This is a genomic window from Variovorax sp. YR750 (assembly GCF_900109805.1).
Lineage (GTDB): Bacteria > Pseudomonadota > Gammaproteobacteria > Burkholderiales > Burkholderiaceae_C > Variovorax > Variovorax gossypii.
In genome coordinates, this window is sequence record NZ_FOBJ01000004.1 from 337654 (window position 1) to 392336 (window position 54683).

The 54683-nt window shown below is 68.5% G+C and carries 56 protein-coding genes and 1 tRNA gene (2 of these 57 only partly in view); 34 read left to right on the forward strand and 23 right to left on the reverse strand.

What is annotated here, in order from left to right; all coding sequences use genetic code 11:
* The 3 genes in view from BMY35_RS10730 to BMY35_RS10740 are tightly spaced (each overlapping or abutting the next) and all read left to right on the forward strand, a layout consistent with a single transcriptional unit that may run on beyond the window.
* Positions 1-658: the 3' portion of an amino acid ABC transporter permease gene (locus BMY35_RS10730; RefSeq protein ID WP_093197983.1), read on the forward strand. The gene continues 53 nt to the left of window position 1, outside the view; only the last 658 of its 711 coding nucleotides appear in the window; its start codon lies off the left edge, out of view; the stop codon is at positions 656-658.
* The gene (locus BMY35_RS10735) at positions 655-1398 is read left to right on the forward strand and encodes an amino acid ABC transporter ATP-binding protein (protein ID WP_093197986.1); all 744 of its coding nucleotides are present in this window, start codon (positions 655-657) and stop codon (positions 1396-1398) included. Before BMY35_RS10730 ends, BMY35_RS10735 begins: the two co-directional genes overlap by 4 nt.
* A complete protein-coding gene (locus BMY35_RS10740; RefSeq protein ID WP_093197988.1) occupies positions 1395-2396 on the forward strand; it encodes an isopenicillin N synthase family dioxygenase in 1002 nt (333 codons plus the stop codon). Before BMY35_RS10735 ends, BMY35_RS10740 begins: the two co-directional genes overlap by 4 nt.
* Here the strand turns inward: BMY35_RS10740 and BMY35_RS10745 are convergent.
* The 3 genes from BMY35_RS10745 to BMY35_RS10755 all read right to left on the reverse strand — a co-directional run bounded on the left by BMY35_RS10745 (position 2339) and on the right by BMY35_RS10755 (position 4761).
* Entirely contained in the window at positions 2339-2662 is a 324-nt protein-coding gene (locus tag BMY35_RS10745; RefSeq protein WP_093197991.1) for a hypothetical protein, read from the reverse strand. The two genes, BMY35_RS10740 and BMY35_RS10745, sit on opposite strands and share 58 nt — an antisense overlap.
* The gene (locus BMY35_RS10750; protein WP_093197994.1) at positions 2659-3351 is read right to left on the reverse strand and encodes an HAD family hydrolase; all 693 of its coding nucleotides are present in this window, start codon (positions 3349-3351) and stop codon (positions 2659-2661) included. The genes BMY35_RS10745 and BMY35_RS10750 overlap by 4 nt, the downstream gene beginning before the upstream one ends.
* 69 nt (positions 3352-3420) lie before the next feature.
* Positions 3421-4761, reverse strand: coding sequence for an MFS transporter (locus BMY35_RS10755; RefSeq protein ID WP_093197997.1), 1341 nt, complete (start codon positions 4759-4761; stop codon positions 3421-3423).
* 180 nt (positions 4762-4941) lie between these two features.
* On the opposite strand from BMY35_RS10755, the gene cyoA reads away from it, so the two are divergent.
* Genes cyoA through BMY35_RS10795 form a run of 8 tightly spaced genes read left to right on the forward strand, consistent with a single transcriptional unit; the run spans position 4942 to position 12501 of the window.
* The gene (gene cyoA / locus BMY35_RS10760; RefSeq protein WP_093197999.1) at positions 4942-5967 is read left to right on the forward strand and encodes a ubiquinol oxidase subunit II; all 1026 of its coding nucleotides are present in this window, start codon (positions 4942-4944) and stop codon (positions 5965-5967) included.
* Position 5968: 1 nt separating this feature from the next.
* On the forward strand, positions 5969-7972 hold the full coding sequence (gene cyoB, locus BMY35_RS10765; protein ID WP_093198002.1) for a cytochrome o ubiquinol oxidase subunit I: 2004 nt from the start codon (positions 5969-5971) through the stop codon (positions 7970-7972).
* Positions 7965-8615: a cytochrome o ubiquinol oxidase subunit III gene (cyoC, locus tag BMY35_RS10770; protein WP_093198004.1), complete on the forward strand. Its 651-nt coding sequence runs from the start codon at positions 7965-7967 to the stop codon at positions 8613-8615. The genes cyoB and cyoC overlap by 8 nt, the downstream gene beginning before the upstream one ends.
* On the forward strand, positions 8612-9016 hold the full coding sequence (gene cyoD, locus BMY35_RS10775) for a cytochrome o ubiquinol oxidase subunit IV (protein WP_093198007.1): 405 nt from the start codon (positions 8612-8614) through the stop codon (positions 9014-9016). Before cyoC ends, cyoD begins: the two co-directional genes overlap by 4 nt.
* Positions 9016-9816, forward strand: coding sequence for an SURF1 family protein (locus BMY35_RS10780; protein ID WP_093198009.1), 801 nt, complete (start codon positions 9016-9018; stop codon positions 9814-9816). Before cyoD ends, BMY35_RS10780 begins: the two co-directional genes overlap by 1 nt.
* Positions 9770-11224 carry an ATP-binding protein gene (locus BMY35_RS10785; protein ID WP_256228297.1) on the forward strand — a complete coding sequence of 485 codons (1455 nt, stop codon included), beginning with the start codon at positions 9770-9772 and terminating at the stop codon, positions 11222-11224. The genes BMY35_RS10780 and BMY35_RS10785 overlap by 47 nt, the downstream gene beginning before the upstream one ends.
* A complete protein-coding gene (locus BMY35_RS10790) occupies positions 11205-11756 on the forward strand; it encodes a response regulator transcription factor (RefSeq protein WP_093198012.1) in 552 nt (183 codons plus the stop codon). The genes BMY35_RS10785 and BMY35_RS10790 overlap by 20 nt, the downstream gene beginning before the upstream one ends.
* 46 nt (positions 11757-11802) lie before the next feature.
* Positions 11803-12501 carry a PAQR family membrane homeostasis protein TrhA gene (locus BMY35_RS10795; RefSeq protein WP_371287151.1) on the forward strand — a complete coding sequence of 233 codons (699 nt, stop codon included), beginning with the start codon at positions 11803-11805 and terminating at the stop codon, positions 12499-12501.
* 107 nt (positions 12502-12608) lie between these two features.
* On the opposite strand, the gene BMY35_RS10800 is transcribed toward BMY35_RS10795, so the two are convergent.
* The 4 genes from BMY35_RS10800 to BMY35_RS10815 all read right to left on the reverse strand — a co-directional run bounded on the left by BMY35_RS10800 (position 12609) and on the right by BMY35_RS10815 (position 15114).
* Positions 12609-12833 carry a SlyX family protein gene (locus BMY35_RS10800; RefSeq protein WP_093198017.1) on the reverse strand — a complete coding sequence of 75 codons (225 nt, stop codon included), beginning with the start codon at positions 12831-12833 and terminating at the stop codon, positions 12609-12611.
* Positions 12834-12879: 46 nt separating this feature from the next.
* Positions 12880-13773: an SDR family oxidoreductase gene (locus tag BMY35_RS10805; RefSeq protein WP_093198019.1), complete on the reverse strand. Its 894-nt coding sequence runs from the start codon at positions 13771-13773 to the stop codon at positions 12880-12882.
* A 64-nt stretch (positions 13774-13837) separates the two neighbouring features.
* Positions 13838-14338 (reverse strand): DUF1097 domain-containing protein, encoded by a 501-nt coding sequence (locus tag BMY35_RS10810; protein WP_093198022.1) that lies wholly within the window; start codon positions 14336-14338, stop codon positions 13838-13840.
* Between the two features lie 32 nt (positions 14339-14370).
* The gene (locus BMY35_RS10815; protein ID WP_093198024.1) at positions 14371-15114 is read right to left on the reverse strand and encodes an SDR family oxidoreductase; all 744 of its coding nucleotides are present in this window, start codon (positions 15112-15114) and stop codon (positions 14371-14373) included.
* Positions 15115-15238: 124 nt separating this feature from the next.
* Between BMY35_RS10815 and BMY35_RS10820 the strand changes: the two genes are divergently transcribed.
* Positions 15239-16135 (forward strand): LysR family transcriptional regulator, encoded by an 897-nt coding sequence (locus tag BMY35_RS10820; protein WP_093198027.1) that lies wholly within the window; start codon positions 15239-15241, stop codon positions 16133-16135.
* Positions 16136-16139: 4 nt separating this feature from the next.
* On the opposite strand, the gene BMY35_RS10825 is transcribed toward BMY35_RS10820, so the two are convergent.
* Positions 16140-17648: an MFS transporter gene (locus BMY35_RS10825; protein ID WP_093198030.1), complete on the reverse strand. Its 1509-nt coding sequence runs from the start codon at positions 17646-17648 to the stop codon at positions 16140-16142.
* Positions 17649-17761: 113 nt separating this feature from the next.
* On the opposite strand from BMY35_RS10825, the gene BMY35_RS10830 reads away from it, so the two are divergent.
* From BMY35_RS10830 to BMY35_RS10840, 3 genes are all read left to right on the forward strand, one after another.
* Entirely contained in the window at positions 17762-18655 is an 894-nt protein-coding gene (locus tag BMY35_RS10830; protein WP_093198032.1) for a LysR family transcriptional regulator, read from the forward strand.
* A gap of 69 nt (positions 18656-18724) precedes the next feature.
* Entirely contained in the window at positions 18725-19015 is a 291-nt protein-coding gene (locus BMY35_RS10835; RefSeq protein WP_093198480.1) for a type II toxin-antitoxin system Phd/YefM family antitoxin, read from the forward strand.
* On the forward strand, positions 19012-19335 hold the full coding sequence (locus BMY35_RS10840) for a type II toxin-antitoxin system RelE/ParE family toxin (RefSeq protein ID WP_093198034.1): 324 nt from the start codon (positions 19012-19014) through the stop codon (positions 19333-19335). The genes BMY35_RS10835 and BMY35_RS10840 overlap by 4 nt, the downstream gene beginning before the upstream one ends.
* 17 nt (positions 19336-19352) lie before the next feature.
* Here the strand turns inward: BMY35_RS10840 and BMY35_RS39050 are convergent, their stop codons facing one another.
* Both BMY35_RS39050 and BMY35_RS10850 read right to left on the reverse strand, forming a co-directional pair.
* A complete protein-coding gene (locus BMY35_RS39050; RefSeq protein ID WP_305727974.1) occupies positions 19353-21350 on the reverse strand; it encodes an AAA family ATPase in 1998 nt (665 codons plus the stop codon).
* An 86-nt stretch (positions 21351-21436) separates the two neighbouring features.
* The gene (locus BMY35_RS10850) at positions 21437-23953 is read right to left on the reverse strand and encodes an ABC transporter permease (protein ID WP_093198037.1); all 2517 of its coding nucleotides are present in this window, start codon (positions 23951-23953) and stop codon (positions 21437-21439) included.
* A gap of 202 nt (positions 23954-24155) precedes the next feature.
* On the opposite strand from BMY35_RS10850, the gene BMY35_RS10855 reads away from it, so the two are divergent.
* From BMY35_RS10855 to BMY35_RS10910, 11 genes are all read left to right on the forward strand, one after another.
* Complete coding sequence (locus BMY35_RS10855; protein WP_093198039.1) at positions 24156-24455, forward strand: hypothetical protein; 300 nt, start codon at positions 24156-24158, stop codon at positions 24453-24455.
* A 97-nt stretch (positions 24456-24552) separates the two neighbouring features.
* A complete protein-coding gene (gene fdnG / locus BMY35_RS10865) occupies positions 24553-27630 on the forward strand; it encodes a formate dehydrogenase-N subunit alpha (protein ID WP_143080670.1) in 3078 nt (1025 codons plus the stop codon).
* 3 nt (positions 27631-27633) lie between these two features.
* The gene (gene fdxH / locus BMY35_RS10870) at positions 27634-28593 is read left to right on the forward strand and encodes a formate dehydrogenase subunit beta (RefSeq protein ID WP_093198046.1); all 960 of its coding nucleotides are present in this window, start codon (positions 27634-27636) and stop codon (positions 28591-28593) included.
* 13 nt (positions 28594-28606) lie between these two features.
* Positions 28607-29230, forward strand: coding sequence for a formate dehydrogenase subunit gamma (locus tag BMY35_RS10875; protein ID WP_093198048.1), 624 nt, complete (start codon positions 28607-28609; stop codon positions 29228-29230).
* 10 nt (positions 29231-29240) lie between these two features.
* Positions 29241-30269 carry a formate dehydrogenase accessory protein FdhE gene (gene fdhE, locus BMY35_RS10880; protein ID WP_093198051.1) on the forward strand — a complete coding sequence of 343 codons (1029 nt, stop codon included), beginning with the start codon at positions 29241-29243 and terminating at the stop codon, positions 30267-30269.
* Positions 30269-31717: an L-seryl-tRNA(Sec) selenium transferase gene (gene selA / locus BMY35_RS10885; RefSeq protein WP_093198054.1), complete on the forward strand. Its 1449-nt coding sequence runs from the start codon at positions 30269-30271 to the stop codon at positions 31715-31717. Before fdhE ends, selA begins: the two co-directional genes overlap by 1 nt.
* Positions 31718-31757: 40 nt before the next feature.
* Positions 31758-32873 carry an acyl-CoA dehydrogenase family protein gene (locus BMY35_RS10890; protein WP_093198057.1) on the forward strand — a complete coding sequence of 372 codons (1116 nt, stop codon included), beginning with the start codon at positions 31758-31760 and terminating at the stop codon, positions 32871-32873.
* A 15-nt stretch (positions 32874-32888) separates the two neighbouring features.
* Complete coding sequence (locus BMY35_RS10895; protein ID WP_093198060.1) at positions 32889-33749, forward strand: phosphate/phosphite/phosphonate ABC transporter substrate-binding protein; 861 nt, start codon at positions 32889-32891, stop codon at positions 33747-33749.
* Positions 33715-34923 carry a diiron oxygenase gene (locus BMY35_RS10900; RefSeq protein WP_093198063.1) on the forward strand — a complete coding sequence of 403 codons (1209 nt, stop codon included), beginning with the start codon at positions 33715-33717 and terminating at the stop codon, positions 34921-34923. The genes BMY35_RS10895 and BMY35_RS10900 overlap by 35 nt, the downstream gene beginning before the upstream one ends.
* 13 nt (positions 34924-34936) lie before the next feature.
* A complete protein-coding gene (selB, locus tag BMY35_RS10905) occupies positions 34937-36844 on the forward strand; it encodes a selenocysteine-specific translation elongation factor (RefSeq protein WP_093198066.1) in 1908 nt (635 codons plus the stop codon).
* Positions 36845-36861: 17 nt separating this feature from the next.
* Positions 36862-36957: transfer RNA gene (locus tag BMY35_RS10910), tRNA-Sec, on the forward strand.
* A gap of 138 nt (positions 36958-37095) precedes the next feature.
* Here the strand turns inward: BMY35_RS10910 and selD are convergent.
* Positions 37096-38163 (reverse strand): selenide, water dikinase SelD, encoded by a 1068-nt coding sequence (selD, locus tag BMY35_RS10915; RefSeq protein WP_256228298.1) that lies wholly within the window; start codon positions 38161-38163, stop codon positions 37096-37098.
* A 75-nt stretch (positions 38164-38238) separates the two neighbouring features.
* On the opposite strand from selD, the gene BMY35_RS10920 reads away from it, so the two are divergent.
* From BMY35_RS10920 to mnmH, 5 genes are read left to right on the forward strand one after another with little or no spacing between them, the layout of a single operon-like run.
* Entirely contained in the window at positions 38239-39096 is an 858-nt protein-coding gene (locus tag BMY35_RS10920) for a putative selenate ABC transporter substrate-binding protein (RefSeq protein ID WP_093198071.1), read from the forward strand.
* Between the two features lie 10 nt (positions 39097-39106).
* Complete coding sequence (locus tag BMY35_RS10925; protein WP_093198074.1) at positions 39107-39922, forward strand: phosphonate ABC transporter ATP-binding protein; 816 nt, start codon at positions 39107-39109, stop codon at positions 39920-39922.
* Positions 39913-40755: a PhnE/PtxC family ABC transporter permease gene (locus BMY35_RS10930; protein ID WP_371287157.1), complete on the forward strand. Its 843-nt coding sequence runs from the start codon at positions 39913-39915 to the stop codon at positions 40753-40755. Before BMY35_RS10925 ends, BMY35_RS10930 begins: the two co-directional genes overlap by 10 nt.
* Positions 40752-41555, forward strand: a complete 804-nt coding sequence (gene phnE, locus BMY35_RS10935) for a phosphonate ABC transporter, permease protein PhnE (protein WP_218152985.1) — start codon at positions 40752-40754, stop codon at positions 41553-41555. The genes BMY35_RS10930 and phnE overlap by 4 nt, the downstream gene beginning before the upstream one ends.
* Positions 41556-41598: 43 nt before the next feature.
* Positions 41599-42672, forward strand: coding sequence for a tRNA 2-selenouridine(34) synthase MnmH (gene mnmH / locus BMY35_RS10940; RefSeq protein ID WP_093198080.1), 1074 nt, complete (start codon positions 41599-41601; stop codon positions 42670-42672).
* Here the strand turns inward: mnmH and fdhD are convergent.
* From fdhD to modB, 8 genes are all read right to left on the reverse strand, one after another.
* Complete coding sequence (gene fdhD, locus BMY35_RS10945; protein WP_093198082.1) at positions 42603-43523, reverse strand: formate dehydrogenase accessory sulfurtransferase FdhD; 921 nt, start codon at positions 43521-43523, stop codon at positions 42603-42605. The genes mnmH and fdhD overlap by 70 nt on opposite strands.
* 31 nt (positions 43524-43554) lie before the next feature.
* Positions 43555-43842: a hypothetical protein gene (locus tag BMY35_RS10950; RefSeq protein WP_093198085.1), complete on the reverse strand. Its 288-nt coding sequence runs from the start codon at positions 43840-43842 to the stop codon at positions 43555-43557.
* Positions 43839-46202, reverse strand: a complete 2364-nt coding sequence (locus tag BMY35_RS10955) for an FdhF/YdeP family oxidoreductase (protein ID WP_093198087.1) — start codon at positions 46200-46202, stop codon at positions 43839-43841. The genes BMY35_RS10950 and BMY35_RS10955 overlap by 4 nt, the downstream gene beginning before the upstream one ends.
* 94 nt (positions 46203-46296) lie before the next feature.
* Positions 46297-46611, reverse strand: coding sequence for a type II toxin-antitoxin system RelE/ParE family toxin (locus BMY35_RS10960; protein ID WP_093198090.1), 315 nt, complete (start codon positions 46609-46611; stop codon positions 46297-46299).
* Entirely contained in the window at positions 46608-46892 is a 285-nt protein-coding gene (locus tag BMY35_RS10965; RefSeq protein WP_093198092.1) for a YlcI/YnfO family protein, read from the reverse strand. The genes BMY35_RS10960 and BMY35_RS10965 overlap by 4 nt, the downstream gene beginning before the upstream one ends.
* A 33-nt stretch (positions 46893-46925) precedes the next feature.
* Entirely contained in the window at positions 46926-47714 is a 789-nt protein-coding gene (locus BMY35_RS10970) for an ABC transporter ATP-binding protein (RefSeq protein WP_093198095.1), read from the reverse strand.
* Positions 47711-48460 (reverse strand): molybdate ABC transporter substrate-binding protein, encoded by a 750-nt coding sequence (gene modA, locus BMY35_RS10975; protein ID WP_093198096.1) that lies wholly within the window; start codon positions 48458-48460, stop codon positions 47711-47713. The genes BMY35_RS10970 and modA overlap by 4 nt, the downstream gene beginning before the upstream one ends.
* Positions 48461-48615: 155 nt before the next feature.
* Positions 48616-49299, reverse strand: a complete 684-nt coding sequence (modB, locus tag BMY35_RS10980; RefSeq protein ID WP_093198099.1) for a molybdate ABC transporter permease subunit — start codon at positions 49297-49299, stop codon at positions 48616-48618.
* Between the two features lie 106 nt (positions 49300-49405).
* Here modB and BMY35_RS10985 point away from each other — a divergent pair, with 106 nt between their 5' ends.
* Complete coding sequence (locus BMY35_RS10985) at positions 49406-49663, forward strand: hypothetical protein (protein WP_093198102.1); 258 nt, start codon at positions 49406-49408, stop codon at positions 49661-49663.
* Positions 49664-49691: 28 nt separating this feature from the next.
* A complete protein-coding gene (locus BMY35_RS10990; RefSeq protein ID WP_240652197.1) occupies positions 49692-50351 on the forward strand; it encodes a nitroreductase family protein in 660 nt (219 codons plus the stop codon).
* Here BMY35_RS10990 and tsaA read toward each other — a convergent pair.
* On the reverse strand, positions 50312-50815 hold the full coding sequence (gene tsaA / locus BMY35_RS10995; protein WP_093198107.1) for a tRNA (N6-threonylcarbamoyladenosine(37)-N6)-methyltransferase TrmO: 504 nt from the start codon (positions 50813-50815) through the stop codon (positions 50312-50314). The genes BMY35_RS10990 and tsaA overlap by 40 nt on opposite strands.
* A complete protein-coding gene (locus tag BMY35_RS11000; RefSeq protein WP_093198108.1) occupies positions 50812-51159 on the reverse strand; it encodes a winged helix-turn-helix domain-containing protein in 348 nt (115 codons plus the stop codon). Before BMY35_RS11000 ends, tsaA begins: the two co-directional genes overlap by 4 nt.
* A gap of 122 nt (positions 51160-51281) precedes the next feature.
* Between BMY35_RS11000 and BMY35_RS11005 the strand changes: the two genes are divergently transcribed.
* A complete protein-coding gene (locus BMY35_RS11005) occupies positions 51282-51872 on the forward strand; it encodes a molybdopterin-binding protein (protein ID WP_093198111.1) in 591 nt (196 codons plus the stop codon).
* A gap of 20 nt (positions 51873-51892) precedes the next feature.
* On the opposite strand, the gene BMY35_RS11010 is transcribed toward BMY35_RS11005, so the two are convergent.
* The gene (locus tag BMY35_RS11010) at positions 51893-53590 is read right to left on the reverse strand and encodes an OFA family MFS transporter (protein WP_093198114.1); all 1698 of its coding nucleotides are present in this window, start codon (positions 53588-53590) and stop codon (positions 51893-51895) included.
* A gap of 173 nt (positions 53591-53763) precedes the next feature.
* Positions 53764-54683, reverse strand: the 3' portion of a protein-coding gene (locus BMY35_RS11015; protein WP_093198116.1) for a LysR family transcriptional regulator. The gene runs 25 nt beyond the window's last position; the window shows 920 of its 945 coding nt (coding positions 26-945); its start codon lies off the right edge, out of view; its stop codon occupies positions 53764-53766.

Genomic DNA, 54683 nt, shown 5'->3' on the forward strand with positions numbered 1-54683 from the left:
GAACGGCCCGCTTGGCGGGCTGATGCTCACGCTGCTGCTGGCCTCCTGCGGGCTGGTGCTGGCGCTGCCGCTGGGCATCGTGCTCGGGCTGGCGCGCGTGAGCCCGTGGCGCTGGCTGCGCTGGCCGGTCACGGGCTTCGTGTTCGTGGTGCGCGGACTGCCGCTGCTGATGGTGATCTTCTGGGCCTACTTCTTCCTGCCCAGCGTCACCGGCGTGAAGACCGACCAGTTCACCACCATGCTGATCGCGCTGGTGGTGTTCGACGCGGCTTACCTCGCCGAGATCGTGCGCGCCGGCATCCAGGGCCTGCCGCGCGGGCAGATGGAAACCGCCCGCGCGCTGGGCCTGGGCTACGGCGCCGCGATGCGCCTCGTGGTGCTGCCGCAGGCGCTGCGCAGCATGCTGCCCTCGCTGGTGAACCAGTTCGTCTCGACCATCAAGGAGACCTCGCTGGGCTACATCATCGGGCTGGCCGAGGTGTCGTTCATCGCGACGCAGATCAACACGCAGGTGTTCACCAAGCCCGCGCAGATCTACCTGATCCTGGGCGGCACGTATTTCATCCTGTGCTTCGGCCTCTCGCGCTTCGCCTACTGGCTCGAACGCCGGCTCGCGCGCCGCGGCATCTCCACCGCCGCCACCAAGGTGTCTGCATGATCGAACTCGAAAAAGTCAACAAGTGGTACGGCAGCTACCACGCGCTGGTCGACGTGACCGAGACCATCCACAAGGGCGAGGTCGTCGTGGTGTGCGGGCCCTCGGGCTCGGGCAAGTCGACGCTGATCCGCACCTTCAACCGGCTGGAGCCGATCCAGTCGGGCCGCATCGTGGTGAACGGCCAGGACATCCATGCGCCGGGCCTGGACGTGAACGAATTCCGCTCGCGCATCGGCTTCGTGTTCCAGCAGTTCAACCTGTTCCCGCATCTCACGGTGCTGCAGAACTGCACGATGGCACCGATGCAGCTGCGCGGCCTCACGCGCAAGCAGGCCGACGAGCGCGCGATGGCGCTGCTGAACCGCGTCGGCCTGTCGAACAAGGCCAACGCCTGGCCCGGCGAACTGTCGGGCGGCCAGCAGCAGCGCGTGGCGATCGCCCGCGCGCTCGCGATGCAGCCGCCGCTGATGCTGTTCGACGAGCCCACCAGCGCGCTCGACCCCGAGATGGTCGGCGAGGTGCTGCTGGTGATGCGCGACCTCACGCGCGACGGCATGACCATGGTCTGCGTAACGCACGAGATGGGCTTCGCGCGCGAGGTGGCCGACCGCGTGCTCTTCATGGACGAAGGCAAGGTGCTGGAGCGCGCCACGCCCGACGACTTCTTCAACCGGCCGCAACATCCGCGCGCGCAGCAGTTCCTGGCCGACATCCGCTCCCCCTTCGCGAGAGACGCATGACCGACTCATCCCTCCCCCTCATCGACGTTTCCGCGCTCGTCGCAGGCACCGCCGGGCGCGATGCCGTCGCCGCGCAGATCGGCGCCGCCTGCCGCGCGCACGGCTTCTTCTACGTGACCGGCCACGGCGTCGACGCCGCGCTGGTGAAGCGGCTCGAAGACCTGAGCCACCGCTTCTTCGATCTGCCCGAAGAAACCAAGATGCGGTGGCGCATGGCCCTCGGCGGTCGCGCCTGGCGCGGCTTCTTCCCGCTCGGCGGCGAGCTGACCTCGGGCCGGCCCGACTGGAAGGAAGGCCTGTATCTCGGCTCCGAGCTGCCCGCCACGCATCCACTGGTGCAGGCGAAGACGCCGGTGCACGGGCCGAACCTGTTCCCCGACGTGCCGGGCTTTCGCGAGACCATCCTCGACTACATGGAAGCCGTCACGCAGTTGGGCCACCGGCTGATGGAGGGCATCGCGCTGAGCCTCGGCCTGGAGGCCGGCTACTTCGCCGCGCGCTACACGGCCGACCCGCTGATCCTGTTCCGCCTCTTCAACTACCCGTCGCAACCGGTGCCCGAAGGCCTCGACGTGCAGTGGGGCGTGGGCGAGCACACCGACTACGGGCTGCTGACGATCCTGCACCAGGACCACATCGGCGGCCTCGCGGTGCACACGCCCGATGGATGGATCGACGCACCGCCGGTGGCGGGCTCCTTCGTCTGCAACATCGGCGACATGCTCGACCGCATGACCGGCGGGCTCTACAAGTCGACGCCGCACCGCGTGAAGCGCAACACCTCGGGGCACGACCGGCTGTCGTTCCCCCTCTTCTTCGATCCGAACTTCGAGGCGCGCGTTCAGCGCATCGAAGGTCTAGCGGGCGCGGAGGCACGAGACGACAGCGCCGAGCGCTGGGACCGCGCCAACGTGCACGCCTTCAGCGGGCGCTACGGCGACTACCTGCTTGCGAAGGTGTCGAAGGTTTTTCCGCAGTTGCGCGACGAGGTGCTCTGAGCGGTGGGCGCCGGCTCGTCGAGGAAGGCGTCTTCCCAGCGTTCGATCTCGGCGTCGGGATCGGAGATGGGCACCAGCTTGTCGCTGCGGCAGTAGAAGGTCCAGCCCTCGAACAGCACGTCGTAGTAGGTGCCGGGCAGGTAGCGCTCGCTGGGCGCTTCGTAGGGTGCGGAGACCACCTCCACGATCCGGCCCACGGCACGCTCCGTGAAGGGCGACGCCAGGCAGCTGTCGACCACGTGGCAGAGCGTGCCGATCTTGATCATGCGGATTGCGCGTTGCGCGCCGGCTGCAGAGGAAACCAGCGCGGCAGGTGCGCCAGCGCGTCGTGCAGCGAATCGAGCACATGGAACGCCCGATCGAGAATGGATGCAGGCGGATGCTTCAGGTCGGGCACGACCACCACCCGCAGGCCGGCAGCGAGCGCCGCCTTGGCGCCGTTCTCGCTGTCCTCGAAGGCGATGCATTCGGCCGGGTCCACGCCGAGACGCTCGGCCGCGAGCAGGTAGAGCGCCGGATCGGGCTTGGCGCGCACAACCTCGTCGCCGCCCGCGAAGGCCGAGAAGTGGTCCAGCACGCCGAGGCTGCCGAGGCAGGACTGGATCTGCACGCTGGTCGACGACGAAGCCACGGCGCAGCGCGTGCCGCGCTCGCGCAGCGCCGCCAGGATCTCGGCTGCGCCGGGCTTGATGGGGAACAGCGGCGTGCCGTCTGAGCGCTCCAGCTGCAGGCGCTGGCGCACGAGGTCTACTGCGTGGCTGTACGCGTCGGGCCCACCCAGCAGCGAGGCGAGGATCTGCTCGGACTCGGCGGTGGCCAGCCCCACCACCTGCATGTACTGGCTGTGCGAAAGCTCGATGCCGAGCGTGCGGGCGACATCGATCCAGGCAGCCATGATGGGGCGCTCCGAGTCGATCAGCAGCCCGTCCATGTCGAAGATTGCGGCGGCGAACATCGGGGCATCCTAATGAAAAACGAAAAGGGGCCTGCGCGGCCCCTTTTTTCTTTCCTGTACGAAGAGACCTCAGTCCCGCGCCAGCGCCCGGTTGAGCCCCAGCGCCGCCAGCGTGGCGATCGCACCCGACAGCAGGTACACGCTCACATAGGCCAGGCCGAAGTGGGCAGAGAGGCCGAGCGCGACCAGCGGAGCGAAGGCCGCGCCGATCAGCCAGGCCACGTCGGCCGTGAGCGCCGCACCGACGTAGCGGTACTTGGGCGCGAAGTTGGAGGTCACCGCGCCGGCTGCCTGGCCGTACGAGAGGCCCAGGATCACGAAGCCCAGCAGGATGAAGATGTCCTGGCCGACGCGGCCGCCGTCGAGCAGCGTGGGGGCGAAGCCGCTGAAAGCGGCGATCACCGCGGCCAGGCCGCCCAGCGTGAAGCGGCGGCCGATGCGGTCGGCCAGCAGGCCCGAGGCCACGATGCCGGCGGCGCCGAAGGCCGCGCCGATCATCTGGATCACCAGGAACTCGGTGACCGACTGGTCGGAGTACAGCGTGATCCACGACAGCGGGAACACCGTGATCAGGTGGAACAGCGCGTAGCTGGCCAGCGCGGCGAACGCACCGATCAGGATGTTGCTGCCCTGGGAGCTGACCAGCTCGGTGACGCTGGTGGGTTCCAGTTCGCGCTCTTCGAGCAGGCGCGAGTATTCGTCGGTGGCCACGAGGCGCAGGCGGGCGAAGAGCGCCACCACGTTGATCGCGAAGGCCACGTAGAAGGAATAGCGCCAGCCCCAGTCGAGGAAGTCTTCCGACGGCAGGCTGGAATACAGGTAGGCGAAAAGCGCGCTGGCAATGAAGAAGCCGATGGGAGCGCCCAGCTGGCCCAGCATGGCGTACCAGCCGCGGCGGTTGGCCGGCGCGTTCAGCGCCAGCAGCGACGGCAGGCCGTCCCACGAGCCGCCCAGCGCCAGGCCCTGGCCGAAACGGAACACAGACAGCAGCACGATGGCCGTGAAGCCCAGGCTCGAATAGCCCGGCAGGAAGGCGATGCCGGCGGTGGAGGTGCCAAGCACGAAGAGCGCCAGCGTGAGCTTGGCTTCCCGCCCGAAACGTCGCTGGATCATCATCGAGATGACAGTTCCGAACGGACGCGCGATGAAGGCGAACGAGAAGATCAGGAACGAATAGAGAACGCCCTCGAGGTGCTGCTCGAACGGGAAGAAGACCGCCGGGAACACCAGCACCGAGGCGATGCCGTAGACGAAGAAGTCGAAATATTCGGAGGCGCGACCGATGACCACACCGACCGCGATCTCGCCGGGGGCGATGTGCGAGTGGTCGTCGCCCTGCCGGGCGCCGCCGTGATCGGCCGGATTCGGCAGCGGCTGTGCGCCTTGCGAAATGATGCTGGACGTCGTCATTGCTTGCTGTAATTCAGGTGTAACGCCGCGGCGCGACACCATAAGACCATGGGAGACCCCAGAGCGTCGCACCGAATCACATTTACCGCCATAGGACAAAACGTCCAATAGGCGAAACCCGTCATCGGGCGTAGATTGTGGGGTCTTTTTGCGTCGCCCCTGCACCTCTTTTCCCCCGGCATGCACATCCTCAAGAACCTTCGCCGAGCACTCCTGCTGCTCTCCGCCATGCTCCTGGCGGGCTGCAACACGGTGCTGATGAACCCCTCCGGCGACATCGCCCATCAGCAGGGACGCCTCATCGTCGTCTCCACCGTGCTGATGCTGATCATCATCATTCCGGTGATCGGCCTGACCATCTTCTTTGCCTGGCGCTATCGCCAGTCCAACAAGGAAGCCACCTACAGCCCCGACTGGGACCACTCCACCCAGCTCGAGCTGGCGATCTGGGCGGCGCCGCTGCTCATCATCATCGCGCTGGGCGCCATCACCTGGATCAGCACCCACGTGCTCGACCCCTACCAGCCGCTGCGCCGCCTCGACGCCCAGCGCCCGATCCCGGCGGAAACCAAGCCGCTGACGGTGGAAGTGGTGGCCCTCGACTGGAAGTGGCTCTTCATCTACCCCGAGCAGGGCATCGCCACGGTGAACGAACTGGCCGCCCCGGTCGACCGTCCGATCACCTTCAAGATCACGGCCTCCTCGGTCATGAACTCCTTCTTCATTCCCGCGCTGGCCGGCCAGATCTATGCCATGCCGGGCATGGAAACCAAGCTGCACGCCGTCATCAACAAGCCGGGCGAGTTCGAAGGCTTCTCCGCCAACTACAGCGGCGCCGGCTTCTCGGGCATGCGCTTCAAGTTCCACGGCCTGAGCAACGAAGGCTTCGACCAGTGGGTGCAGAAGGTCAAGACCGGCAAGGACGGCGAACTCTCGCGCGACCTCTACAAGAAGCTCGAAGTGCCGAGCGAGCGCGAGCCCGTGCGCCACTACCCCACCGTTGCCTCCGACCTGTACGACGCGATCCTCAACCAGTGCGTGGACCGCAACAAGATGTGCATGAAGGAAATGATGGCCATCGACGCCAGCGGCGGCATGGGCAAGCCCGGCGCCTTCAACGTCGCCACCAAGCAGGCATGGGACGTCGACTCCCTCGATACGCCCAAGCGCAAGTACGTCACCGCGATGTGCACCACCGAAGAATAAGATGTTGCAGAACCTTGACCTGACGAAGCTCGTCTTCGGCCGCCTCTCCTGGGAGGCGATTCCCCTGCACGAGCCGATCCTGCTCGTGACCTTTGCCGGCGTGATCCTGGGCGGCCTGGCCGTCCTGGGCGCACTGACCTACTTCAAGCTGTGGGGCACCCTGTGGCGCGACTGGATCACCAGCATCGACCACAAGAAGATCGGCATCATGTACATCATCCTGGGCCTGGTGATGCTGCTTCGCGGCTTCGCCGACGCGCTCATGATGCGCGCCCAGCAGGCCATCGCCTTCGGCGACAACGCGGGCTTCCTGCCGCCGCACCACTACGACCAGATCTTCACCGCCCACGGCGTGATCATGATCTTCTTCGTGGCGATGCCGCTGGTCACGGGCCTCATGAACTTCGTGGTGCCGCTGCAGATCGGCGCGCGCGACGTGGCCTTCCCGTTCCTGAACAACTTCAGCTTCTGGATGACCACCTTCGGCGCAGGCCTGGTGATGGCGTCGCTGTTCGTCGGCGAGTTCGCCAAGACCGGCTGGCTGGCCTACCCGCCGCTGTCGGGCATCCTCTTCAGCCCCGACGTGGGGGTCGACTACTACATATGGTCGTTGCAGATAGCGGGGGTGGGCACATTGCTTTCCGGCGTGAACCTGCTGGCCACCATCGTGAAGATGCGCGCACCCGGCATGACCATGATGAAGATGCCCGTCTTCACCTGGACCGCCCTGTGCACCAACGTGCTGATCGTCGCCGCCTTCCCGGTGCTGACCGCCGTGCTGGCCCTGCTGTCGCTCGACCGCTACGCAGGCACCAACTTCTTCACGAACGACCTCGGCGGCAACGCCATGATGTACGTGAACCTGATCTGGATCTGGGGCCACCCCGAGGTGTACATCCTGATCCTGCCGGCCTTCGGCATCTTCTCGGAAGTGGTTTCCACGTTCTCCGGCAAGCGCCTCTTCGGCTACGCCTCGATGGTGTACGCCACGGTCGTGATCACCATCCTGTCGTACCTGGTCTGGCTGCACCACTTCTTCACCATGGGCTCCGGCGCCAGCGTGAACTCGTTCTTCGGCATCACGACGATGATCATCTCGATCCCGACAGGGGCGAAGATCTTCAACTGGCTCTTCACCATGTACCGCGGCCGCATCCGCTTCGAGCTGCCCATGATGTGGACCATCGGCTTCATGATCACCTTCGTGATCGGCGGCATGACCGGCGTGCTGCTGGCCGTTCCCCCGGCCGACTTCGTGCTGCACAACAGCCTGTTCCTGATCGCCCACTTCCACAACGTGATCATCGGCGGCGTGCTGTTCGGCATGCTGGCGGGCATCACCTACTGGTTCCCGAAGGCCTTCGGCTACAAGCTCGACCCGTTCTGGGGCAAGTGCTCGTTCTGGTTCTGGATCGTCGGCTTCTGGTTCGCCTTCATGCCGCTGTACATCCTGGGCCTGATGGGCGTCACCCGCCGCATGAGCCACTTCCAGGACATGTCGCTGCAGATCTGGTTCCAGGTCGCCGCCTTCGGCGCCGTGCTGATCGCGCTGGGCATCGCCTCGTTCCTGATCCAGCTGGTGGTGAGCTTCATCCGCCGCGACAAGCTGCGCGACACCACGGGCGACCCGTGGAACGGCCGTACGCTGGAATGGGCGACCTCGTCGCCGCCGCCGGCCTACAACTTCGCGTTCACGCCGCGCGTGCATGACAACGACGCCTGGTCCGACATGAAGGCCCGCGGCTACCAGCGCCCGCTGGAAGGCTTCAGCCCGATCCACATGCCCAAGAACACGGCCGCCGGCTTCATCATCGCGGCGCTGGCAGCGGTTTGCGGCTTCGCCCTGATCTGGCAGATGTGGCTGGTGGCCGGCATCGGCTTCGTCGCCATGCTCGCCGCCACGATCATCCACACTTTCAACTACAAGCGCGACTACTACATCCCCGCGGAAGATGTCGTCCGCACCGAAGACGCGCGCACGCGCCTGCTGGCTGCCAATGTCTAATACCACCGCTATCTCTTCCCCCGGCAACGTGGCCGCGAGCGCGCCCGCGTTCGAGGTCTTCAACGTCCGCAACGAAGACCACCACCCCGAGAACGGCACGCTGCTGGGCTTCTGGCTCTACCTGATGAGCGACTGCCTCATCTTCGCCTGCCTGTTCGCGGTGTACGGCGTGCTGGGCCGCAGCTACGCGGCCGGCCCCTCGGGCGCCGACCTGTTCGACCTACCGCTGGTGGCGATCAACACCTCGCTGCTGCTGCTGTCGTCCATCACCTACGGCTTCGCCGTGCTCGAGATGCAGAAGCGCCGCATGCGCGGCATGCTGATCTGGCTGGCCATCACCGGCCTGCTGGGCGCAGGCTTCATCGGCCTGGAGCTGTACGAGTTCGCGCACCTGATCCATGAAGGCGCGGGCCCGCAGCGCAGCGCCTTCCTGTCGTCGTTCTTCGCGCTGGTGGGCACCCACGGCCTGCACGTGACCTTCGGCATCGTCTGGCTCATCGTGCTGATGATCCAGCTGCCCAAGCACGGCTTCACCGCCGCCAACCGCCGCCGCCTGATGTGCCTGTCGATGTTCTGGCACTTCCTGGACGTGGTCTGGATCGGCGTCTTCACCTTCGTGTATCTGATGGGATCGCTGCAATGAGCGCGCACACCGAAACCGCCGGCCACGGCGCACATGGCCACGACGACCACGGGCACGACGACGGCCCGGTGAGCCACAGCACCTTCAAGGGCTACATGACCGGCTTCGTGCTGGCCGTGATCCTCACCGCCATTCCGTTCTGGCTCGTGATGGCCAAGGTCTTCGACAAGCCCAACACCACCGCGCTCGTCATCCTGGCCTTCGCCGTGGTGCAGATCGTGGTGCACATGGTGTACTTCCTGCACATGGACGCCAAGTCCGAGGGCGGCTGGAACATGCTGGCGCTCATCTTCACGCTCGTGCTCGTGGTCATCACGCTGGCCGGTTCGCTGTGGGTCATGTACCACATGAACACCAACATGATGCCGCACTCGATGCACGACATGAAGAACATGCCCTGATGGCGCAGCAGGCCGTCCGCCGGCGCTCCACCGCCGCACGGGTGGCGCTGGCGGTCTGCGCAGTCCTCGCCTTCGCCGGCTTCTTCGCGCTCGGCACCTGGCAGGTCGAGCGCAGGGCTTGGAAGCTCGATCTCATCGCACGCGTCGACCAGCGCGTGCATGCCCCGGCCGCCACGGCCCCCGGGCGAACCGAATGGCCCACGGTCAACGCGGCCAACGACGAATACCGGCATGTCCGCCTTGCCGGCACCTTCCTCCACGACAAAGAGACGCTGGTGCAGGCCAGCACCAGGCTCGGCGTCGGCTTCTGGGTGCTGACCCCGCTGCGCAACAGCGCCGACGGCACCGTGGTGCTCGTCAACCGCGGCTTCGTGCCGCCTGAAGCGCAGAAGCGCGAGGCGCGCGCCACCACTGAGCCCCAGGGCGAGACCACCGTGGCCGGCCTGCTGCGCCTGACCGAGCCCAAGGGCGGCTTCCTGCGCAAGAACGATCCGGCCGGCGACCGCTGGTTCTCGCGCGACGTGCAGGCCATCGCCGCAGCGCGCGGCCTGGCCGACGTGGCGCCCTACTTCGTCGATGCGGAGGCCGCGCCAGCCCCTGCGAATGCCAACGACACCCCCGCCTGGCCCGCAGGCGGCCTGACTGTCATTTCCTTTCCCAACAGCCACCTCGTCTACGCCCTGACCTGGTATGGCCTTGCCCTGATGGTGCTGATCGCGGCCTGGTTCGTGCGGCGCAGCGAAAATGCGGCCCATGCCGACGCCCGCCCCGCCGACCAAGATGCCCGCCGCGACGGCTGAATCCGCCGCGGTCGCGGGCGAGCTGCACCCGCCCCGCGCCGGCGTCGCGAGCCTGGACAACGCCATCGGCCACCAGAACATGCAGCAGCTGATACAGCTGCGCTGGTTCGCGGTGGTCGGGCAGGTCGCCACCATCCTGGTGGTGCACTACGGCTTCGAGATCCGGCTGCCGCTGGACCACATGCTGCAGGTGCTGGCCTGCCTCGCCCTCTTCAACATGGTGAGCCTGCTGCGCTCGCGCAGCCACCGGCGCGTGACCAACGGCGAGCTGTTCCTCGCGCTGCTGGTCGACGTGGCCACGCTCACGGCGCAGCTCTACCTCAGCGGCGGCGCGACCAACCCTTTCGTGTTTCTCTTCCTGCTGCAGGTGACGCTGGGCGCGGTGCTGCTGAAGGCCTGGTCGACCTGGACCATGGTCGTCATCACCAGCATCTGCTTTGCCGGGCTGGCGCTGTTCTCGCGCCCACTCGCGCTGCCGCTGGACCACGACCGCGGCCTGTGGAGCCCCTACATCCAGGGCATGCTGGTGTGCTTCGCGCTGAACGCCGCCCTGCTGGTGATCTTCATCACCCGCATCAGCCGCAACCTGCGCGCGCGCGACGCGCGGCTGGCCGACCTGCGCCAGCGCGCCTCGGAAGAAGAGCACATCGTGCGCATGGGCCTGCTGGCCTCGGGCGCGGCGCACGAGCTCGGCACGCCGCTGGCCACGCTGGCGGTGATCCTGGGCGACTGGCGCCGGCTGCCGCACTTCAGCTCCGACCCTGAGTTGCTGACCGAGGTGGCCGAGATGGAGCTGCAGATCCAGCGCTGCAAGAGCATCGTGAGCGGCATCCTGCTGTCGGCCGGCGAGGCGCGCGGCGAATCGTCGGAAGAAACCACCGTCAGCACCTTCCTCGACGACCTGGTCGAGGAATGGCGCACCACCCGCCCGGTGGAAGACTTCGAGTACGACAACCGCTTCGGCCGCGACCTGCCCATGGTTTCCGACTCGGCCCTCAAGCAGATGATCTGCAACGTGCTCGACAATGCGCTGGAGGCGTCGCCGCACTGGCTGCGCCTCGAGGCGGCGCACGACGCCGACGCGCTGACGATCACCGTCACCGACGCGGGCCCCGGCTTCCTGCCGGCCATCCTCAAGGAGTTCGGCAAACCCTACCAGTCGAGCAAGGGCCGCGCGGGCGGCGGGCTGGGGCTGTTCCTGGTGGTGAACGTGGCGCGCACCGTGGGCGGGCGCGTCGCGGCGGCCAACCGGCCGGAAGGCGGCGCCATCGTGAAGATCACGCTGCCGCTCGCGGCCATCGTGCTCGAGGAAGAAGATTCGGAAGTGGACGATGACGAGGCCGATGCCGAAGCCATCGCCGCCAGCAGGACCATCGGAATGGAAGGCAATGAGCGAAACCGGAGCTGAAGAGCAGCGCCAGCTGCTGATCGTCGAGGACGATGGCGCCTTCGCGCGCGCGCTCGGCCGCTCCTTCGAGCGCCGCGGCTACGGCGTGACGCACGCGAGCAACCTCGCCGAGGTCGAGGCCCTGCTGGCCACCGCCACGCCCGGCTACGCGGTGGTCGACCTCAAGCTCAACGGCGAGGCCTCGGGCCTGGCGTGCGTGCAGATGCTGCACCGGCACAACCCGAAGATGCTGATCGTGGTGCTCACGGGCTTCGCCAGCATCGCCACCGCGGTGGAAGCTATCAAGCTCGGCGCCTGCCACTACCTGGCCAAGCCCTCGAACACCGACGACATCGAGGCCGCCTTCGGCCGCGCCACCGGCACCACCGAGGTCGAGCTGACCAATCGCTCCACCTCGATCAAGACGCTCGAATGGGAGCGCATCCACGAGACGCTGGCCGAGACCGGCTTCAACATCTCGGAGACCGCGCGCAGGCTCGGCATGCACCGGCGCACGCTGGCGCGCAAGCTGGGCAAGCAGCAGGTCAAGTAGCCGACCGGCTTTCATCGAACAAACCACTCTTGCGCACGGATCGACGATGACTTCCTCCCTTCCCTCGCAGAAACGCGCCTCTCAACGCAGCAAAGCCTCCGTCCTCGCGGCACGCGACCAGACGGCGATGGAAGAGCTCTTCAACGCCCTGAGCCACGGCCTGGGCCTTGCGCTGGCCATCGCCTCGCTGCCCATCCTGGTCTACAGCGCGGCGCAGAAGGGCCAGGCCGCGGGCGTGGTCGGCGCCAGCCTGTTCGCGGGCACCGCCATCGTGCTGTACCTGATCTCGACGCTCTACCACGCGCTGCCGATCGGCCGCGCCAAGGCCTGGTTCAACCGGCTGGACCACGCCGCTATCTACCTCTTCATCGCGGGCAGCTACATGCCCTTCCTGTTCGGCGTGCTGCGCGGCCCGCTGGGCTGGACGCTGTTCGGCGCCATCTGCGCGGCGGCGGCGCTGGGCGTAGGCGCCAAGCTGTTCAACCGGCTGAAGCATCCGCTGTGGTCCACCGGCCTTTACGTGGCGATGGGCTGGATGGCGCTGATGGCCGCGGTGCCGCTGTACGAGCGCATGTCGGCGGCGGGCCTGGGCTGGCTGGTGGCCGGCGGGCTCTTCTACACGGCCGGCGCGGTGGTGTTCCTCTTCGACAACAAGGTGCGCTTTGCACACTCGGTGTGGCACCTGTTCGTGCTCGCCGGCAGCACCTGCCATTTCTTCGCCGTGCTCTGGCACGCGCACGGCTGACCGCTCATTCCAGGAACACCATGGAACCGGCTTTGCCGGGCCATCGGTGTTGCCCCCGGCGAGGGGGTTGGCGCAGCGACACGAAGTGCGCAAAGCCTGGGGGAGTATCAATAGTGCGGAGGGAGTTCGTCGCGTGGGTTGCGCGCGGCGCCATCCTGGCCTGAGCTCTGCATCTGCTCCTTCAGCTGCGTGACCTGCAGGATCAGCCGGTCGATCTGCTGCTGCTGGCGGTAGATCGTCATGTTCAGCTGGTCGAGCAGGTCTTCGGCGTAGCTCGACTTGATCTCGAGCTCGGTCACGCGTTCGGTGATGTCGTGGGGCGGGTTTTCCATGCCGCTATTGGACAGGAAGACCGCCCCGCTCTTTGTGACGCCTTGCTTAGCGACGCACTTTCGCCTCGAGCAGATCGGCCATGCCGATGCGCCTTGCGAACTCGATGCGCACGCGCTCGGACACCTCGAACACCTCTGCCGCGCCGTCGCCCACGAAATCGATCAGCGAGCGCATCGGCCGGGTGCCGGCCGGCAGGCCCACGATGCGCACGATCTCGTCGGCCACGGCCTGCGGGTCGGCGTTGTCGGGCGTCAGCGCCGAGAGGCGCGCGCCGATCTGGTCCATCAGGCCGTCGTAGCGGCCGTAGGCAGCGGCGGTCGCAGCATCGGCCGGCTTGCCCGCGCTCGGGAAGTGGTCGGTGCCTTTGGTGAAGGCGCCCGGCACGACGATGGAAGTCTCGATGCCGAAGCGCGCGATCTCGTAGGCCAGCGTGACGGCCAGCGAATCCATTGCCGCCTTGGCCGCGCCGTAGGGGCCCATGAACGGCGGGAAACCGCCCTTGGTGGTGGTGCTGCTGATCCACAGCATCAGCCCCGACTCCTGGGCCCGCAGGTACGGCAGCACCGCGCGATTCACGCGCTGCGCACCGAGCACGTTGGTGTCGAACACCTTCACGATCTCCTCGGGCGTGAAGGCCTCCGTGGGCCCGACCACCAGGTGGCCGGCGTTCTGCATCACGACGTCGAGATGGCCCTGCTCCCGCACGATGGTCGCGGCGGCCGCGTCGGCCGATTCCTGCGAGAGCACGTCGAGTTCGAGCGGATGCAGCTGGATGTTCTTCGCCGCGGCCAGCGCGCGCAGTTCGGCGGCGCGGCCGTTGTTGCGCCCGGCGATGTCGCGCATCGAGGCGTAGACGATATGGCCCGCCTCGGCGAGCGACTGGGCGGTGAGCTTGCCGATGCCGCTACCGGCGCCGGTGACGAGGATGACGGATTGCATGATGAAACTCCTGGAATCAATGAACGAGTGAATGAAATGCGAGGGGTCGACGAGCGCGTCTTCTTCAATGCACGCGCCGCTGCAGCGCATGGGCGGTCCACGCGGCTATCGAGCCCAGCGCGGCGGCGCCGGCCAGCGTCCCGAACAGCGAGAGCGACGGCGGTTGATGGATCGCGAAGAAGGCGATCAGCCCGAGGAAGTAGCACAGCAGGTTGTTCAGGCGCGGCACGCCGCGCAGCGACACCACGACGAGCGCGACGACCAGCACCACCAGCGGCAGCGCCATGGCGCCCACTACGGGGCCCAGTGCCCCGATGGCCAGGGCCGCCGCCTTGCCGATCAGCACGCCGAGCCCCACGCACGCGAGGTTGAACACGCCGTCGCGCGCCGTGACGCCGCGGGTGTAGAAGGCCACCCAGCCGACGAACATCGCCCACACGGGCAGTTCGAGGACGAGGGCCAGCGCCGAGGCTGCGGCGGCAACCACCGCGGCGGCCAGCGTGAAGGCCGAATAGGCCAGGCTGAAGAAGCGCGGGGCGGCAGCAGACGGATTTGGTCGGCTCATGACGATTTCTCCTGGGAACGGGCCGGCGTGCTTCAAGCCAGGCCGCCGTTGGCGCGCAGGATCTGGCCGTTGACCCAGCCTGCGTCGGGGCCGGCCAGGAAGGAGACCACCGAGGCGATGTCCTCGGGCTGGCCCAGGCGCTGCAGCGGCGGCGCCTTCACGAAGTTCTGGATCTGCTCCTCGGTCTTGCCCTCGAGGAAGAGCGCCGTGGCGATCGGCCCCGGCGCCACGGCGTTCACCGTGATGTTGCGGCCGCGCAGTTCCTTGGCGAACACGTGCGTGAAGGACTCGACCGCCGCCTTGGTGGCGTTGTAGATCGCATAGCCCGGCATGTTCAGCGCGAGCACCGTGCTCGAGAAGTTGACGATGCGCCCGCCCTCGTTGAGGCGCGCGGCGGCCTCGCGCAGCGTGTTGAAGGTGCCGCGCACGTTGATGTCGAAGGTCTGGTCGTAGAGCGCGTCGGTGTGCTCGGCCAGGGGCAGGGTCTTGAGCACGCCGGCGTTGTTGACCAGCACGTCGACCTTGCCGAGCTGCGCCTCGACGACGTCGAACATGGCGCGCACTTCGCCGGCGCGGGCCACGTCGGCCTTGACGGCGACGGCCCTGCCGCCGGCGGCTTGCAGTTCGGCCACGAGGGCCTCGGCCTGCGCCGGGCTCGACGCATAGTTGACGGCGACCGCGAAGCCGTCCCTGGCGAGGCGTTGCGCGACGGCGGCGCCGATGCCGCGCGATGCGCCGGTGACGATGGCGACCTTGGGTTGGGGTGAGTGGGTCATGGCTGTTCCTTTGCAGTGGTGGGTGGTTGGTGAAGCGAATCTTCGATCGTTCCATCCAAAAGATAATCAGCCGTCATTTGCCATTACTATTCCATTTGCTTCAACAATAGAACCAGCGCCGCCCATGGACCGCTTCCAGGAAATGCAGGCCTTCGTGCGCATCGCCGAGCGCCAGAGCTTCACGCAGGCATCCGAAGACCTGCAGATTCCCCGCGCGACAGTCACCAACCTGATCAAGCGCGTCGAACAGCGCATCGGCACCCGGCTGCTGGAGCGCACCACCCGCACCGTGCGCCTCACGCAGGACGGCGAGGCCTACTACCGCCGCTGCGTGCGGCTGCTGGCCGACGTGGAAGAGGCCGAGGGCCTGTTCCGCGACGCCGCGCCCAAGGGCCTGCTGCGAGTGAACCTGCAGGGCACGCTGGCGCGTCATTTCGTAGTGCCGGCGCTGCCGGGCTTCCTCGCCCGCTACCCGGAGCTGGAGCTGCACATCGGCGAGGACGACCGCCTCGTCGACCTGGTGCGCGAGGGCGTCGACTGCGTGCTGCGCGCGGGCACGCTGCAGGACTCGTCGATGGTCGGGCGGCGCGTGGCGCTGCTGCCGCAGGTCACGGTGGCGAGCCCGGCCTACCTGGCGGCGCACGGCGAGCCGCGCGGCCCGGAGGAATTGGCCTCGCACCGCGCCATCCACTACATCTCCAGCGCCACGGGCAAGGCGGTGCCGCTCGAATTCACGGTCGACGGGCGGGTGACGAGCGTGCAGCTCGGCGGCATCGTCTCCGTGACCGGGGCCGACCTGTACACCGGCTCGGCCGTCGCGGGACTGGGGCTGGTGCAGGTGCCGCGCTACCGCGTGGCCGGCGAACTGGCGGACGGACGGCTGAAGGTTCTATTGCCGGAGTTCGCGCCGCCGCCGATGCCGGTCTCCGTGCTCTATGCGCAGAACCGGCAGCTGTCGTCGCGCGTGCGCGTGTTCACGCAGTGGCTGCGCGACATCTTCGAGGCCGCCGAAGCGGCCTGAATCATCAGCAGGCCGTCGACTCCAGCGCCACGGCGCCGGCCTCGGCATGCGTCTCGCCGCGCAGGAAGGCGAACACGACGATTGCCGTCAGCACCGTCACGCCGGCCAGCACGTACAGCAGCGTGCCGAACGCCGCGCCATAGGCATGCAGCAGCCCCGCGCGGTCAATTCCGGGCAGCAGCGCCAGCGCTTGCGAGAGGTTCCCGGTGGTCACGCGCTGCGCCGCCTGCGATGCGGCAGCGGCATGGCCCAGCTGCGCCGTCACCAGCGCAGTCAGCCCGGCGCCGACCAGCGCCAGCGCAATGCCCTCCCCCGCCACCCGCACCGTGTTGAAGATGCCCGAGGCCATGCCCGCGCGCTCGCGCGGCACCACGCTCACGGCCAGCCCGTCCATCAGGCCCCAGGGCAGCCCGATGCCGGCGCCGATCAGCAGCAGCGGCCACACCATTCCGGCGAGCGGCGTGCCCGGCGCACAGCGGCTGAGCCAGAACAAGCCGGCGGCGCACACCAGCAGCCCCACGGCCGAGATCGCGCCCGCCGAGAACCGGTGCGCCAGCGATGCCGCCAGCGTCGGCACGACGAGGATCGGCCCCGAGAGCGCGAACATGAAGGCGCCCGCCTCGATCGCGCTGCGCCCTTCTAGCCCCACGAAGCGGATCGGCAGCAGCACCAGCAGCACGACGAAACCGTAGGCCGGCGCGGCGGCCAGCAGCTGCACGCCCACGAAGCGCGGAAAGCGAAACAGCGACAGGTCGAGCATCGGATGCGCCACGCGCCTCTCGATGGCGACGAAGACGGCGCCCATCGCCGCCGCGCCCGCCAGCGCGCCAAGCACCCACGGGCTGCCCCAGCCGCTGTCGGGCGCCTGCAGCACGCCCAGCGTCAGCAGGCTCAGCGCGGCGGTGAAGCTCAGCGTGCCCGGCACGTCGAGCCCCATGGCCTGAGGGTTGCGCGATTCGTGCATCGACAGCGCGGCGATGCACAGCGCCACTAGGCTGACCGCGCCGGGGCTCAGCATCACCGCCTGCCAGCCGAAGCTCTCCGCAAGCCAGCCCGAGAGGATGGAGCCGCAGGACAGTCCCACGCCGAACGAGGTGCCGATCAGGCTGAATGCCCGCGTACGGGCCGCGCCGTCGAACACCTGCGCCAGCGCGGCCGTGCCCGCCGCGAAGGCCGCCGCCGAGCCCAGCCCCTGCAGTGCACGCGCCAGGTCGAAGGACACGATGCCCGGCGCCAGGGTCAGCAGCGAGGCGCTGAGCGCCACCACCGCGAGCCCCAGCAGGAAGACGCGCTTGCGCCCGTATGCATCGGCCAGCGCGCCGGCGGCCATCAGCGTGGCGCCGAAGCTCAGCATGAAGGCGTTGGTCACCCAGTTGAGCTGCACCGGGCTGCCGCCCAGGGCATCGCGGACGGCGAGCAGCACCACCGCCGGGCCGGTGAAGCTCAGCGGCATGCCCAGCGCCGCGAGGCAAACGGCGGCCAGGAGCCAGTTTCTGGAGGAGGACGGGGACATCGGGAACGTGCCTTCGCGGAAGGTGGAAAAGGAAGGCACGAAGATAGAAAGGAATCAATGCAATGAGAATTGCCCCATTGCTCCTCACACTCCCAACCAAAGGTTGCCAATCCATGGACAGCTTCAGCGGACTCGAATCCTTCGTACGGGCGGCCGACCACGCGAGCTTCGCCAAGGCCGGCCGGGAGCTCGGCATCTCGGCCTCGGCGGTGGGCAAGAACGTCGCGCGGCTCGAGCAGCAGCTCGGCGTGCGCCTCTTCAACCGCACCACGCGGCACATGCGGCTCACACAGGAAGGAGCCCTCTTCCACGAGCGCTGCCGCCGCATCCTCGACGAGCTGGACGACGCGCGGGCCATGATGCAGGACGCCGTGGCCGCCCCGCGCGGACGCCTGCGCGTGAGCCTGCCGACCATCGGCTACCGATTCCTGCTGCCGATCCTGCCGGCCTTCAGGGAGCGCTACCCCGAGATCGAGCTCGACCTCGACTTCAACGACAGGCTGGTCGACGTGATCGCCGAGGGCGTCGACGTGGCGATCCGCAGCGGCGACCTTGTGGATTCACAACTGGTGGCGCGCCGGCTCGGCCCGTTCCGCTTCGTGCTGGTCGCCTCGCCGGCCTACCTGGAGCGCCACGGCGTGCCGCAGACGCCGGCCGACCTCGCGCGGCACACCTGCCTTCGCTACAAGTTCGTCACCGGCGGAAAGATCGAGGACTGGGACCTGCCCGGCCTGCCCACGCAACTGCCGCCCGGCCTGCTGTGCAACAACATGGAAGCCATGCTGGGCGCGGCCGTGGCCGGCCTCGGCGTGGCCTACATGCCCGATTTCCTCGCACGCGATTCGCTCTGCCGAGGCGAGCTGCAGCGCGTGCTGGCCACGCACCTCGTGCGGCAAGGCCAGTTCTCGGCGCTGTGGCCGTCGAGCCGGCAGCTGTCGCCGAAGGTGCGGGCGTTCGTGGATTTCGCGGGGGAGCACATGTTCAGGGAGGAAGCCATGGCGCCATGACCGGACGCCAGCCGCTCCAGACTGAATTCAGACCATAATGAGTCCGACCAGGAATCAGGGATGAGCACCATGAATTTCTCGACCCAAGTCAAACCCATCAGCTACCTCAAGAGCCATGCCGCGGACATCGTGAAGACGCTGTCCGACACCCGTGAACCCATGCTCATCACCCAGAACGGCGAAGCCAAGCTCGTGGTGATGGATGTTCGCTCCTACGAGGAGCACGAAGCCACGCTCGCGCTTCTCAAGGTGTTGGCGCTCGGCAACCGCGAGATCGAGCAGGGCCAGTTCCGCTCGGCGGAAGATGTATTTGCGGACTTGGACCGGCAAGACGCGGAAGACGACAAAGACACGAAATGAAGGTCGTGTTCCTGCGCTCCGCGGAAGCCGACCTGAAGGACCTGAGGCGCTATCTCATCAGGAATTTCGGTGCGCAGGCCTGGACAGACTGCTACGGAAAGATCAAGAAGTCTGTCGCGATGATCGGAGCCCATCCGGAAGCCGGCCGGGTTCCCGAAGAACTCGCAAACCTGAACGCAGCCCAGTACCGGCAGGTCATTTCGGGCATGAACCGCATCATCTATGAGGTGAGAGCGGACACTGCCTACATCCACGTCGTCTGCGACACACGAAGAGACCTGAAGGGCCTGCTCATGCGGCGCATGGTCAGCGCCGCATGAGTTAGAAGGCCTGTCCGTCAGTCGACCTCTGCCGACCGCTCCACCTGCTGACTCACAGCGACGGCCTGCTCTTCGACGCGCTGCGCCACTGGAGCCTCGACGGGCTCGGCAGCCACGGCGACCGGCACTGCAGCTACCGGCTCGACGGGCTTGGGGCTCTCGGCGACCACCGGCTTCGCCGGTTCGGGAGTCGCAGGTGCCAGCACTTCCACAGGCGCGACGGCCGGTGCAGCGACTGCAACAGGCGCTGCTTCTGCAGGCTTTGCGCTTTCCACGACGGCTGGCTCTACCGTCTCAGGCTTCACTGCTTCGGCCTTTGCAGGAGCGACGACCTTCGCCGGCTCGGGCACAGGAATCACGGGTGCTGGCGCGGCCACTGCGGCAGGTGCTGCCTCCATCGGCTTGGCGCTTTCCACGGCAAGGGGCTTGGCAAGTTCGGACTTTGCAGGCTCGGCCTTGACGGGTTCAGGCTTCGCGGCCTCGGTCTTCGCGGGAGCTGGAATCACGGCCGCCGCCTCGGCGGACTTGGCCGACTTCGCAGGCTTCGCGGGCGCGGGCTTCACCGGTTCCGGCGTCGCCACCACCGGCTTCGAGACTTCCTGCTTCACCGGCTCGCTCGCCATCCGGCTCAGCGCCAGCGCAGCCTTCAGCGGGAACAGCGTGCGCTCGTCGCCCTCCGCGGCATTGCTCACCGTGGTGCCCGCGGTCTCGCTCAGGCTGGCGGTGCGCACCGCGTCGAGCCGGTGCGCGGGCACCATGAACGGCGAATGCGTGGTGTAGACGATCTGGTTGCCGAAGTCCTTCTCCAGGTGCGCCAGCAGGTCGGCCTGCGAATGGGGGTGCAGGTGCAGGCCGGGCTCGTCGAGCAGCAGCACGGCGTCTTCCGCGTTGCCGCCACGGGTGTCGGCGAAGAAGGCGACGTAGAACGAGAAGAACCACTGGAAGCCGCGGCTGCGCTCTTCCAGGTTCACCTCGACCTCGTAGGCGGCGTTCGGGTCGGACACCAGCGTGTCGAGGTACTGGCCGTCGAGGTTGAAGCGAACCTTCAGCGCGCGGTCCTTCCAGATGCGGCGGATCTCGGCCGTCACCACCGAGCCGGCGCGGTTGACGAGCTGGTTGCGCGTGGCCTGGTCATTCCTGTCGAGCAGGGCCTGCAGCTGTCGCAGGTCGAGTCCCGCGACCTTGCACAGCTTGCCGAAGCTCCGCTGCTCGGGCGTGAGCTGGCCCCAGCCCTCGCGTCCCAGGTATTCGGCGATGTTCTGGCGGCCGGGCAGCGCCGGGTATTCGTCGACGTAGACAAAGCGCGGCAGCTTGCCGATCACCCATTCCTGCGCGCGCTCCAGCGCGGGGGCGTCGTTGGCGATGGAAAGCGCGGTTTCCTCCAGCTCGGCGAGCATCTGGTCCTGCTTGTCGCTGAGCTCGGCGCCCGACACGGCCAGCGCCTTGCGCAGGGCCTGGGCCGCCTTGATGGCGCCCGCCGACCACTTGATGTAGTCGGGGCTCATGATCATCGCGGCGTCGAAGACGTCGGTTTCCTGCTCGAGAGCGGCCTTCGCGGCTTCGTCGGCGACCTTCTCGGCGGCCGCCTTCACGGCCGGCACGATCTTGCGGACCTTGGCCTTGGTGTCGCTCACGTCGAGCGACAGGGCGCCGAGCCCTTCGAACCCGGCCGAGCGGGCGGCAGCATAGCCCCGGCTCGCGGTGACGTGGCGCACGCCCGCCGCGCGCGGCAGGATCGCGGCCAGCTCGGCCTGCTCGCCTTCGTCGAGGCTCCAGCGCGTGAACACGACCGGGGTGTCGCCCGTGCACTCTTCCAGGCGGCGGTGGCGCGGGAAGTCCTTGATGGGGCTGAGTTCGGCAATGCCTTCAGCGGGGTTCAGGCTGTGGAGCGCACGCAGCAGGTTCGACTTGCCGCTGTCATTCCGGCCGAGGATCGCGGTGATCTGCGTGGAATCGATGAGGCCGCTGTCGTTGATCGAGCGAAAGTTGGTGATCTGGAATGACGCCAGGCGCATGCGAGGATTTCTCTCTTCTGAAATGAATGCAGGGCCGGGGAATGTATTGCATCCCCGGCCCCGTCTCGCCCCGAAGAGAAGAAAAATTACTCGGCCGCGCGCCGCAATGTGTCGACCACCGGCCGGCGAAGCACCTCGCGCAGGCCCCACCACCCGGCGCCGAGCGCCAGCACCGCGCCGGCCAGCGCACCGGCCACCGGCACCAGCGGCGAAGCGGTCCAGGTGAACTCGAACACGTAGCGCGCCAGCCCCCAGCCGATCAGCGCGGCCACGATGCTCGCGAGGAAGCCCGCCAGCAGGCCCACGCCCGCGAGCTCGGCGCGCTGCACCTGCCGCAGCAGGCTGGCGCGCGCGCCCACCGCGCGCATCACGGCGAACTCGCGCGCGCGCTCCTCGCGGGTGGCGGTCACCGCGGCGAACAGCACCACGAGGCCGGCCGCGAGCGTGAAGCCGAACAGGAACTCGACCGCGCGGATCACCTGGTCGAGCACGCGCTGCACCTGGTTGATGGTGGCGCTCATGTCGACGTTGGTCACGTTCGGGTAGCTGCGCACCAGCGCGTTGTCGAAGCCGCGTGTCTCGGGCGCGCGGAAGGCGCCCATGTAGGTGGTGGGCACGTCGGCCAGCGAGGCCACCGTGTACATCACGAAGAAGTTGGCGTGCATCGAGCCCCAGTCGACCTTGCGCAGCGAGGTGATGCGCGCGTCGTTCTGCATGCCGCCGATGTCGAAGCGCAGCGTGTCGCCCATCTTGAGGCCCAGCGTCTCGGCCAGGCCCTCCTCCACGCTCACCTCACCAGCCGCACCCGGCGTCCACTTGCCGGTAGTGATGCTGTTGTGCGCAGGCGCGTCCACGCTGTTGCTGAGGTTGAACTCGCGGTCCACCAGGCGCTTGGCGCGGTCTTCGGTGTAGTCGTCGGGAGACACCGGCTTGTCGTTGATGGCCACGAGGCGGCCGCGGATCATCGGGTACCAGTCGAACTTGCTCACGCCCGCGTCGCGCAGCGACTTCTGGAAAGCCTCGCTCTGGTCGGGCATGACGTTGATGACGAAGCGGTTCGGCGCATCGGGCGGCGTGGCCTGGCGCCAGCTCGCAACGAGGTCGGTGCGCAGCAGCACCAGCAGCACCAACGCCAGCAGGCCCACCGACAGCGCGCTGACCTGCACCACCGCGTAGGCCGGCCGCGCCGAGATCTGCCGCGTGGCCAGCACCAGCCAGCGCGGCGCGGTCGCCTCGTTGACGCTGCGGCGCAGCACCTTCACCGCCAGCCAGCTCAGCAGCGCGAACACCGCCACCGCGCCCGCGAACCCGCCGACGGCGATCAGGCCCAGCTTGATGTCGCTGCTTGCTGCCATCAGCAGCGCCGCGAACCCGGCCACGCCGACGCCCAGCACCGCGAGCGACGCGGGCTTGAGCCCGCCCACGTCGCGCCGGATCACGCGCAGCGGCGGCACGCGCGCCAGCTGCAGCACCGGCGGCAGGCCGAAGGCGAATAGCAGCGTGAGCCCCATGCCCAACCCGAAGGCCACGGGCCACAGCGTGGCCGCCGGCAGCGCGGTCTCGACCAGGCCCGCCAGCAGCAGCACGAACACGTAGTGCACCGCGAAGCCGATGGCCACGCCCAGCGCGCTGGCGACAATGCCGATCACCGCGAACTCGAAGGCATAGGCCACGGCGATGGTGCGCTGGCTCTGCCCGAGCACGCGCAGCATCGCGCAGTCGTCGAGGTGGCTGGCAGCGAAGCCGCGAGCGGCCAGCGCCACTGCCACCGCCGACAGCAGCGCCGCGAGCAGCGCGACCAGGCTCAGGAATTTCTCGGCGCGGTCGAGCGTCTGGCGCATCTCGGGCCGGCCGCTCTCGAAGGAGTCGAGGCGCACGCCGCGCAGCTCGCCCTTCTTGATGGTGGCATCGGCCCAGTCGGTGAAACGCTTGACGGCGGCATCGCTGCCGGCCACGGCGTAGCGGTAGCCCACGCGGCTGGCGGGCTGCACGAGCCCGGTGCGGGCCACGTCGGCCTGGTTGAGCATCACGCGCGGAGAGAAGCTCATGAAGCCGGCGCCGCGGTCGGGCTCCAGCGTGATGACGCGCCCCACGCGCAGGCCGGTGTCGCCCAGCAGCAGCGTGTCGCCGACCTTGAGCGCCAGCGAGTCGAGCAGCGATGCGTCGACCCAGGCCTCGCCAGGCGGAGGAATGTCGCGCGTGACGGCGCCGGCGCCGTCGATGGTGGTGGAAGTCTGCAGGCTGCCGCGCAGCGGATAGCCAGCGGTCACGGCCTTCAGCGCCACCAGCTTGCTGGCGCCGCCCTGCGCGTCCTCGGCCCGCGCCATGGTCGGAAAGCCGTAGGTGGGCGTGCCCTGCAGCCCCAGCGACTTCGCCTGCGCCACGAAGGCCTCGGGCGTCGGGTTGTCGCTGACGATCACCGCGTCGCCGCCCAGGAGCTGTCGCGCGTCGCGCTTGAGCCCGCCCTGCAACCGGTCGGCGAAGAAGCCGACGGCCGTGAGCGCGGCCACGGCCAGAAGCACGGCAACGATCAACAGGCGCAGCTCGCCGGCGCGCAGGTCGCGCCAGAGCGTGCGCCAACCCAGGCGGAGGGAGGCATTCATGGCGCGAACGATAGCCGACGCCCGGCGGCATGGCGGGTTTCGAGGGTTATTGCGCTCCTTTTGCCCTTGATCCTGGCAGGATGCTGTCGCATGATGCGACAAACGCATCCCGTTTGTCGCAAACCGGGCACGCCCGGCAAGCGGAATACGAGGCCATAAAAACAGCCCGTTGCCGGACCCGTCCTTCCCACAAGGAGTGTCGATGCCACGATGTCAGCAGCAGCGCTTGCAGATCATCGGCCTGTGCCTGGCCGCGGGCCTGCTGGCGAGCGCCTGCGACCCCAAGCCCTCCTCGCCGCCGATGCCGAAGGCCTCGACCGGCGCGAGCCCGACGGGCATCGCCCCCGCCGCCTCCGGCGACAAGGTCGAATCCTCCACCTCACACCAGGGCCCGTCCGAAGGCGGTGCGGCCGTGGGCGGCATGAGCGGCCCGGGCGGCACCGGCTCTTCCGGCGGTGCGGCGCCCGTGCCCAGCGGAGGCGACGGCACCGCACCGAAGTAGCCGGCGCGGCCCGCCAGGTTCATTCGAGTTACCCGCAAGAAGAAAAGAAGACCACGATGAAACACCCCATCACTTCACCGCTGCAGGAGGTTCCGTCATGGACATGAACCGCCGGCAATTCTTCCGCGTCAGCAGCGCGGGGCTGGTCGGCTCCAGCATCGTGGCGCTCGGCTTCTCGCCGACCGCCGCGCTGGCCGAGGCCCGCAACTTCAAGCTCGCGCGCACCACCGAGACGCGCAACACCTGCCCGTACTGCTCGGTGGGCTGCGGGCTCATCATGTACAGCCTGGGCGACAAGGCGAAGAACGTGGTGTCCGACATCCTCCACATCGAGGGCGATGCCGACCACCCCGTGAACCGCGGCACGCTGTGCCCCAAGGGTGCCGGCCTGCTCGACTTCGTGCACAGCCCCATGCGCCTGAAGTACCCCGAGGTGCGCGAGCCCGGTGGCACCGAGTGGAAGCGCATCGGCTGGGACGAGGCGCTCGACCGCATCGCGAAGCTGCTGAAGGCCGACCGCGACGCCAACTTCCAGACCACCAACGCCGACGGCAAGACCGTGAACCGCTGGACCAGCTCCGGCATGCTCTGCGCCTCGGCCTCGTCCAACGAAACCGGATACATCACGCACAAGGCATTCCGCTCGACCGGAATGCTGGTGTTCGACAACCAGGCACGCGTCTGACACGGACCCACGGTGGCCAGTCTGGCCCCGACGTTCGGCAGAGGCGCGATGACCAACCACTGGCAGGACATCCAGAACGCGGATGTCGTGCTGATCATGGGCGGCAACGCCGCGGAGGCGCATCCGTGCGGCTTCAAGTGGGTCATCGAAGCCAAGAAACAGAACAAGGCAAGGCTGGTCGTGGTCGACCCGCGCTTCACGCGCTCGGCCGCCATGGCCGACTACTACGCGCCGATCCGCGCGGGGTCGGACATTGCCTTCCTGGCCGGGGTCATCAACTTCCTTCTGACCAACGACAAGATCCAGACCGAGTACGTCCGCAACTACACCAACGCGACCTTCATCGTCGGCCCCGACTACAAGTTCGAGGACGGCCTGTTCAGCGGCTACAACGCCGAGAAGCGCAACTACGACCCCAAGTCGTGGGGCTACGCGCTCGACGAACAGGGCATGGCCAAGGTCGACATGACCATGCAGGACCCGAACTGCGTGCTGCAGGTGATGAAGCGGCACTACTCGCGCTACACGCCCGAGATGGTGAGCCGCATCACCGGCACGCCGAAGGACAAGTTCCTGAAGGTCTGCGAGTACATCGCGAGCACCAGCACCTCCCAGCGCACCATGACCATCATGTACGCCCTGGGCTGGACGCAGCACAGCCAGGGCTCGCAGATGATCCGCACCGGCGCCATCGTGCAGCTTCTGCTGGGCAACATCGGCGTGCCCGGCGGCGGCATGAACGCACTGCGCGGCCACAGCAACATCCAGGGCCTCACCGACCTGGGGCTGCTGTCGAACTCGCTGACGGGCTACATGTCGCTGGCGCGTGACAACGAGCAGACGCTGGAGGACTACTACAAGACCCGCGCGCTCAAGCCCCTGCGTCCCAACCAGATGAGCTACTGGCAGAACTACCCGAAGTTCTTCGTCAGCATGCAGAAGGCCTGGTGGGGCAACGCGGCCACGGCCGAGAACGACTGGGCCTTCCACTACCTGCCGAAAATCGACAGGCTCTACGACGTGCTGCAGGCCTTCGAGCTCATGAACCAGGGCAAGCTCAACGGCTACATCTGCCAGGGCTTCAACCCGGTGGGCTCGTTCCCCGACAAGAAGAAGATCGTCGACGGGCTCTCGAAGCTCAAGTTCCTGGTCACCATCGATCCGCTGCAGACCGAGACCAGCGAGTTCTGGCGCAACTTCGGCGAGTTCAACGACGTCAAGACCGCCGACATCCAGACCACGGTGTTCCGCTTGCCTTCCACCTGCTTCGCGGAGGAAGACGGCTCGCTCACCAACTCCAGCCGCTGGCTGCAGTGGCACTGGAAGGGCGCGGAGCCGCCGGGCGAGGCCAAGGGCGACATCGAGATCGTCGCGGGCATCTTCAACCGCATCCGCGCGGCCTACGCGAAGGACGGCGGCGCCTTCCCCGACCCGATCGTCAAGCTCACCTGGCCGTACAAGATTCCGCACTCGCCCTCCGCGCAGGAGCTGGCGATGGAATACAACGGCCGCGCGCTGGCCGACCTGACCGACCCGAAGGACCCGACCAAGCCGCCGCTGGCCAAGGCCGGCGAGCAGCTCTCGGGCTTCGGCCTGCTGCGCGACGACGGCAGCACCGCCAGCGGCTGCTGGATCTACGCCGGAGCATGGACGCAGGCCGGCAACCAGATGGCACGGCGCGACAACGCCGACCCGTACGGCATCGGCATGGTGCAGAACTGGGCGTGGGCCTGGCCCGCGAACCGGCGCATCCTCTACAACGGCGCCTCGACCGACCCGACCACCGGCAAGCCGTGGATCGCGAAGCGCGGCCTCGTCGCGTGGAACGGCAAGCAATGGGGCGGCGCCGACGTGCCCGATATCCGCCCCGACGCGAGCCCGACCGACGCCGACGCGGTGCGTCCCTTCATCATGACCGCCGAGGGCGTGGCGCGACTCTTCGCTCCCACCGGCATGGCCGAGGGGCCGCTGCCGGAGCACTACGAGCCCTTCGAGTCGCCGCTGGTCAACAACCTGATGCACCCGAACAACGAGAAGGCGCGCGCCAACCCCGCGGCACGCATCTTCAAGGGCGACCTCGAGAGGCTCGGCGTGCCGAAGGACTTCCCGTACGTGGCAACCAGCTACCGGCTCACCGAGCACTTCCACTACTGGACCAAGAACGTGCGCACCTCGGCCATCATCCAGCCGCAGCAGTTCGTCGAGATCGGCGAGGAGCTTGCCAAGGAGAAGGGCATCGGCCACGGCGACATGGTGAAGGTGTCGAGCAAGCGCGGCTTCATCAAGGCCGTGGCTGTGGTCACCAAGCGCATCGTCGGTCTGCAGGTGGACGGGCGCACGGTCCATACCGTGGGGCTGCCGAACCACTGGGGCTTCGTCGGCATCGCGAAGCCGGGCTACCTGGTGAACACGCTGACACCCTTCGTGGGCGACGCGAACACGCAGACGCCCGAGTACAAGTCGTTCACCGTGAACATCGAGAAGGCCTGAACGATGTCCTCTCTTCAAACCCTCGACATCGCCGCCCGCTCGGCCACGACCACGCCGTCGCCCGAGATCCGCCATCGCCCGCAGGTGCAGCCGCTCGCGAAGCTGATCGACGTGTCGGCCTGCATCGGCTGCAAGGCCTGCCAGGTCGCGTGCATGCAGTGGAACGACTTGCGCGACGAAGTCGGCACCACGCACGGCACCTACGACAACCCGGTCGACCTCACGCCGGCCTCCTGGACGGTGATGAAGTTCTCCGAGGTCGAGCCCGAGGCCGGCAAGCTCGAGTGGCTGATCCGCAAGGACGGCTGCATGCACTGCGACGACCCCGGCTGCCTGAAGTCGTGCCCCTCGCCTGGCGCGATCGTCAAGTACGCCAACGGCATCGTCGACTTCATCAGCGAGCATTGCGTGGGCTGCGGCAACTGCGTCACCGGCTGCCCCTTCGACGTGCCGCGCATCAGCAAGGTCGACAACAAGGCCTACAAGTGCTCGCTGTGCTCCGACCGCGTGGGCGTGGGCCTGGAGCCGGCCTGCGTGAAGGCCTGCCCCACCGGCGCGCTGCACTTCGGCACCAAGGAAGACATGCACGAGTACGCCTCGGAGCGCATCGTCGACCTGAAGGAGCGCGGCTTCTCCAACGCCGGCGTGTACGACCCGGCGGGCGTGGGCGGCACGCACGTGATGTACGTGCTGCAGCACGCCGACCGGCCGCAGCTCTACGCCGACCTGCCGAAGGACCCGCAGATCAGCCCGCTGGTCTCGCTGTGGAAGGGCGTGGCCAAACCGCTCGCGATGGTCGCCATGATCGGCGCCGTGGTGGGCAGCTTCTTCCACTACATGAAGACCGGCCCCATCGAGCCCAAGGACGACCACCCCGACGCCGACCGCGACGGCAAGCCCGACGACGTGGTGGTGATCGAGGAGCCGCCGGCCTCGCCTTCATCCAACGCACCCCGCGCATGAGGAGAAGAACGCGATGACACGCTACTACCTTCGCCGCTACCGCGACGCCACGCGCATGAACCACTGGTTCGTCGCGATCATGTTCTTCGCCGCCGCGCTCTCGGGCCTGGCCTTCTTCCACCCCAGCCTGTTCTTCTTGAGCACGCTGTTCGGCGGCGGGCCGTGGACGCGCATCCTGCATCCGTTCATGGGCCTCTTGATGGTGCTGGGCTTCGTGTTCCTGTTCTTCACGATGTGGCGCGAGAACACCCTCGACAAGGGCGACCGCGAGTGGATCGCCAACGCGCCGAAGATGCTCAAGGGCGACAAGTCGAGCATGCCGCCGGTGGGCAAGTACAACGCCGGGCAGAAGCTGGTGTTCTGGGCCTTCGGCATCAGCCTGCTGCTGCTGCTGGTGACGGGCTTCATGTTCTGGAGTCCGTGGTTCGTCGGCTTCTTCCCGATCCTCGTGCGGCGCATCGCGGTGGTGGTGCACGCGGCCTCGGCCGTGGTGCTGATCCTCTCGGTCATCACGCACATCTACGCGGCGATCTGGGTCAAGGGCACGCTGCGCGCGATGACGCGCGGCACGGTCACGGAGGGATGGGCGAAGCTCAACCATCCTCTCTGGCATCGCAAAATGACGCGAGGTGAGTGATACTGCGCCGATGACGAGCTCCCCCGGCAACCCACCGCCGATCCGGACCACACGCATCCTCGAGCCTGAGCAGATCGCCATGCAGGCCGGGCGGCAGATGCCGTTCCTGCGCCTGCCGGTGCGCTCCCTCGTGTTCTCCGACCGGCAATTGCGGCTGCGCCAGCTTGCAGCATCGCATCCGATGCGCGAGTACCTGATCTTCATCGCCGACCTCGCGCAGGCGCAGCATCAGGTGCTGCAGGACTACGCGCCGGTCGAGCTGCCCGAATCCGATGCGCTCGAAGCCGCCGCGAAGGTGCTCAAGCCGCCGATGCCCGCCTTCGGCTGGACGCGCGATCCCGTGTGGCTGAAGGAACTGCGCCGCCTGCTCGGCCTCTTCCGCGCCCGCTTGCCCGAGGGCCCCGCGCGCGACACGCTCGACCGCGTGGTGGCCGCTGACGATGCGTGGGTCAACGAGCAGGCCGATCGGCTCTCGCGCCGCATCATGTTCGGGCTCGACCTCGCGGCCGCGCCGCTGATCGCCGCCGGGCTGCAGGCCTACTGGACGCAGCTGGTGCTGCAGGTCGCCGAGCGCGAGGGCGAGAATATCTACGGACGCACCGACCCCGGCAACGAATGCCCCTGCTGCGGCAGTGCGCCGACAGTGAGCATCACGCGCATCGGCGCCGACGAAGCGGGCTTCCGCTACCTGCACTGCTCGCTGTGCGGCACCGAGTGGCACTACGTGCGCATCAAGTGCACGCACTGCGAGAGCACCAAGGGCATCCACTTCGAGTCGCTCTCGCCGCAGCCCGGCGTAGAGCTGCCTGCGACAGGCGCGCGTGACGGCGCCGTCAAGGCCGAGTGTTGCGACAGCTGCGGCCACTATCTCAAGCAGATCGCGATGGAGAAAGACCCCGAGGTCGAACCTGTCGCCGACGATCTGGCGAGCGTCACGCTCGACCTGCTCGTCTCCGAAGCCGGCCACCAGCGCAGCGGCCACAACCTGATGTTGCTCTTCGGCGACCCCGAAATACCCGACGACGGCGGAGGCGGCTGATGGCGATGCCCGAAGAGTCCGTGGTCCACGGCTCGACGGCAAGGCCCCAGGATCTGCCTTCTGTCGATCAACTGCTGCGCCTCGCCGTGCCGGGCGCATTGCTGGCCGAGCACGGCCATACGCTGGTGGTGAAGGAAGCGCGTGCGCTGCTCGAAGGGCTTCGCGCGCGGGCCGTGGCGGGCAAGCTCGCCGCTGCCGACGTGCAACCCGACGCGCTGGGCGCTGCGCTCGCATCGCGCATCCAGGCCCGCCTCGCGCCGCGCATGAAGGCGGTGCTGAACCTCACGGGCACCGTCATCCACACCAACCTCGGTCGCGCGCTGCTGGCCGATGCGGCGCTGCAGCGGCTGCTCGCGGTGATGACATCGCCCAACAACCTCGAGTACGACCTTGCCACCGGCAGCCGCGGCGATCGCGACTCGCTGGTGGAAGAGCTGCTGTGCACCATCACCGGCGCCGAAGCGGCCACGGTGGTCAACAACAACGCGGCTGCCGTGCTGCTCACCATCGCGGCGCTGGCGCGCGAGCGCGAGGTGATCGTCTCGCGCGGCGAGCTGGTGGAGATCGGCGGCGCCTTCCGCATGCCCGACGTGATGGCCAGCGCGGGCGCGCGCATGGTCGAGGTCGGCACCACCAACCGCACGCATCCGCAGGACTACGAACGCGCCATCAACGAGCGCACCGCGCTCGTGATGAAGGTGCACACCAGCAACTACGCGGTGCAGGGCTTCACCGCCGCGGTCGACGAAGCCACGCTCGCCGGCATCGCGCACGCGCGCGGCGTGCCGCTGGCCACCGACCTGGGCAGCGGTTCGCTGATCGACCTCGCGCACTACGGCCTGCCGCGCGAGCCGCTGCCGCAGGAGATGCTCGCGGCCGGCTGCGACGTGGTCACCTTCTCGGGCGACAAGCTGCTGGGCGGACCGCAGGCCGGGCTCATCGTGGGCAGCAAGGAGGCCGTGGGCCGCATCCGCAAGTTCCCGATGAAGCGCGCGCTGCGCATGAGCAAGCTGCCGCTGGCCGCGCTCGAGGCCACGCTCTCGCTGTACCTGCGTCCCGAGCGCCTCGCGCAGGACCTGCCGACGCTGCGGCTGCTCACGCGGCCCGCCGATGCGATCCGCGAGATGGCCGAGGCGCTGAAGGCGCCGGTGCAGGCTGCGGTGTCGCCGCGCTTCACCGTGGAGGTGGTGCCGCTGCTCGGGCAGATCGGCTCCGGCTCGCTGCCGGTGGAGCGCCTGCCCTCGGCGGGCCTTGCGCTTGCGCCGGCCGGCACTTCGAAGAAAGGCATCGGCACCGCGCTCGATGCCCTCGCCACCGCGCTGCGCGGCCTGCCGCTGCCGGTGATCGGCCGCATTGCCGAAGACCGCCTGCTTCTCGACCTGCGCTGCCTGGAAGACAGCGCCACCTTCACAGGCCAGCTCGACACCCTGCGCGAGCGGCTGATGTAGCAGCCCCCCGATTCCCTCAACCACCTGTCTGGAGAAAGCGATGAACCCCCTCGAAGTGCTCGCCGGTATCGAAACGCAAACGCTGCAGCCCCTGGCACAGCGCACCGACGCAGAGGGACGCTTTCCACGAGAGACGATCTCGGCGCTGGGCGAGGCCGGCCTGCTGGGGCTGGTCTCGGCCGCGTCGGTCGGGGGCCAGGGGCTGGGCCTGAAGGAAGCCGCGCAGGTGGTGTCGCGCATCGCGCAGACCTGTCCTTCCACCGCGATGGTGGTGTGCATGCACTACTGCGCCACTGCCGTGCTCGAACAATTCGGCCCCGAAGCCACGCGCCGCGCGATCGCCAACGGCAAGCACCTGAGCACGCTGGCCTTCTCGGAGGCCGATTCGCGCAGCCACTTCTGGGCCCCCACCAGCACCGCCCGCGCGGACGGTTCGAACGTGGTGCTCGACGCCCGCAAGAGCTGGGTCACCTCGGCCTTCGAGGCCGACAGCTACGTGTGGTCGAGCAAACCTCTCGCGGCCGAAGGCGCAAGCACGCTGTGGCTGGTCGACGCCAAGTCCGACGGCCTGAGCCAGCCTGGCCGCTTCGACGGGCTGGGCCTGCGCGGCAACGCCTCGACGCCGATCACTGCAAAGGACGTGCGCATCGCGGCCGATGCGCGGCTCGGCGAGGACGGCAAGGGCTTCGACACCATGATGGGCGTGGTGCTGCCGTGGTTCTCGGTGCTCAGCGCCGCATGCTCGACCGGCCTGATGGAAGGCGCCCTGAGCCGCGCCATCGGCCATGTGAGCCAGACGCGGCACCTGCATCTCGATTCGTCGCTGGCCGACCTGCCCACCGTCCGAGCCTATCTGGCAAAGGCACGCATCAAGGCCGACATGGCGCAGGCGCTGCTGGACGACACCGTCGCCGCCATCGGCGCGGGCCGCGCAGACACCATGCTGCGCGTGCTCGAGGTGAAGGCGGCAGCAGCCGAATCCGCTCTCGAAGTGACCGACATCGCGATGCGCGTGTGCGGCGGCGCGGCCTTCCGCAAGGAAGCGGGCATCGAACGCCTCTTCCGCGATGCGCGTGCATCGAGCGTGATGGCACCGACCTCCGACGTGCTCTACGACTTCATCGGCAAGGCCATCACCGGCCTGCCGCTGTTCTGAGAAAGGAGCCGCGAGATGCCGCAGCAGACGCTGATCATGGGCGCCGTGGCCTACGCGCCCAAGGTCGTCACCATCTGGGAGGGCTTCAAGGCCTTCTTCGTGAAGAACGGCCTGCCCTTCGACTACGTGCTGTATTCGAACTACGAAAGCCAGGTCGAGGCGCAGTTCGACGGCACGCTGCACCTGGCGTGGAACTCGCCTCTAGCTTGGGTACGTGCCGAGCGCATCGCGCGCAGCCGGGGGCTGCAGGTGCAGGCCATGGCCATGCGCGATACCGACTGCGACCTGCGCTCGGCCATCGTGGTGCGCGCCGACAGCCCGGTGCAATCGCTGGCCGATCTGCGCGGCAAGACCGTCGGGTTCGGCGCGCTCGATTCGCCGCAGGCCACGCTGATCCCGCTCGACCATCTGCGCACCGAAGGCCTGCTGAAGCCGCGCGACTTCCAGGCGCGCTACTTCGACGTGCTCGGCGGCAAGCACGGCGACCACATCGGCGGCGAGCGCGACGCGGCCCTCGCGCTGATGGCTGGCGAGATCGACGCCTGCTGCCTGATCGACGGCAACCACCTGGCCTTCGGCCTCGACGGCACGCTGCCTTCGGGCAGCACGCGCGTGCTGGCGCGCACCGGCGCGTACGACCACTGCAACTTCACCACCAGCCCCGGCGCGCCTGCAGCACTGGTCGATCGCTTCGTCTCGCTGCTGATGGCGATGCGCTGGGACGACCCGCAGGTGCGCCCGCTGCTCGAACTCGAGGGCCTGCGCGAATGGCGCACCGGCCGCACCATCGGCTACGCCCTGCTCGAACGCGCGGTGGACGACGAGCTCTTCTACGACGGCGATGGCCGCATCACCAATCCCGACTATCGATATTGAGTCGCTGGGCCTCGACCAGGGTGCCCTGCTGCTCATCCGCCGCGCGCTGGCCGAGCGGCCGGTGGGCGGCGAGCTGCGCGTGCGCGGGAACTCGCCCGACTGGCGCATGCACCTGGAGGCGTGGTGCCGCAGCCAGGGGCACGTGCTGCACTTCGACGCGGCGCGGGAAGAAGCGTTCGTCACGCGCGGCCCGCATGCCGAAGGCCGCTGGCTCGGCGCGCAATCCACGGGCTTCGCGCAGGGCGACGCCGACGGTGCGCCGGCCGAAGACGCCGCGCCCGGCTGGGGCCTCGCCGCGCGCGGCGCCACAGTGGAGGCCGGCAGCCCGCCCTTCTTCTTCGCGCTGCACCGCCGCGACGAGCTCTGGGCCGAGACGGCCGGCGAGCTCTACCGGCAGGCGGCGGCAGCCCAATGGGATCCGGCGACCGCCATCGACTGGGACGCGCCCTTCGAGCTGCCGAGCGCCGTGGAAGCGGCCGTGGTGCAGGTGATGACCTACCTGATCGAGAACGAGAATGCCGCGCTGCTGGTGCCGGCGCGCCACCTCGGACAGATCCACCCGCACTTCCGCGAGGTGCTGCAGCTGCTGGCGCTGCAGTGCGCCGACGAGGCGCGGCACGTGGAGGTGTTCACGCGCCGCGCCACGCTGCGCGGCCACCAGCCCGCGCTGTCGACAGCCGGCGGGCAGGCCTCGCTGCGCACGCTGTTCGACGCGCCCGATTTCTCCGTCGCCACCTTCCTGCTGGCCGTGCTCGGCGAGGGCAGCTTCGTGAACCTGCTCAACTTCCTGCACGCGCACGCACCCGACCCGGTGACCCGGCAGATCGCACGGCTCACCGCACGCGACGAGGCGCGCCACGTCGCCTTCGGCATGGCGCATCTCGAATACCGGCTCTCGGTGCAGCCCGACTACCAGGTACGGCTGCGCAACGCCATCGAGCTTCGCTACGACACGCTGGCCGGCACAGCGGGCCTCAACGAGGAAGTGTTCGACTCGCTGGTGCTGCTGGCGGCCGGCGAGCTTTCGCCTTCGGCCGTCGCGCGCGGCCACGCGGCCGTGCAACAGCTGCAGCGCGACATGGCGGCCGGCCGCCGCGCGCGCCTCGCACGGCTGGGCTTCGACCGCGACGAGGCGCAGCGGCTGTCCGAACTGCACACCCGTAACTTCATGTGACGACGTACCCACGATGATCATCGGCACCGCAGGCCACATCGACCACGGCAAGACCACGCTGGTGCGCGCACTCACCGGCGTCGACACCGACCGGCTGCCCGAGGAGAAGCGGCGCGGCATTTCCATCGAGCTGGGCTACGCGTACCTGCACGCGCCCGACGGCGTGTCGCTCGGCTTCGTCGACGTGCCGGGCCACGAGCGGCTGCTGCACACCATGCTGGCCGGCGCGACCGGCATCGACCATGCGCTGCTGGTGGTGGCCGCCGACGACGGCGTGATGCCGCAGACGCGCGAGCACCTGGCGGTGGTGGCGCTGCTGGGCGTGCGCGAGGCGACGGTAGCCATCACCAAGATCGACCGCATCGACGAGGCCCTGCGCGAGGCGCGGCTGGCCGAGGTGCGCGCCGGCATCGCGGCCCTGCTCGCGCCCACGCCGCTGGCTGGGGCACCGATGCTGGCGGTGTCCGCCACGACGGGCGAAGGCATCGACGCACTGCGCGAGCGGCTGCTGGAGGTGGCCCGGCAGGAGCACGCGCGCGAGGAAGGCCTGGCCTTCCGCCTCGCGGTGGACCGGTCGTTCAGCCTGTCGGGCGTGGGCACCGTCGTCACCGGCACGGTCTTCAGCGGCACGGTGCGCATCGGCGACGAGCTGCGCGTGGTGCCCGGCAACCGCACGGTGCGCGTGCGCGGCATCCATGCGCAGAACCAGCAGGCCGAGTCGGCGCATGCGGGCCAGCGCTGCGCGCTGGCGCTGGCCGGTGTTGCCAAGGACGAAATGCATCGCGGCGACTGGGTCTGCACGCCGGGCATCGCGCTTTCCACCGACCGCATCGACGTGCTGCTCACGCTGTGGCCCGACGAGGCCAGGCCCCTGCGCTCGGGCACGACGGTGCACGCGCACCTCGGCGCGAGCGACGTGATGGCGTCGCTCGCGCTGCTCGATCGCGATGCGCTCGCGCCCGGCGAAACGGCGCTTGCCCAGCTGGTGCTCAAGGAGGCGGTAGGCGCCTGGCATGGCGACCGCGGCGTGCTGCGCGATGCCTCGGCCACGCGCACCGTGGCCGGCGTGCGCGTGCTCGATCCGTTCGCGCCGGTGCGCTACCGACGCACGCCCGAGCGCCTGCGCACGCTCGCGGCCTGGGCCATCGAGGACCGCACGGCACGCGTGGCCGCGCTGCTTCACAACGCACCGCTCGGCATGGACACCGCGCGGACGGCGCAGGCGCTCTCGCTGTCCGACGAGGCTGCGGTGCCGCTGCCCGGCGATGCGGTGCGCATCGAACACACGGCCATCGCGCAATCTCACCTGGACGCACTCGAAGAACAGATCGCAGGCCGCCTCGCGGACTTCCATCGCACCGCGCCGGACGAGGTCGGCCCCGATGCGCGCCGACTCAAGCGGCTTGCAGGCCCGCGCGCGGACGATTCGCTCTGGCGCCACGCGCTCGACGACCTCGTCGCGCGCGGCGCGCTGGTGCGAAGCGGCACGTGGCTGCATCTGCCCGACCACGCGGCGCGCCTCAACGAGGCCGAGCAGAAGCTCGCGCAGAAGCTGCTGCCGAAGCTGGCCGACGGCGGCTTCGATCCGCCGTGGGTGCGCGACCTGGCCAAGGACTGCGCGGCGAGCGAGCCGATGGTGCGGCAGACGCTCGCGAGCCTCGCGCGGCGTGGCGAGGCCTTCCAGGTGGTGAAGGACTTGTACTATCCGCTGGCGACCGTGGAGCGGCTGGCAATCATTGCGCGGGATTGCCTCGATGGCCCCGAAGGGCTGCAGGCCGCGAGTTTTCGCGATGCGACCGGGTTGGGGCGCAAGCGCGCGATCCAGTTGCTGGAGTTTTTCGATCGTGTCGGCTACACGCGGCGGGTGAAGGACACCCACCTGCTGCGGCCGGATACGTCGTTGTTCGGGGCGAGGCCGTGAACGACGAGTCGAATCATGGAGGGAGATCGCCCCTGGTGGGGCGGCCGGGCTTCAAACCCGGTTGGTGGCGCCAGCCGTCGCCGGGAAGGTTCGACTCCTTCCTTCCTCCGCCATTTTTGTCTTGCTCCTTCCCCCTTTGGGGGAAGGCTGGGATGGGGGCAAACAGCGCTGGTTTTCTCACAGCGCTTCATCGACCGCCGCCTGCCTCCACCCCGGCCCTCCCCCAGCGGGGAAGGGAGAAATGCGGAGAACTACGGCACCACGTGCAGCGAGGACTCTCCTGCTTCGACACGGCCGATCACCGCGGCGCGCGCGAAACCTTCGTCACGGAAGACCTTCAGCACCGCATCGACCGCTTCAGGCGCGCAGCTCACGAGCAGGCCGCCGGAGGTCTGCGGGTCGCTCAGCAGGTTCTGCGTGGTGGCGTGCAGGCCGGGCGCGAGGCTCACTTCCGCGCCGTAGCCGGCCCAGTTGCGGCCGGATGCACCGGTGACGAAGCCTTCGGCGGCCATGGCCAGCACGTTCTCGAGCAAGGGCACCTTCGGCCACTCGATGACGGCCCTGAGCTTCGCGCCGCGCGCCAGCTCGAGCGTGTGGCCGGCCAGGCCGAAGCCCGTGACGTCGGTCAGCGCATGCACGCCGTCGAGGGCCGACAGCGCGATGCCGGGGGTGTTGAGCTTCGTCGTGTTCTCGATCAGCTGCCGGTAGCCGGTCTCGGAGAGCTGCTCCTTCTTGAGCGCGGCCGAGAGCACGCCCACGCCGAGCGGCTTGCCCAGCACCAGCACATCGCCCGCCTTCGCGTCGGCGTTGCGGCGCACGCGCTCGGGGTGCACCAGGCCCATGGCGACGAGGCCGTAGATCGGCTCGACCGAATCGATGGTGTGGCCGCCGGCGATCGGGATGCCGGCCGCGCGGCACACGTCCTGCCCGCCGCGCACGATCTCGGCGATGACTTCCACCGGCAGCTGGTTGATCGGCATGGCGACGAGCGCCAGCGCCATGATCGGGCGCCCGCCCATGGCGTAGACGTCGCTGATCGCGTTGGTCGCGGCGATGCGGCCGAACTCGTACGGGTCGTCCACGATGGGCATGAAGAAGTCGGTGGTCGCGATCAGCGCCTGCTGGTCGTTGAGCCTGTAGACGGCCGCGTCGTCGGCGGTCTCGATGCCCACCATGAGCTCGGGCGGGATCAGCCCGCCGGCCTGGTTCTTGAGGATCTGCGACAGCACGCCCGGCGCGATCTTGCAGCCGCAGCCGCCGCCATGCGAAAAACTCGTGAGGCGCAGAGGCGCGAGCGGGTTCATGAGCGTTGGGTTCATGGGGGCGATTATCGAATCGCCCCCGCTTTCTACAATCCCGTCCCTTCCTATCCCGCACGCACCTGAGGCGCATCCATGAAAAAGACACTCACCCGACTGGCCCTTGCCCTGACCTTCTCCGCCGCGAGCCTCGGGGCCTTCGCCCAGGGAGTGCTGCGCGTCTCGGCCATTCCCGACGAGGCCCCCACCGAGCTGCAGCGCAAGTTCACGCCGCTGGGAGACTACCTGAAGAAGGAAACCGGCATGGACGTGCAGTTCACGCCCGTGACCGACTACGCCGCCGTGGTCGAGGGCCTGGCCACCAACAAGATCGACCTGGCCTGGCTCGGCGGTTTCACCTTCGTGCAGGCGCGCATCCGCACCAACGGCGGCGCGGTGCCGATCGTGCAGCGCGCGGAGGACGAGGTGTTCACCAGCAAGTTCATCGTGCCGGTGGACAGCACCGCGAAGACGCTGGCCGACCTGAAGGGCAAGACCTTCGCCTTCGGCGCGCCCTCCTCCACCTCGGGCAGCCTGATGCCGCGCTACTTCCTGCTGCAGGCGGGCATCAACCCCGAGAAGGACTTCAAGACGGTCGCGTTCTCGGGCGCGCACGACGCCACCGTGGCCTTCGTGGCCGCATCGCGCGCGGAAGCCGGCGTGCTCAACGCCTCGGTGTGGGACAAGCTGGTGGAGGCCAGGAACCCCAACGCCGCCAAGGTGCGCGTGCTGGCCACCACGCCGACCTACTACGACTACAACTGGACGGTGCGCCCGGGGCTCGATGCCGCCGTCACGAAGAAGCTGACCGACGCCTTCCTGAAGCTCGATCCGGCCAACCCGGCGCACAAGGAAATCATGGCGCTGCAGCGTGCCAGCAAGTTCATTCCGACCAAGTCGTCGAACTACGACGGGATCGAGACGGCGGGCAAGTCGGCTGGTCTGATCAAGTGAGCCTGCGCGGATGAGTTTTTCGCTGGAAGGCGCGGGCGTCGTTCACCCCAACGGCCAGCGCGCTCTGGCCAACGTGACGCTGGCTGCGCGCGACGGTGAACGCATCGCCGTCATCGGGCCCTCGGGTGCCGGCAAGACCACGCTGCTGCGTGTGCTCGGCGCGGCGCTGCGGCCCACCGAAGGCGAGGTGCAGGCGCTCGGCGTCAGGCCATGGCAGCTGACGGCGACGGCGCTGAAGAAGCTGCGCGCGCGCATCGGCACCGTGCACCAGTCGCCGCCCATCGCGCCGAGGCTGCGCGTGGTCACCGCCGTGCTCGCGGGCCGGCTCGGCGAGTGGTCGATGCTGCGCGCGCTGGGCTCGCTGCTGCACCCCTCGGACATCGCCGGCGCGCACGAGGCGCTCTCGCGGCTGGCGATGGAAGACCGCCTGTTCGAGCGCTGCGACCGGCTCTCCGGCGGCCAGCTGCAGCGCGTGGGCATCGCGCGCGTGCTGTACCAGCGCCCTGCCCTGTTGCTGGCCGACGAGCCGGTGTCCGCGCTCGACCCCACGCTGGCCGACGCGGCCATCGGCCAGCTCGTGGCGCAGAGCGAATCGACGGGCGCCACGCTGATGGCCTCGCTGCATGCGGTGGACCTGGCGCTGCGCTGGTTTCCGCGCATCGTCGGCATGCGCGGCGGAACAGTGATGTTCGATCTGCCGGCCGCGCAGGTCACGCCCGAAATGCTCGATGCGCTCTACGCCAGCGAAGGCGGCATCGCGACGCAACGGCCGCTGCCGGCCGGTGTGATGGTGGAGGCGGCCTTCCACCGGCCGGACTGTCCTTGAACGCCGCAACCAAGGCTGCCGCACTGCGCGATCCGCACGCCGCGCGGCGGCTGGCCGCCTGCGCCGCCGCGCTCGTCATCGCGTGGCCGATGCTGGCGCTGTCCGAATTCAAGCCGTGGGCACTTTTCACCGGCGGCAATCTCGCGGTCATCGGCGGCTTTCTCGCAGGCTTCTTCCCGCCCGACGGCTCGCCCGCCTTTCTCGCCCTGCTCCTCAAGGCCACGCTGGAGACGCTGGCCATGGCCACGGCGGGCACCGCGCTGGCCCTGCTGATCGGCGCGCCGCTGGGCTTCGTGACGACGCGCGCGCTTTCGATCTCGCGCATCGGGCCGGGGCCGGGCCGCGTGCAGGCAGGCATCGTGCGGCAGGCCGCGCGCTGGCTGCTGATGGTGCTGCGGGCGATTCCGGAGATCGTCTGGGCACTGCTCTTCGTGCGCGCGCTCGGGCTCGGTCCGGCCGCGGGCGTGCTGGCGCTGGCCATCACTTACGGCGGCATGCTGGGGAAGGTCTACGCGGAGATCCTCGAATCGGCCGACACCCGCCCCGCCCGCGCCCTGCTCGAAGGCGGCAGCGGCAGGCTCGCGGCGCTGTGCTACGGCCTGCTGCCGAACACGGCGCAGGAGCTGGCCTCGTACACCGTCTACCGCTGGGAATGCGCGGTGCGCGCGTCGGTGGTGATGGGCTTCGTCGGCGCGGGCGGGCTGGGGCAGCTGATGGACCAGTCGATGAAGATGCTCAACGGCGGCGAAGCCAGCAGCATCCTGCTGGTGTTCCTGGCGCTGGTGCTGCTGGCCGACCTGCTGAGCAGCGCGCTGCGGAGGCTGCTGGCATGACGACGAAGACAATGCCTCCGCGCCCGCCACCGTGCTGGCGATGCCGCATCGCCCTGCTGCTGATCGGCGCGGCCGTCGTGGCGAGCTTCGTCTACCTGGGCATCGACTATCGGGCCCTGGGCTCGGCGGAATCGCTGCGGCTCATGGGCAAGTTCGTCGCCGAGTTCTTCCCGCCCGACGTGTCGCCGGACTTTCTCGCCAGGGTCGGGCACGGGGCATTGCAGACGCTGGCGGTGTCGGCGCTGGGCACCGTGCTGGCAGCCCTTGCGGGCGCGGTGCTGGCCCTGCCCGCCTCCGGCCGCGCCGGGTGGATGCCTCGCCATGTGGCGCGCTTCGCCCTCAACTTCCTGCGCAGCGTGCCCGAGCTGGTCTGGGCCGCGCTGATGGTGCTGGCCGCCGGCATCGGGCCGTTCGCGGGCGCGCTGGCGCTGTCGCTGCACACCACGGGCGTGCTGGGCCGGCTGTTCGCCGAGGCGCTGGAGAATGCGCCGCGCGAACCCGAGCACGCGCTGACGCTCTCGGGCGCGGGCCCTGTCGCCTCCTTCAGCTACGCCAGCCTGCCCATCGTGCTGCCGCAATGGGTGGCCTACACGCTCTACCGCTGGGAAATGAACATCCGCATGGCGGCCGTGCTGGGCTTCGTGGGCGGCGGCGGGCTTGGGCAGTTGCTGTACTTCCACCTGTCGATCTTCCAGCAGCAGCAGGCGATGACGGTGCTGATCGCGATGTTCGTGCTGGTCACGCTGGTGGACTTTGCGAGCGCTCGCTTGCGCAAGGGCCTAGGACCAGCCTACGCCTGATTGCCTCGGTCGCCGACAATCGGGGCATGAGGTTCCTTCTGCCATGAGTCATCGCCAGCCCGTGCGGGTGGCCGACCGCCACGCCTTCGACACGCTGATCGACGCCCGCTCGCCGGCCGAGTTCGCGCTCGACCACATTCCCGGCGCCATCAACTGCCCGGTGCTGAACGACGAGGAGCGCCACATCGTCGGCACCGTCTACGTGCAGACCGGTGCCTTCGAGGCCCGCCGCATCGGCGGTGCGATGGTGGCTGCCAACATCGCGCGGCACCTGCGCGAGACGCTGGCCGACCGGCCCGAGAACTGGAAGCCGCTGGTCTACTGCTGGCGCGGCGGCATGCGCAGCGGCTCCATGGTTACCTGGCTACGTCTGGTCGGCTGGGACGCCCAGCAGCTCGCGGGCGGCTACAAGAGCTTTCGCCGCCACGTCATCTCGCAGATCGACACGCTGACGCCGAAGCTCGACCTGCGCGTGATCTGCGGCGCCACCGGCAGCGCCAAGACGCGCGTGCTGCACGCGCTGGCCGCGCGCGGCGCGCAGGTGCTCGACCTGGAAGACTTCGCCCGCCACAAGGGCTCGCTGCTCGGCTCGCTGCCGGGCGTCGCGCAGCCTTCGCAAAAGCACTTCGAGACGCGCATCGCGGCGGTGCTCGAAACCATCGACCTCTCGCGTCCGCTGTACGTGGAGGGCGAGAGCATCCGCATCGGGCGGCTGTCGCTGCCCTTGCCGCTGGTGGCACGCATGCGCGCGGCGCCGTGCATCGAGGTGTCGGCCACGCCCGAGACCCGGCTGGCCTACCTGCTTCGCGACTACGCCTACCTGGGCGACGACCGCGACGCGCTGGCCGACAAGCTTGGCGCGCTGAAGGAGCTGCAGGGCAAGGAAACCGTTTCTCGCTGGCAGCAGTGGGCGCACGAGGCCGACCTGCCGCATCTGTTCGCGGAGCTGATGTCGCTGCACTACGACCCGCATTACCAGAAGTCGCAGGAGCTGCACTTCCGCAGCTGGGCGAAGCGCCAGCGCGTTGTGGCGGGCGATCTATCGGATCAGGGCATCGACGCCGTGGCCGATGCGGTGCTGGCGCTCGACAGCGGCGCCGCGAGCCCGTCGGCATAGAGCACGCCGCGCGGCGCACGGCACAGGCCCCAGAACCGCAGGCCGCAGAGCTCGGCCATGCGCACGCCCATGGCGGTGGGCGCCGAGATGGTGGCCATCGCCGCGATGCCGAGGCGCGCGCACTTGCGCACCAGCTCATGGCTGCCGCGGCTGGACATCAGCACGAAGCCCGGCTCCTGCAGGCGGCCCGCCTGAGCGAGCCTGCCGAGCAACTTGTCGAGCGCGTTGTGGCGGCCCACGTCTTCCATCAGGTCGGTGAGTTCGCCGTCGACCGTGGCCCATGCGGCTGCGTGAATGGCGCCTGCCTCGGCGTTGAACACCTGGCGCGGCGGCATGGCGGCGAAGGCGCGCAGCACGGTCGGCAGGTCGATGCGTTCGATCCAGTCGCGCGGCGGCACGGGCTGCGGTGAGAGGTCCAGTCCCGCGAAGCTCTCGACGCCGCACACGCCGCAGCCGGTGCGGCCCGCGAGGCTGCGGCGGCGGTCCTTCAGGCGTTCGAAGCTGCGCGTGGAGATTTCGAGCTGCACCTCGATGCCGGGCATGCCATCCGGCAGGCCGGCATCAGAAGCATCGACGGTGCGCACGTCGATGCCGCGGCAGTCGCTGGCGGTGTCGAGGATGCCCTCGCTCAGCGCGAAGCCGAGCGCGAAAGCTTCCAGGTCCTGCGGCGTGGCCATCATCACTGCGTGCGAGACGCCGTTGAACACCAGCGCTACCGGAACCTCGGACGCGAGGGTGTCGTCGCGCAGCTCGCCTTCGGGCGCGACGCCGCGCTCGCCGAACACGCGCACGGCGTGCCGCGACAGCGGCGGCAGGGTGTCTTCGGGATCGTCGGTATCTGGCTGCGACATGTTGGCTCCGGCTGGGCGAGCCATTGTCGGCTCAGTCGCGGCTTTCGTCTTCGGGAGGCAGGGTTCCCACCTGTGCCCGCCCGGCTTCAAGCAGGTGCGCGACCCAGCGGTCGTCGTGCTGCACCACGCGCACCCAGCCGGGGCCGCGCACGCCGCCGATGGCCGCGTCGCCCATCATCGTGAGCCGGCGCATCAGCACGCTGGCGCCCTGGCCGAGCCGCTTGCCCAGGCGCGGCAGCGAGACACCGGTGCCGTCAGGCTCCTGCGCGAGCATGCGCAGGATGGCCACCGACAGGCTGTCCTGCAGCAGGGCGCTCATGCCGCCGCCACCATGCCGTCGGCTTCGTCCTCCGCCAGCTTCTGGATCGGCAGCTCGTGCGGCACCAGCACCACGGGAATGGACTTGGAAGTCGGCGTGCCCGCGTTCTCGGCTACGGCAGAAAGAGGTACCAGCGGATTGGTCTCGGGGTAGTAGGCCGCGATGTTGCCGCGCGGGATGTCGTAGGCCACCAGCTTGAAGCGGTCGGCGCGTCGCTCCTGGCCGTCGTTCCACACGGTCTGGATATCGACCCAGTCGCCGTCCTTCATGCCGAGCGCGCGGATGTCTTCCTTGTTGATGAAGACCACGCGGCGCTGGCCGAACACGCCGCGGTAGCGGTCGTCCATGCCGTAGATGGTGGTGTTGTACTGGTCGTGCGAACGCGTGGTCAGCAGCGTGAAGACGATGGTGTCACCCTTCTTCGCGAAGCGCGCGCGGGCACGGTGCGAAGGCGTGTCCAGCGGCACGGCGTGCGTGAAGAACACGGCCTTCTTCGAGGCGGTGTTCCACACGCGCTCGCTCGCGGTGTTGCGCAGGCGGAAGCCACCGGGGTGCGCCACGCGGGCATTGAAGTCCTTGAAGTCGTCGAACACGGCTTCGATCTTGTCGCGGATGCGCGCGTAGTCCTCGACGAGCCACAGCCACGGCGTGCTGCTGCGCGCGCCGATGGTGGCCGCGGCGAGCCGCGCCACGATGGCCGGCTCGGACAGCAGATGCTCCGACGCGGGCGGGTTGATGCCCATCGAGATGTGCACCATGCTCATCGAGTCTTCCACCGTCACGCCCTGCTGGCCGCCGGCCTGCATGTCGATCTCGGTGCGGCCCAGGCACGGCAGGATGAGCGCCTCGCGCCCGTGGATCACGTGGCTGCGGTTGAGCTTGGTGGTCACGTGCACCGTCAGCTCGCACTGCTTCAGCGCCTTCCAGGTCTGGTAGGTGTCGGGCGTGGCGGCCGCGAAGTTGCCGCCGAGCGCGAAGAACACACGGCCCTTGCCGTCGAGCATCGACTGGATGGCTTCGACGGTATCGACGCCGTTGCGGCGCGGCGGCTCGAAGCCGAACACCTTCTGCAGGCGGTCGAGCAGCGCGGCGGGCGGCTTCTCCCAGATGCCCATGGTGCGGTCGCCCTGCACATTGCTGTGGCCGCGCACCGGGCAGGCACCCGCGCCTTCGCGGCCTATGTTGCCGCGCATCATGAGCAGGTTGCCGATCATCTGGATCGTGGCCACCGAATGCTGGTGCTGCGTGATGCCCATGCCCCAGCAGGCGATGACGCTCTTCGCGCCCAAGTACACGTCGGCCGCGGCGCGGATCTGTTCCTCGCTCAGGCCCGATTCGCGCACCAGCACGTCCCACGACTCGGCGCGCAGGTCGGCCGCCAGTGCCTCGAAGCCGGTGGTGTGCGCGGCGATGAATTCATGGTCGAGCACCGCGGGCTCGCTGCGCGCCACGGCTTCGTCCTCGCGCTCGATGACGTGCTTCATCATCCCCTTGATGGCGGAGAAGTCGCCGCCCACGCGCAGCTGGAAATAGTGCGTGCTGATGGGCGTGGAGCCCAGCGTCGCCATCTCCAGCTTGTCCTGCGGGTCCGCGAAGCGCTCCAGGCCGCGCTCGCGCAGCGGGTTGAAGCTCACGATGCGCGCGCCGCGCTTCGAAGCCGCGCGCAGCTCGCCGAGCATGCGCGGGTGGTTGGTGCCGGGGTTCTGGCCGAAGATGAAGATCGCGTCGGCCTTCTCGAAGTCGTCGAGCGTGACCGTGCCCTTGCCCACGCCGATCTGCGGACGCATGCCGCTGCCGCTGGGCTCGTGGCACATGTTCGAGCAGTCGGGGAAGTTGTTGGTGCCGTACTCGCGCACGAAGAGCTGGTACAGGAAGGCCGCCTCGTTGCTCGCCCGGCCCGATGTGTAGAAGATGGCCTGGTCGGGGTCAGGCAGCGCGTTCAGGTGACGGGCGATGCGCGCGAAGGCGTCGTCCCATTCGATCGGCACGTACTTGTCGCTCGCCGCGTCGTAGGCCATGGGGTGAGTGAGCCGGCCCTGGTCCTCTAGCCAGAAGTCGCTTTGCTCGGCCAGCTCGGCCACGGTGTGCTTCGCGAACAGCTCCGGGCCGGCACGGCGCGCGGTGGCTTCGGCGGCCACTGCCTTCACGCCGTTCTCGCAGAACTCGAAGGTGGAGGCATGGTTGCGGTCGGGCCAGGCGCAGCCGGGGCAGTCGAAACCGTCGGGCTGGTTGGCCGAGAGCAGCGTCTTGGCGCCCTTGATGGGAATGTCCTGCCGCAGCAGCGCGTTCGTCACGCTGCGCAATGCGCCCCAACCGCCCGCGGGGCCCTTGTAAAACTCGATCTTCTGCTCGCTGCTCATGCGAGCGAGTGTTCGCCGCGAGTCAGCGGAGCGTCAAATTGAATCGGGACATGCGGTGATTCAAAAAGGAAATGAACGGGCCGCCGCCCTTCCCTCAGTGATAGTCGTCTTCGCGCTGGTGCCTGACGGCGGCCACGACGATCGAGTCGCTTGCTTCAATTTCGAACAGCGCCACATAGCCGCTGGCGCCGAACGGGATCACGAGCTCGCGGATGAAGGGGCTGTCGCCGGCTTTGCGGCAAGTGAAGGGCGAAAAGCCGAGGGTCGCTATGCCCTGCTCGATCGCTTCGAGTGCCCGCGAAGCCAGTTCAAGATCGCCGCCTCTGGCGAGTTCCCGTTCCAGGACGAAGTCGTACAGCCGCTCCAGGTCTTCGGCCGCCTGGCGCGTGAACCGGACCGAGTAGCTCACCGGCGGGCTGCGCTTTGCCGCTTCTTCGCTGCCGATTCGAGCTTGGTCCTGAGGCGCTGCATCACCTCGCCCGCCTCGACGTATTCACCACTGCGCCGCGCGCTGGCCAACGACTTCATGCCGCGGGCGACGAACTCGGCCTGGCTCTTGCGCTGCAGGACGCAGGCGCGGACGGCCGCTTCGACGAACTGCGACAGGGTCTCGCCTTCGCCGAGCACCCGTTCGACCTCGTCCCGGAATTCGGGCTCGACACGCACGGAGGGAATGGTGGCGGTTTTCATCGCCAAAGTGTATCGCTTATGCGATGCAAGACGTCAGTTGCGCACGTCCTGCATCAGCAGCCCGCGCAGCTTGCGCCTCAACGGCGTGTCTTCCACGTGCTGCACGCCGGCAACGTCGCGCAGCGCGAAGTCGCGGCTTTCGGCGTTGTGCAGGTCGATCTCGCGCACCACGCGACCTTCGTTGTAGACGAAGGCCACGTCGGCCAGGGCAAGGACGTCCTCGATGTCGTGCGTGATCATCAGCACCGGAATGCCCCATTGCCTGCGCACCTGGGCAAGTTCGTTGCGCAGCTCGGCGCGCAGCATGGGGTTGAGCGCGGCGAAGGGCTCGTCGAGCAGCAGCACCTGCGGTTCGCAGGCAAGGGCTCGCGCGAGCGCAACGCGCTGTCTCTGGCCGCCGGAGAGGTTCTGCGGGCGGCTGTCGGCGAGCGTGGCGAGGCCGAAGCTCTCGAGCAGGGCCTGCACGCGCCCGGCATCCTTCGCGGCGGGCTTGCGGCGGTGCCAGGCGGTCAGCCCGAAGGCCACGTTCTCGCGCACGCTCAGGTGCGGGAACAGCGCGTAGTCCTGGAACAGGTAGCCGATGCGCCGCTGCGGTGCCGGCACGTCGATGCCCTGCGCCGAGTCGTAGAGCGTACGGCCGTCGAGCCGCACGTGGCCCGAACTGGGATGCAGCAGGCCTGCGATGGCCTGCAGGGTGAGCGACTTGCCCGCGCCCGACGGGCCGTAGAGCGCGGCAAAGGGCACGTCCGTCGCGAAACGCACCGCGAGATCGAAGCGCCGGCGGCCGTCGGCCACCGTGAGCTTCAGATCGACATCGATCATGGCTTGCCGAATCCGTAGCGCGTGAGCACTTCCTGCGCGGCGGGCGTCGAGAGGAAGGCGATGAAGTCGCCGGCCAGCGCCTTCTGCTTGCTTTCGGCGACCACGGCGATCGGGTAGGTCACGGGCGTGTGGCCGGTGGGCGTGAAGGCGATCTTCACCTTGTCGCCGGCCACGGCCGCATCGGTGCGGTAGACGAAGCCGGCCTCGGCCTCGCCGCGGCTCACGTAGTCGAGCACCTGGCGCACGCTGTCGGCCTGCACGAACTTGGGCTCGAGCGTGGTCCAGAGGTTGGCGTTGTCCAGCACCTGCTTGGTGTAGCGGCCGACCGGCACCGTCGCGACCTTGCCGACGGCGATCTTCTTGACGCCAGCGCCGCCCAGGTCCTGCAGCGACTTAAGGCCCACGCCCTCCTTGGAGGGCTCGATGAGCACCAGGCTGTTGGTGACGAAGTCCTTGCGCGTGGCGGCATCGATCGCCTTCTGCTCGACGCCGCGGTTCATCGTCTCCTGGTCGGCGCTGGCGAACACGTCCACCGGAGCGCCCTGGCCGATCTGCTGCAGCAGCACGCCCGAGGCGGCGAAGTTGAAGCGCACCGAGGCACCCGCCTTGGCCGCCTCGAACTTGGGTCCGATCTCCTTGAACGCGTCGGTCAGGCTGGCGGCGGCGGACACGGTGATCTGCTGGGCCGCTGCGGCCAGCGGCAGCGCGAGCGCGACGACGAGGGACAAGAGACGGAATGGACGCATGATGATCTCCGGAAAGTAATAGAGAGCTGAGAACTAAAGAGAAACTACGTCCCCTTCGGGGAACACCGCGGAACCGGCTTTGCCGGGCCGCAGGTGTTGCCCCCTGCAAGGGGGTTGGCGTAGCGACACGAAGTGCGCGAAGACTGGGGGTGTGCTCATTTCAGCGAGAAGAAGCGGTTCGACAGCACCAGCACGGTGATCGACAGCAGCGAAGTCACGATGACCAGCAGCAGCGCGAGGTCGTCGTGCCCCGCCTGCACCGCGTCGTATATGGCCATCGACAGCGTCTGGGTCTGCTTCGGGATGGAGCCGGCCACCATCAGCGAGGCGCCGAACTCGCCCATGGCGCGCGCGAACGCGAGCAGCGTGCCCGCCAGGATGCCGGGCCACGCCAGCGGCAGCGTGACGCGCAGGAAGACCGAGAACGGCGACTGCCGCAGCGTGCTGGCGGCGGCTTCGAGCGAACGGTCGACGCCCGAGAACGCCGCGCTGGCCGACTTGAGCACCAGCGGCAGCGCCACCACGGCCGAAGCCACCACCGCACCATGCCAGCTGAAGATGATGGTGTAGTCGAGATGCTCGCGCAGCCAGGCGCCCAGCGGGCTGCGTCGCCCGGCCGCCACCAGGATCGCGTAGCCGATCACCGTGGGCGGCAGCACCAGCGGCAGCATGAACGCTGCCTCCAGCACGTTGCTGCCGAAGAACCTCTTGCGCGCGAACACCCAGCCCAGCGCCACGCCGACGATCAGCGCCAGCACGGTCGCCACGGCGGCGACCTTGAGCGACAGCACCAGGGGGAACCAGTCGGTCGAAGCGATGAGCGAATTCGTCGTGTTCATGAAAATACGGCGAGATTGTTACACGGGTGAGCCCTAAGGTTCACACGGGGATGCGCAAACCAATGAGTCTTCATATACTGGGGAATACAGCGTTGGAGACACCCCCATGCGCCCTTCCGCCCACGAAACCGTCGTCCGCTCGATCTCCGGCCAGCCGGAGCTTCGCCATCACGTGACGCAGGTACGGGAATGGCGCATCGAGCGCACCATGGACGCCGACGGCTTCGTGCTGTCCATCACCGGCTCCGACGGCGCGAGCCAGTCCTTCTTCGTGGCGACGGCCGACGCGGACGACATCGGCGAGGTGCTGCGTCGCCAGGCAGTGTGGGTCGACCGGCCACAGGGAGCGATGAAGGAGCAATGAAGGAGCGGCGACACGCATGTGGCGGCACATGACAGGTGCGGAACGCATTCTCGAAGTCCTGCTGACGCGGCGCTCGGTATCGCCCCGGCGCCTGGAGCAGCCCGGGCCCAATCCCGACGAGCTCGACGCGATCATCAGGGCCGGCCTGCGCGCGCCCGACCACGGCGGCCTGCATCCGTGGCGGGTGATCGAGTTCCGCCCGCAGAACCGAGAGGCACTGGCCTGGTGCTTCGAGCAGGAAAAGCTCCGGCGCGATCCGCTGGCCAGCCCCACCGACCTGCGGCGCGCCCGCGAGCACGCCACCCGGCCACCGCTGCTGCTGGGCTTCGTGGTGTCGCCGCGAGAGCGCAGCAAGATCCCGACGCGCGAGCAGTGGCTGAGCGCGGGCGCTGCACTGGGCAACCTGCTGAGCGCCGCTCATCAGCTGGGCTATGGCGCGATCGTGCTGAGCGGCGAGCGCTGCTTCGACGAGACGCTGGCGCGGCAGGTGGGCGTGCTGCCGGGCGAATATCTCGCGGGCTTCATCAGCATGGGCAGCATCGGCGAGGCGCCGCCGCAGGCGCGCGAGGTGCTGTCGCAGAGCGTGTGGTCTTGCTGGCAGGGCTGGCAGGAAGAAGCCGGCCAGCCTGGCCGACCCGAGCAGCCCGGTCAGTCCATCCTGCCGTCGGACCGGGTGCGCGGCAGTTGATCGAGCCTGTCGCCGAACCAGCCGACACGCGCGGTTTCGCGCACGTCGAACTTCGGCACGTAGGGCTTGATGTCGAGCACGGGCGTGCCGTCCATCATGTCGTTGCCGCTGAAGTGCAGCGTCGTGCCCTCGACCGAGGTGAGCCGCACGATCGACAGGCCCAGCCGGTTCGGCCGTGCCGGCGCGCGGGTGGCGAAGACGCCGTGCGAGGCGTTGCCCTGCTCCAGGAAGGGCACCACCTCCAGCCGCTCGTGCGCGCACCGGTGCAGGTGTGTCACGAGGATCAGGTAGTCGAAGCCCTCGATGTCGCGCAGGCCCGGCGCGAACTCGGCGAAGACCTCGACGCGCCCGGTTTCATCGGGCGCTCCGGCGGTCTGGATCGGCATGCCGGTGGCCTCGGTGAAGCGGCTGCGCACCAGCCCGACCGGACGGCAGACGACGTCGGCAACGGCTTCGGAACTCATGGCGCCAGCAGCCGTGTCAGCGCGCGGATGTCGGCCGCGGCCGCAAGGCGCGCGGCGTTCTCGATGGCCCTGTAATGCTTGACGATTTCCTCGCCCACCGGCGTGAGCGCCGTGCCGCCGCCGCGGGAGCCGCCGGCGGCGGTGTTCACGGCCGGCGAGGCCAGCGACTGGTTCATCTCGTCGATCAGCATCCAGGCCCGGCGGTACGACATGCCCAGCAGCCGGGCTGCCGCCGAGATCGAGCCGGTCTCGGCCACGGCTTCGAGCACGGCGATCTTGCCTGGGCCGATGGCGATGGTGTCGTCCCGGTAGACGCGCAGACGGAACTGGACTTTGGATTTCATGTGGGCGCCAAGCGTAAACCAATGCGGGCCGCCATTGTCCGCCCGCGGCGGGCCGGCGCGACCGACAGCCGTCATGCAAGAACGAATACGGCGCATGCGCCATGGGAAAACAAGGAGTTCCAGTGAAAGACCGCACCCTGTTCCTGATGTCCGCGCGCTGGCTGCGCCGCGGTGCCGCTGCCGCCACGGCCGTCGCGGCGATGGCGATGCTGGCGGGTTGCGTCGGCAGCCCGCCGCGCACGAGCGGCATGGCCCCGCACACTGCGGCCGCCGTGCCCGGCGAGGGTACGTCGCCCTCCTTCACCGTCTCGGGCGCCGTGGGCAAGCACGCAGTCTTCGACCTCGCCGCACTGCAGGCCCTGCCCGCCGTCACGGTGACGGTCGGCAGCAACAGCTACACCGGCGTGAGCCTGTGGGCCTTGCTGAACGATGCGACGGTGGGCCTCAGGCCCGACACCGCGGTGCGCAACCCGGTGCTCTCGATGTATGCGGTGGCGGTGGGCAGCGACGGCTACCGCGCGGTGGTCTCGCTCGCGGAGATCGCACCCGAATCCGGCAACCGCGTTGCGCTGGTTGCCTACAGCCTGAACGGCGCGCCGCTGGGTCGCAACGGCGTGGCTCGGCTGGTGATGGCCGGAGACGTGAAGCCGGGCCGTTCGGTGGCCCGGCTGGCGGCGATCGAAGTGTTCGCCGCGCAGCCCTCGGGCCGCTGATTCTTCGGAAGGAAAGGAAATCAGCCGAAGAACTTGGCCGCGCTGACCAGCGTCTTGTAGACGCCCCAGGCCAGCGGAATGCCCACAGCCAGCCAGGCCAGCGCGACGACCGCCGGGCTCACCGTGTCGGCACGGCCCGAGCCGCTGCCCACTTCGGCGGCCGAGGCCTTCTCGTGCGCCAGCTTCTTCTCGATGGCCAGCTCTTCATCGCTCATGAAGTGCTTGTCGGCCACCGGGCGCACCAGCAGGTTGGCGATGAAGCCGATCACCAGCATGCCCACGAGGATGTACATGGTCTGGTTGTAGACCTGCTCGCGCGGCAGGCCCAGGCCCAGCTGGTACTCGCGCATGTAGTTCACGACTACCGGGCCGAGAATGCCGGCCGTGGCCCACGCCGTGAGCAGGCGGCCGTGGATGGCGCCCACGAACTGCGTGCCGAACAGGTCGGCCAGGTAGGCCGGCACGGTGGCGAAGCCGCCGCCGTACATCGACACGATCACGCAGCACGCGCCCACGAAGAGCAGCTTGCTGCCCGCACCCGCCGACGAGGGAATGCTCGCGTACAGGATGCCGCCGAGAACGAAGAACACCGTGTAGGTGAGCTTGCGGCCCAGCTTGTCCGACAGGCTCGCCCACACGAAGCGACCGCCGATGTTGAAGAGCGACAGCAGCGCGGTGAAGCCGCCCGCCACAACGGCGATGGCCGCCAGTTGCGTCTTGTCGAGTTCGCCGTACTTGGCCGGCAGGTCGATTAGCGAGCCGCCGAACACTTCCTGCAGCATGGGCGATGCCATGCCGATCACGCCGATGCCCGCGCTCACGTTCATGCACAGCACCAGCCACACGAGCCAGAACTGCGGAATGCCCCCGACCTTCTTCACGTGCACGTGGCGCTGCGTGATCATGGTGTTGCTGGTCTGCGCCGGAGGCGGGGTCCAGCCTTCGGGCTTCCAGCCCGAGGGCGGCACGCGGTAGCCCAGCGCGCCGGCCATCATGAAGACGAAGTAGCCCAGCGCCATGACGACGAAGGTCTGCATCACGCCCACGTCGGTGGCGGTGGAGAAGCGCTTCATCAGGTCGACCGCCAGCGGCGAGCCGATCATCGCGCCGCCGCCGAAGCCCATGATGGCCATGCCGGTGGCCATGCCGCGGCGGTCGGGGAACCACTTGATCAGCGTGCTCACCGGCGAGATGTAGCCGAGGCCGAGGCCGATGCCGCCGATCACGCCCGAGCCGAGGATCATCAGCCAGAACTGGTGCAGGTGAATGCCCAGTGCCGACAGCAGCATGCCGCCGCACCAGCACAGCGCCGACACCACGCCGGCCTTGCGCGGACCCGCGCGTTCGAGCCAGCCGCCCCACAGGGCCGCGGAGCAGCCGAGGAAGACGAAGAACAGGGTGTACATCCAGCCGAGGGTTGCCACGCGCCAGTCGCAGGTGGTGGCGAAGAGCTCGGCGAAGAAGCTCATGTCCTTGGCGCAGGCCTGGGCGCCGGTGCCGGCGGTGCCCAGCGCCTTCGACAGCGGCAGCCAGAACACCGAGAAGCCGTAGGCCATGCCGATGCACAGGTGGATGGCCAGTGCGGCCGGCGGCACCAGCCAGCGATTGAAGCCGGGGCCCGCGATGATGCGTTCTTTTTCCAGGAAGCCGGGTTGCTGCTGCACCCCGCTTCCACCAATGCGATCTCCCTCGAGAACGCCCGCAGATGAGCCTGCCATATTTCTCCTAGTTCGCCGGACGTGTAAGTTATTGCTAATCCGGGCCGCGGAGTGTGTGCGAACGCTTTAATCGCCGTCAAATTCGATCAGGGCATGGCCTGATTCAATAACTAAATGAAGAGGCCTATTTGTGCCTCTTTGTGGCTCTTTGTTTGCAGCCGCCGGCCGACTCGTCATTCGCCGAGCATGCCGCTGTGCTGCTGCAGCTGCGCCTGCCATTCGGGCGTCTGCAGGAAGGCCAGCGCCGCCTCGAGTGCGCGCGAGGCGCGCACGCCGTCCTGCGTCATGAAGCCGACGGGCGTGCGCACGTCGGGCTCCACCAGCGGCAGCGCCTCGAGTTCGCGATGGCTTCGCACCGCATCGACCATGCTGCCGGGCAGCACGCTGTTGATCGTGCCCGCGCTCACCGCCAGCGCGAGCGCCAGCACCGAATTGGTCTCGATGGACGGCACCACCGACACGCCCACCTCGCGCAGCGCCTGGTCGACGATGGTGCGGTTGTGCATGTCGGAGGTGAGCAGGCACAGCGGCAGCCTGCCCGCCTCGGCCCACGACATCGGCTCGCCGATGCGCAGCTGGTCGGCCGACGCCTTCTTCGCGCGGCGCAGCAGGAAGTAGTGCTCCACGCTCTGCGGCCAGGCCGTGAGCTTGATGCCCGGCAGGTGCATGCGCTCGGTGTAGCCCAGCGCGAGGTCGACCGACAGGTTCTCGAGGCCCGTCTCCAGGTCCTGCGAACTCATCGAGAGCACGGCCGGCACGATGCCCGGATGGCGCTCCTGCAGCATGGCCGCGAAGCGCGACAGCAGCGGGATCGCGGTGGGCACGGCCGCCATGCGCAGGCGTCCGTGCGGGTTGTTCATGTCGCTGCGCAGTTCCTGCAGCAGCACTTCGTTGTCGCGCAGCATGCGCTGCGCCGTGGCCAGCACGCGCTCGCCCTCGTGCGTGAGGCCCACGTACACGCGGGCGCGCTTGACGATGACGACGCCGAACTCCGTCTCCAGCGCGCGCAGCGCATTCGACAAGGCCGGCTGCGTGATGTGGCAGGCCTGGGCGGCGCGGCCGAAGTGCTTGTGCTCGTTCAGCGCCACCAGGT

Excerpts from the sequence above, each read along its gene's own strand:
- BMY35_RS10735 (WP_093197986.1), top strand. The coding sequence starts at position 655 with ATGATCGAACTCGAAAAAGTCAACAAGTGGTACGGCAGCTACCACGCG.
- BMY35_RS10740 (WP_093197988.1), top strand. The coding sequence starts at position 1,395 with ATGACCGACTCATCCCTCCCCCTCATCGACGTTTCCGCGCTCGTCGCA.
- BMY35_RS10745 (WP_093197991.1), bottom strand. The coding sequence starts at position 2,662 with ATGATCAAGATCGGCACGCTCTGCCACGTGGTCGACAGCTGCCTGGCG.
- BMY35_RS10750 (WP_093197994.1), bottom strand. The coding sequence starts at position 3,351 with ATGTTCGCCGCCGCAATCTTCGACATGGACGGGCTGCTGATCGACTCG.
- BMY35_RS10755 (WP_093197997.1), bottom strand. The coding sequence starts at position 4,761 with ATGACGACGTCCAGCATCATTTCGCAAGGCGCACAGCCGCTGCCGAAT.
- cyoA (WP_093197999.1), top strand. The coding sequence starts at position 4,942 with ATGCACATCCTCAAGAACCTTCGCCGAGCACTCCTGCTGCTCTCCGCC.
- cyoB (WP_093198002.1), top strand. The coding sequence starts at position 5,969 with ATGTTGCAGAACCTTGACCTGACGAAGCTCGTCTTCGGCCGCCTCTCC.
- cyoC (WP_093198004.1), top strand. The coding sequence starts at position 7,965 with ATGTCTAATACCACCGCTATCTCTTCCCCCGGCAACGTGGCCGCGAGC.
- cyoD (WP_093198007.1), top strand. The coding sequence starts at position 8,612 with ATGAGCGCGCACACCGAAACCGCCGGCCACGGCGCACATGGCCACGAC.
- BMY35_RS10780 (WP_093198009.1), top strand. The coding sequence starts at position 9,016 with ATGGCGCAGCAGGCCGTCCGCCGGCGCTCCACCGCCGCACGGGTGGCG.
- BMY35_RS10785 (WP_256228297.1), top strand. The coding sequence starts at position 9,770 with ATGCCGACGCCCGCCCCGCCGACCAAGATGCCCGCCGCGACGGCTGAA.
- BMY35_RS10790 (WP_093198012.1), top strand. The coding sequence starts at position 11,205 with ATGAGCGAAACCGGAGCTGAAGAGCAGCGCCAGCTGCTGATCGTCGAG.
- BMY35_RS10795 (WP_371287151.1), top strand. The coding sequence starts at position 11,803 with ATGACTTCCTCCCTTCCCTCGCAGAAACGCGCCTCTCAACGCAGCAAA.
- BMY35_RS10800 (WP_093198017.1), bottom strand. The coding sequence starts at position 12,833 with ATGGAAAACCCGCCCCACGACATCACCGAACGCGTGACCGAGCTCGAG.
- BMY35_RS10805 (WP_093198019.1), bottom strand. The coding sequence starts at position 13,773 with ATGCAATCCGTCATCCTCGTCACCGGCGCCGGTAGCGGCATCGGCAAG.
- BMY35_RS10810 (WP_093198022.1), bottom strand. The coding sequence starts at position 14,338 with ATGAGCCGACCAAATCCGTCTGCTGCCGCCCCGCGCTTCTTCAGCCTG.
- BMY35_RS10815 (WP_093198024.1), bottom strand. The coding sequence starts at position 15,114 with ATGACCCACTCACCCCAACCCAAGGTCGCCATCGTCACCGGCGCATCG.
- BMY35_RS10820 (WP_093198027.1), top strand. The coding sequence starts at position 15,239 with ATGGACCGCTTCCAGGAAATGCAGGCCTTCGTGCGCATCGCCGAGCGC.
- BMY35_RS10825 (WP_093198030.1), bottom strand. The coding sequence starts at position 17,648 with ATGTCCCCGTCCTCCTCCAGAAACTGGCTCCTGGCCGCCGTTTGCCTC.
- BMY35_RS10830 (WP_093198032.1), top strand. The coding sequence starts at position 17,762 with ATGGACAGCTTCAGCGGACTCGAATCCTTCGTACGGGCGGCCGACCAC.
- BMY35_RS10835 (WP_093198480.1), top strand. The coding sequence starts at position 18,725 with ATGAATTTCTCGACCCAAGTCAAACCCATCAGCTACCTCAAGAGCCAT.
- BMY35_RS10840 (WP_093198034.1), top strand. The coding sequence starts at position 19,012 with ATGAAGGTCGTGTTCCTGCGCTCCGCGGAAGCCGACCTGAAGGACCTG.
- BMY35_RS39050 (WP_305727974.1), bottom strand. The coding sequence starts at position 21,350 with ATGCGCCTGGCGTCATTCCAGATCACCAACTTTCGCTCGATCAACGAC.
- BMY35_RS10850 (WP_093198037.1), bottom strand. The coding sequence starts at position 23,953 with ATGAATGCCTCCCTCCGCCTGGGTTGGCGCACGCTCTGGCGCGACCTG.
- BMY35_RS10855 (WP_093198039.1), top strand. The coding sequence starts at position 24,156 with ATGCCACGATGTCAGCAGCAGCGCTTGCAGATCATCGGCCTGTGCCTG.
- fdxH (WP_093198046.1), top strand. The coding sequence starts at position 27,634 with ATGTCCTCTCTTCAAACCCTCGACATCGCCGCCCGCTCGGCCACGACC.
- BMY35_RS10875 (WP_093198048.1), top strand. The coding sequence starts at position 28,607 with ATGACACGCTACTACCTTCGCCGCTACCGCGACGCCACGCGCATGAAC.
- fdhE (WP_093198051.1), top strand. The coding sequence starts at position 29,241 with ATGACGAGCTCCCCCGGCAACCCACCGCCGATCCGGACCACACGCATC.
- selA (WP_093198054.1), top strand. The coding sequence starts at position 30,269 with ATGGCGATGCCCGAAGAGTCCGTGGTCCACGGCTCGACGGCAAGGCCC.
- BMY35_RS10890 (WP_093198057.1), top strand. The coding sequence starts at position 31,758 with ATGAACCCCCTCGAAGTGCTCGCCGGTATCGAAACGCAAACGCTGCAG.
- BMY35_RS10895 (WP_093198060.1), top strand. The coding sequence starts at position 32,889 with ATGCCGCAGCAGACGCTGATCATGGGCGCCGTGGCCTACGCGCCCAAG.
- BMY35_RS10900 (WP_093198063.1), top strand. The coding sequence starts at position 33,715 with ATGGCCGCATCACCAATCCCGACTATCGATATTGAGTCGCTGGGCCTC.
- selB (WP_093198066.1), top strand. The coding sequence starts at position 34,937 with ATGATCATCGGCACCGCAGGCCACATCGACCACGGCAAGACCACGCTG.
- selD (WP_256228298.1), bottom strand. The coding sequence starts at position 38,163 with ATGAACCCAACGCTCATGAACCCGCTCGCGCCTCTGCGCCTCACGAGT.
- BMY35_RS10920 (WP_093198071.1), top strand. The coding sequence starts at position 38,239 with ATGAAAAAGACACTCACCCGACTGGCCCTTGCCCTGACCTTCTCCGCC.
- BMY35_RS10925 (WP_093198074.1), top strand. The coding sequence starts at position 39,107 with ATGAGTTTTTCGCTGGAAGGCGCGGGCGTCGTTCACCCCAACGGCCAG.
- phnE (WP_218152985.1), top strand. The coding sequence starts at position 40,752 with ATGACGACGAAGACAATGCCTCCGCGCCCGCCACCGTGCTGGCGATGC.
- mnmH (WP_093198080.1), top strand. The coding sequence starts at position 41,599 with ATGAGTCATCGCCAGCCCGTGCGGGTGGCCGACCGCCACGCCTTCGAC.
- fdhD (WP_093198082.1), bottom strand. The coding sequence starts at position 43,523 with ATGTCGCAGCCAGATACCGACGATCCCGAAGACACCCTGCCGCCGCTG.
- BMY35_RS10950 (WP_093198085.1), bottom strand. The coding sequence starts at position 43,842 with ATGAGCGCCCTGCTGCAGGACAGCCTGTCGGTGGCCATCCTGCGCATG.
- BMY35_RS10955 (WP_093198087.1), bottom strand. The coding sequence starts at position 46,202 with ATGAGCAGCGAGCAGAAGATCGAGTTTTACAAGGGCCCCGCGGGCGGT.
- BMY35_RS10965 (WP_093198092.1), bottom strand. The coding sequence starts at position 46,892 with ATGAAAACCGCCACCATTCCCTCCGTGCGTGTCGAGCCCGAATTCCGG.
- BMY35_RS10970 (WP_093198095.1), bottom strand. The coding sequence starts at position 47,714 with ATGATCGATGTCGATCTGAAGCTCACGGTGGCCGACGGCCGCCGGCGC.
- modA (WP_093198096.1), bottom strand. The coding sequence starts at position 48,460 with ATGCGTCCATTCCGTCTCTTGTCCCTCGTCGTCGCGCTCGCGCTGCCG.
- modB (WP_093198099.1), bottom strand. The coding sequence starts at position 49,299 with ATGAACACGACGAATTCGCTCATCGCTTCGACCGACTGGTTCCCCCTG.
- BMY35_RS10985 (WP_093198102.1), top strand. The coding sequence starts at position 49,406 with ATGCGCCCTTCCGCCCACGAAACCGTCGTCCGCTCGATCTCCGGCCAG.
- BMY35_RS10990 (WP_240652197.1), top strand. The coding sequence starts at position 49,692 with ATGACAGGTGCGGAACGCATTCTCGAAGTCCTGCTGACGCGGCGCTCG.
- tsaA (WP_093198107.1), bottom strand. The coding sequence starts at position 50,815 with ATGAGTTCCGAAGCCGTTGCCGACGTCGTCTGCCGTCCGGTCGGGCTG.
- BMY35_RS11000 (WP_093198108.1), bottom strand. The coding sequence starts at position 51,159 with ATGAAATCCAAAGTCCAGTTCCGTCTGCGCGTCTACCGGGACGACACC.
- BMY35_RS11010 (WP_093198114.1), bottom strand. The coding sequence starts at position 53,590 with ATGGCAGGCTCATCTGCGGGCGTTCTCGAGGGAGATCGCATTGGTGGA.